General features: G+C 50.5%; 59 protein-coding genes (2 of these 59 running past the window's edge). 28 read left to right on the forward strand and 31 right to left on the reverse strand.

Features of this window, described 5'->3' with window-relative positions; all coding sequences use genetic code 11:
- Together ftsE and ftsY are read right to left on the reverse strand one after the other, a co-directional pair.
- On the reverse strand, window positions 1-170 hold the 5' portion of the coding sequence (ftsE, locus tag ACSSVF_RS08015; protein ID WP_492402668.1) for a cell division ATP-binding protein FtsE. The gene continues 508 nt to the left of window position 1, outside the view; only the first 170 of its 678 coding nucleotides appear in the window; its start codon is at window positions 168-170; its stop codon lies off the left edge, out of view.
- Window positions 171-216: 46 nt separating this feature from the next.
- Window positions 217-1,200, reverse strand: a complete 984-nt coding sequence (gene ftsY / locus ACSSVF_RS08020; RefSeq protein WP_492402670.1) for a signal recognition particle-docking protein FtsY — start codon at window positions 1,198-1,200, stop codon at window positions 217-219.
- Between the two features lie 201 nt (window positions 1,201-1,401).
- Between ftsY and ACSSVF_RS08025 the strand changes: the two genes are divergently transcribed.
- Both ACSSVF_RS08025 and ACSSVF_RS08030 read left to right on the forward strand, forming a co-directional pair.
- Entirely contained in the window at window positions 1,402-2,793 is a 1,392-nt protein-coding gene (locus tag ACSSVF_RS08025) for a M16 family metallopeptidase (protein WP_492402671.1), read from the forward strand.
- 64 nt (window positions 2,794-2,857) lie between these two features.
- On the forward strand, window positions 2,858-4,168 hold the full coding sequence (locus tag ACSSVF_RS08030; protein WP_492402673.1) for a M16 family metallopeptidase: 1,311 nt from the start codon (window positions 2,858-2,860) through the stop codon (window positions 4,166-4,168).
- A 66-nt stretch (window positions 4,169-4,234) separates the two neighbouring features.
- On the opposite strand, the gene ACSSVF_RS08035 is transcribed toward ACSSVF_RS08030, so the two are convergent.
- Entirely contained in the window at window positions 4,235-4,441 is a 207-nt protein-coding gene (locus tag ACSSVF_RS08035; RefSeq protein WP_492402674.1) for a PLDc N-terminal domain-containing protein, read from the reverse strand.
- Window positions 4,442-4,573: 132 nt separating this feature from the next.
- Between ACSSVF_RS08035 and rsmD the strand changes: the two genes are divergently transcribed.
- From rsmD to ACSSVF_RS08080, 9 genes are all read left to right on the forward strand, one after another.
- Window positions 4,574-5,128, forward strand: a complete 555-nt coding sequence (gene rsmD / locus ACSSVF_RS08040) for a 16S rRNA (guanine(966)-N(2))-methyltransferase RsmD (protein ID WP_492402676.1) — start codon at window positions 4,574-4,576, stop codon at window positions 5,126-5,128.
- A gap of 29 nt (window positions 5,129-5,157) precedes the next feature.
- Complete coding sequence (gene coaD / locus ACSSVF_RS08045) at window positions 5,158-5,643, forward strand: pantetheine-phosphate adenylyltransferase (protein ID WP_492402678.1); 486 nt, start codon at window positions 5,158-5,160, stop codon at window positions 5,641-5,643.
- Window positions 5,644-5,892: a YfhL family 4Fe-4S dicluster ferredoxin gene (locus tag ACSSVF_RS08050; protein ID WP_492402679.1), complete on the forward strand. Its 249-nt coding sequence runs from the start codon at window positions 5,644-5,646 to the stop codon at window positions 5,890-5,892.
- 196 nt (window positions 5,893-6,088) lie between these two features.
- Entirely contained in the window at window positions 6,089-6,613 is a 525-nt protein-coding gene (locus ACSSVF_RS08055; RefSeq protein ID WP_492402681.1) for an RNA polymerase sigma factor, read from the forward strand.
- Window positions 6,614-6,615: 2 nt separating this feature from the next.
- A complete protein-coding gene (locus ACSSVF_RS08060; protein ID WP_492402683.1) occupies window positions 6,616-7,617 on the forward strand; it encodes a FecR family protein in 1,002 nt (333 codons plus the stop codon).
- Between the two features lie 127 nt (window positions 7,618-7,744).
- Window positions 7,745-11,245 (forward strand): TonB-dependent receptor, encoded by a 3,501-nt coding sequence (locus tag ACSSVF_RS08065; protein WP_492402685.1) that lies wholly within the window; start codon window positions 7,745-7,747, stop codon window positions 11,243-11,245.
- A gap of 66 nt (window positions 11,246-11,311) precedes the next feature.
- The gene (locus tag ACSSVF_RS08070) at window positions 11,312-12,337 is read left to right on the forward strand and encodes a hypothetical protein (protein ID WP_492402687.1); all 1,026 of its coding nucleotides are present in this window, start codon (window positions 11,312-11,314) and stop codon (window positions 12,335-12,337) included.
- Window positions 12,338-12,622: 285 nt separating this feature from the next.
- The gene (locus tag ACSSVF_RS08075; protein ID WP_492402689.1) at window positions 12,623-13,045 is read left to right on the forward strand and encodes a VOC family protein; all 423 of its coding nucleotides are present in this window, start codon (window positions 12,623-12,625) and stop codon (window positions 13,043-13,045) included.
- Between the two features lie 12 nt (window positions 13,046-13,057).
- Entirely contained in the window at window positions 13,058-13,318 is a 261-nt protein-coding gene (locus ACSSVF_RS08080; protein WP_492402691.1) for a hypothetical protein, read from the forward strand.
- Window positions 13,319-13,340: 22 nt separating this feature from the next.
- Here the strand turns inward: ACSSVF_RS08080 and ACSSVF_RS08085 are convergent, their stop codons facing one another.
- Window positions 13,341-13,550 carry a hypothetical protein gene (locus tag ACSSVF_RS08085; RefSeq protein ID WP_492402692.1) on the reverse strand — a complete coding sequence of 70 codons (210 nt, stop codon included), beginning with the start codon at window positions 13,548-13,550 and terminating at the stop codon, window positions 13,341-13,343.
- Between the two features lie 259 nt (window positions 13,551-13,809).
- Between ACSSVF_RS08085 and ppc the strand changes: the two genes are divergently transcribed.
- Together ppc and ACSSVF_RS08095 are read left to right on the forward strand one after the other, a co-directional pair.
- The gene (gene ppc / locus ACSSVF_RS08090) at window positions 13,810-16,599 is read left to right on the forward strand and encodes a phosphoenolpyruvate carboxylase (protein WP_492402694.1); all 2,790 of its coding nucleotides are present in this window, start codon (window positions 13,810-13,812) and stop codon (window positions 16,597-16,599) included.
- Between the two features lie 202 nt (window positions 16,600-16,801).
- Window positions 16,802-17,032 (forward strand): hypothetical protein, encoded by a 231-nt coding sequence (locus ACSSVF_RS08095; RefSeq protein ID WP_492402696.1) that lies wholly within the window; start codon window positions 16,802-16,804, stop codon window positions 17,030-17,032.
- A gap of 92 nt (window positions 17,033-17,124) precedes the next feature.
- Here the strand turns inward: ACSSVF_RS08095 and ACSSVF_RS08100 are convergent, their stop codons facing one another.
- Window positions 17,125-17,328, reverse strand: a complete 204-nt coding sequence (locus ACSSVF_RS08100) for a CsbD family protein (RefSeq protein WP_379031573.1) — start codon at window positions 17,326-17,328, stop codon at window positions 17,125-17,127.
- 259 nt (window positions 17,329-17,587) lie between these two features.
- On the opposite strand from ACSSVF_RS08100, the gene ACSSVF_RS08105 reads away from it, so the two are divergent.
- The 9 genes from ACSSVF_RS08105 (at window position 17,588) to kdsB (ending at window position 27,150) form a co-directional block, all read left to right on the forward strand.
- A complete protein-coding gene (locus ACSSVF_RS08105) occupies window positions 17,588-18,895 on the forward strand; it encodes a lipoprotein-releasing ABC transporter permease subunit (RefSeq protein ID WP_492402698.1) in 1,308 nt (435 codons plus the stop codon).
- Window positions 18,888-19,595, forward strand: a complete 708-nt coding sequence (locus ACSSVF_RS08110) for an ABC transporter ATP-binding protein (RefSeq protein WP_492402700.1) — start codon at window positions 18,888-18,890, stop codon at window positions 19,593-19,595. The genes ACSSVF_RS08105 and ACSSVF_RS08110 overlap by 8 nt, the downstream gene beginning before the upstream one ends.
- A gap of 8 nt (window positions 19,596-19,603) precedes the next feature.
- Window positions 19,604-22,009 carry a DNA internalization-related competence protein ComEC/Rec2 gene (locus tag ACSSVF_RS08115; protein ID WP_492402701.1) on the forward strand — a complete coding sequence of 802 codons (2,406 nt, stop codon included), beginning with the start codon at window positions 19,604-19,606 and terminating at the stop codon, window positions 22,007-22,009.
- A 103-nt stretch (window positions 22,010-22,112) separates the two neighbouring features.
- A complete protein-coding gene (locus ACSSVF_RS08120; RefSeq protein ID WP_442584351.1) occupies window positions 22,113-22,718 on the forward strand; it encodes a MotA/TolQ/ExbB proton channel family protein in 606 nt (201 codons plus the stop codon).
- Between the two features lie 66 nt (window positions 22,719-22,784).
- Window positions 22,785-23,213, forward strand: a complete 429-nt coding sequence (locus tag ACSSVF_RS08125; RefSeq protein ID WP_492402704.1) for an ExbD/TolR family protein — start codon at window positions 22,785-22,787, stop codon at window positions 23,211-23,213.
- Between the two features lie 226 nt (window positions 23,214-23,439).
- Window positions 23,440-25,194 (forward strand): lipid A export permease/ATP-binding protein MsbA, encoded by a 1,755-nt coding sequence (gene msbA, locus ACSSVF_RS08130; RefSeq protein WP_492402706.1) that lies wholly within the window; start codon window positions 23,440-23,442, stop codon window positions 25,192-25,194.
- Window positions 25,194-26,213 carry a tetraacyldisaccharide 4'-kinase gene (gene lpxK / locus ACSSVF_RS08135; RefSeq protein WP_492402708.1) on the forward strand — a complete coding sequence of 340 codons (1,020 nt, stop codon included), beginning with the start codon at window positions 25,194-25,196 and terminating at the stop codon, window positions 26,211-26,213. The genes msbA and lpxK overlap by 1 nt, the downstream gene beginning before the upstream one ends.
- Window positions 26,210-26,392: a Trm112 family protein gene (locus ACSSVF_RS08140; RefSeq protein ID WP_492402710.1), complete on the forward strand. Its 183-nt coding sequence runs from the start codon at window positions 26,210-26,212 to the stop codon at window positions 26,390-26,392. Before lpxK ends, ACSSVF_RS08140 begins: the two co-directional genes overlap by 4 nt.
- An 11-nt stretch (window positions 26,393-26,403) precedes the next feature.
- A complete protein-coding gene (gene kdsB / locus ACSSVF_RS08145) occupies window positions 26,404-27,150 on the forward strand; it encodes a 3-deoxy-manno-octulosonate cytidylyltransferase (protein ID WP_492402712.1) in 747 nt (248 codons plus the stop codon).
- Between the two features lie 90 nt (window positions 27,151-27,240).
- On the opposite strand, the gene ACSSVF_RS08150 is transcribed toward kdsB, so the two are convergent.
- The 8 genes from ACSSVF_RS08150 to ACSSVF_RS08185 form a co-directional block, all read right to left on the reverse strand.
- Window positions 27,241-27,726, reverse strand: a complete 486-nt coding sequence (locus ACSSVF_RS08150) for an FxDxF family PEP-CTERM protein (RefSeq protein ID WP_492402714.1) — start codon at window positions 27,724-27,726, stop codon at window positions 27,241-27,243.
- A gap of 115 nt (window positions 27,727-27,841) precedes the next feature.
- Entirely contained in the window at window positions 27,842-28,186 is a 345-nt protein-coding gene (locus ACSSVF_RS08155; protein ID WP_492402715.1) for a DMT family protein, read from the reverse strand.
- A gap of 71 nt (window positions 28,187-28,257) precedes the next feature.
- Window positions 28,258-28,596, reverse strand: coding sequence for a P-II family nitrogen regulator (locus ACSSVF_RS08160; protein WP_325242023.1), 339 nt, complete (start codon window positions 28,594-28,596; stop codon window positions 28,258-28,260).
- A gap of 86 nt (window positions 28,597-28,682) precedes the next feature.
- A complete protein-coding gene (locus ACSSVF_RS08165; protein ID WP_492402717.1) occupies window positions 28,683-30,284 on the reverse strand; it encodes an NAD+ synthase in 1,602 nt (533 codons plus the stop codon).
- An 11-nt stretch (window positions 30,285-30,295) separates the two neighbouring features.
- Window positions 30,296-31,330 (reverse strand): ankyrin repeat domain-containing protein, encoded by a 1,035-nt coding sequence (locus ACSSVF_RS08170; protein ID WP_492402718.1) that lies wholly within the window; start codon window positions 31,328-31,330, stop codon window positions 30,296-30,298.
- Between the two features lie 16 nt (window positions 31,331-31,346).
- Window positions 31,347-32,228, reverse strand: coding sequence for a succinate--CoA ligase subunit alpha (gene sucD / locus ACSSVF_RS08175; RefSeq protein WP_492402720.1), 882 nt, complete (start codon window positions 32,226-32,228; stop codon window positions 31,347-31,349).
- Between the two features lie 2 nt (window positions 32,229-32,230).
- Complete coding sequence (sucC, locus tag ACSSVF_RS08180; protein WP_492402721.1) at window positions 32,231-33,400, reverse strand: ADP-forming succinate--CoA ligase subunit beta; 1,170 nt, start codon at window positions 33,398-33,400, stop codon at window positions 32,231-32,233.
- A gap of 122 nt (window positions 33,401-33,522) precedes the next feature.
- Entirely contained in the window at window positions 33,523-34,293 is a 771-nt protein-coding gene (locus ACSSVF_RS08185) for an Aq_1264-related membrane protein (protein ID WP_492402723.1), read from the reverse strand.
- A gap of 176 nt (window positions 34,294-34,469) precedes the next feature.
- Here ACSSVF_RS08185 and serB point away from each other — a divergent pair, with 176 nt between their 5' ends.
- Entirely contained in the window at window positions 34,470-35,309 is an 840-nt protein-coding gene (gene serB / locus ACSSVF_RS08190) for a phosphoserine phosphatase SerB (protein ID WP_492402724.1), read from the forward strand.
- Window positions 35,310-35,363: 54 nt separating this feature from the next.
- Here serB and ACSSVF_RS08195 read toward each other — a convergent pair whose 3' ends face one another.
- Window positions 35,364-36,212, reverse strand: a complete 849-nt coding sequence (locus tag ACSSVF_RS08195) for an oxidoreductase (protein ID WP_492402726.1) — start codon at window positions 36,210-36,212, stop codon at window positions 35,364-35,366.
- Window positions 36,213-36,326: 114 nt separating this feature from the next.
- Between ACSSVF_RS08195 and ACSSVF_RS08200 the strand changes: the two genes are divergently transcribed.
- The 3 genes from ACSSVF_RS08200 to infA all read left to right on the forward strand — a co-directional run bounded on the left by ACSSVF_RS08200 (window position 36,327) and on the right by infA (window position 38,003).
- On the forward strand, window positions 36,327-37,217 hold the full coding sequence (locus tag ACSSVF_RS08200) for a LysR family transcriptional regulator (protein ID WP_492402728.1): 891 nt from the start codon (window positions 36,327-36,329) through the stop codon (window positions 37,215-37,217).
- Between the two features lie 263 nt (window positions 37,218-37,480).
- On the forward strand, window positions 37,481-37,687 hold the full coding sequence (locus tag ACSSVF_RS08205) for a cold-shock protein (RefSeq protein ID WP_442584336.1): 207 nt from the start codon (window positions 37,481-37,483) through the stop codon (window positions 37,685-37,687).
- Between the two features lie 79 nt (window positions 37,688-37,766).
- A complete protein-coding gene (infA, locus tag ACSSVF_RS08210; protein WP_442584335.1) occupies window positions 37,767-38,003 on the forward strand; it encodes a translation initiation factor IF-1 in 237 nt (78 codons plus the stop codon).
- A gap of 7 nt (window positions 38,004-38,010) precedes the next feature.
- On the opposite strand, the gene ACSSVF_RS08215 is transcribed toward infA, so the two are convergent.
- Genes ACSSVF_RS08215 through ACSSVF_RS08225 form a run of 3 tightly spaced genes read right to left on the reverse strand, consistent with a single transcriptional unit; the run spans window position 38,011 to window position 40,887 of the window.
- On the reverse strand, window positions 38,011-38,817 hold the full coding sequence (locus ACSSVF_RS08215; RefSeq protein ID WP_492402730.1) for a ferritin-like domain-containing protein: 807 nt from the start codon (window positions 38,815-38,817) through the stop codon (window positions 38,011-38,013).
- Entirely contained in the window at window positions 38,768-40,213 is a 1,446-nt protein-coding gene (locus tag ACSSVF_RS08220; RefSeq protein ID WP_492402731.1) for a sensor histidine kinase, read from the reverse strand. The genes ACSSVF_RS08215 and ACSSVF_RS08220 overlap by 50 nt, the downstream gene beginning before the upstream one ends.
- Complete coding sequence (locus tag ACSSVF_RS08225; protein WP_442584332.1) at window positions 40,210-40,887, reverse strand: response regulator; 678 nt, start codon at window positions 40,885-40,887, stop codon at window positions 40,210-40,212. The genes ACSSVF_RS08220 and ACSSVF_RS08225 overlap by 4 nt, the downstream gene beginning before the upstream one ends.
- Window positions 40,888-41,060: 173 nt before the next feature.
- On the opposite strand from ACSSVF_RS08225, the gene ACSSVF_RS08230 reads away from it, so the two are divergent.
- Window positions 41,061-41,255, forward strand: a complete 195-nt coding sequence (locus ACSSVF_RS08230) for a hypothetical protein (RefSeq protein ID WP_492402732.1) — start codon at window positions 41,061-41,063, stop codon at window positions 41,253-41,255.
- Window positions 41,256-41,376: 121 nt separating this feature from the next.
- On the opposite strand, the gene ACSSVF_RS08235 is transcribed toward ACSSVF_RS08230, so the two are convergent.
- The 14 genes from ACSSVF_RS08235 to ACSSVF_RS08300 form a co-directional block, all read right to left on the reverse strand.
- Window positions 41,377-42,252 (reverse strand): SMP-30/gluconolactonase/LRE family protein, encoded by an 876-nt coding sequence (locus ACSSVF_RS08235; RefSeq protein WP_492402734.1) that lies wholly within the window; start codon window positions 42,250-42,252, stop codon window positions 41,377-41,379.
- Between the two features lie 8 nt (window positions 42,253-42,260).
- Entirely contained in the window at window positions 42,261-42,842 is a 582-nt protein-coding gene (locus tag ACSSVF_RS08240) for a hypothetical protein (RefSeq protein WP_492402736.1), read from the reverse strand.
- A 54-nt stretch (window positions 42,843-42,896) separates the two neighbouring features.
- On the reverse strand, window positions 42,897-44,126 hold the full coding sequence (locus ACSSVF_RS08245) for a PQQ-dependent sugar dehydrogenase (protein ID WP_492402738.1): 1,230 nt from the start codon (window positions 44,124-44,126) through the stop codon (window positions 42,897-42,899).
- Entirely contained in the window at window positions 44,127-45,416 is a 1,290-nt protein-coding gene (locus ACSSVF_RS08250) for an FCSD flavin-binding domain-containing protein (RefSeq protein WP_492402739.1), read from the reverse strand. It abuts the gene before it with no gap.
- Window positions 45,416-45,757: a c-type cytochrome gene (locus ACSSVF_RS08255; RefSeq protein WP_492402740.1), complete on the reverse strand. Its 342-nt coding sequence runs from the start codon at window positions 45,755-45,757 to the stop codon at window positions 45,416-45,418. Before ACSSVF_RS08255 ends, ACSSVF_RS08250 begins: the two co-directional genes overlap by 1 nt.
- Window positions 45,758-46,055: 298 nt before the next feature.
- Window positions 46,056-46,541, reverse strand: coding sequence for an ankyrin repeat domain-containing protein (locus tag ACSSVF_RS08260; protein WP_442584325.1), 486 nt, complete (start codon window positions 46,539-46,541; stop codon window positions 46,056-46,058).
- 86 nt (window positions 46,542-46,627) lie between these two features.
- Window positions 46,628-50,551 (reverse strand): phosphoribosylformylglycinamidine synthase, encoded by a 3,924-nt coding sequence (gene purL / locus ACSSVF_RS08265; protein ID WP_492402742.1) that lies wholly within the window; start codon window positions 50,549-50,551, stop codon window positions 46,628-46,630.
- Between the two features lie 200 nt (window positions 50,552-50,751).
- A complete protein-coding gene (locus ACSSVF_RS08270) occupies window positions 50,752-51,261 on the reverse strand; it encodes a PepSY domain-containing protein (protein ID WP_492402744.1) in 510 nt (169 codons plus the stop codon).
- A gap of 144 nt (window positions 51,262-51,405) precedes the next feature.
- Window positions 51,406-53,196 carry a ferrous iron transport protein B gene (feoB, locus tag ACSSVF_RS08275; RefSeq protein WP_492402746.1) on the reverse strand — a complete coding sequence of 597 codons (1,791 nt, stop codon included), beginning with the start codon at window positions 53,194-53,196 and terminating at the stop codon, window positions 51,406-51,408.
- Window positions 53,193-53,465 carry a FeoA family protein gene (locus ACSSVF_RS08280; RefSeq protein WP_492402747.1) on the reverse strand — a complete coding sequence of 91 codons (273 nt, stop codon included), beginning with the start codon at window positions 53,463-53,465 and terminating at the stop codon, window positions 53,193-53,195. The genes feoB and ACSSVF_RS08280 overlap by 4 nt, the downstream gene beginning before the upstream one ends.
- Before the next feature lie 150 nt (window positions 53,466-53,615).
- Window positions 53,616-54,431, reverse strand: a complete 816-nt coding sequence (locus tag ACSSVF_RS08285; protein ID WP_492402749.1) for a peptidylprolyl isomerase — start codon at window positions 54,429-54,431, stop codon at window positions 53,616-53,618.
- Window positions 54,432-54,481: 50 nt separating this feature from the next.
- Window positions 54,482-54,745 (reverse strand): BolA family protein, encoded by a 264-nt coding sequence (locus tag ACSSVF_RS08290; RefSeq protein WP_492402751.1) that lies wholly within the window; start codon window positions 54,743-54,745, stop codon window positions 54,482-54,484.
- A 1-nt stretch (window position 54,746) separates the two neighbouring features.
- Window positions 54,747-55,046, reverse strand: a complete 300-nt coding sequence (locus tag ACSSVF_RS08295; protein WP_492402752.1) for a YciI family protein — start codon at window positions 55,044-55,046, stop codon at window positions 54,747-54,749.
- Between the two features lie 92 nt (window positions 55,047-55,138).
- The gene (locus ACSSVF_RS08300) at window positions 55,139-55,681 is read right to left on the reverse strand and encodes a septation protein A (protein WP_492402754.1); all 543 of its coding nucleotides are present in this window, start codon (window positions 55,679-55,681) and stop codon (window positions 55,139-55,141) included.
- A gap of 140 nt (window positions 55,682-55,821) precedes the next feature.
- On the opposite strand from ACSSVF_RS08300, the gene ACSSVF_RS08305 reads away from it, so the two are divergent.
- A protein-coding gene (locus ACSSVF_RS08305; protein WP_492402755.1) for a 3',5'-nucleoside bisphosphate phosphatase crosses the window boundary here: on the forward strand, window positions 55,822-56,614 show its 5' portion. The gene runs 59 nt beyond the window's last position; the window shows 793 of its 852 coding nt (coding positions 1-793); it begins with the start codon at window positions 55,822-55,824; the stop codon falls past the right edge of the window.

The following is a 56,614-nucleotide window of genomic DNA, read 5'->3' on the forward strand; positions in this document are numbered from 1 at the left end:
CCACCGGATGGCGCTTCTATGCCCGCCATCAGTTTTAGCAGGGTGCTTTTGCCGGCGCCTGACTGGCCGGTGATCAGCACAAAGTCGCCTTTTTCAATATTGAAACTGACCTGGCGGAACAGGTGCGCGCTGTTCGGGTAGCGCATGCTGACATTATTAAATGCGATCATGGTTTAATAATCTGGTTTAACAGTCTAAAGTTAAAGAGGGTCATGGCTAATCAATCAGGGCATCGATAAAGTCATTGGCATCAAACGGGCGCAAGTCATCAATACTTTCACCCACGCCGATAAAACGGACCGGGATCGCGTGCTTGGATTGCCCGCTCAAATGCGCAATGGCGGCGATCACGCCCCCTTTGGCGGTGCCATCCAGCTTGGTTAAGGCCAGGCCCGTCACCCCCAGGGCGTCGTTGAAAGCCTTGAGCTGGTTGACGGCATTCTGGCCGGTGTTGGCATCCAGCACCAGCAGGATCTCATGCGGCGCGCCTGGCAATGCCTTGTCAATCACGCGTTGCACCTTTTTGATTTCATCCATCAGGTGCAACTGTGTGGGCAGGCGGCCAGCCGTATCTGCAATCACCACATCGATTTTCCTGGCAATCGCAGAATTGACTGCATCATAAATCACTGCGGCGGGGTCGCCACTTTCTGAGGCAATCACCTGCACATCGTTGCGTTCCCCCCAGACCTGCAATTGTTCGCGCGCGGCGGCGCGGAAAGTATCACCGGCGGCAATCAATACGCTGTGCCCTTGCCCTTGCAGGTATTTTGCCAGCTTGCCTATGGTGGTGGTTTTGCCTGCGCCATTCACGCCTACCATCATCATCACGTAAGGCTGGTGGCCGCTGACATCCAGCGGTGCTTGCAAGGGTGAGAGCAGGTCAGACAAGGTTTCTTTCAGCGCCTGTTTCAACGCAATCGTGTCCTGCAGATCCTGCCTTTTCACGCGGGCACGTAGTTGCTCGAGCAGGTGCTGGGTGGCACTAACGCCCACATCCGAGGTCAGCAGGATGGTTTCCAGTTCTTCGTAGATGTCTTCGTCGATCTTGCCGCCACCAAACAGCGCGCTGAGTTGCCCACCCAGTTGCTGGCGGGTTTTCGCCAGGCCGTTTTTCAGGCGTTGGGTCCAGCTCAGGCTGGTGGTTTCTTCGGGGGCAGGGGATGAAGACTCGGTTTTTTTGGCAAATGGATTGAACATGGCAGCTTAAAACTCGGTAATATGCCTATTTTAAGCCGAATCGACATTTACCGCCACGACCATGGCTTTGCGATGTGTATCAAAAGCCCCAGGATGTATTTTAGAACCCAGGTTCTATCAGGCAACTCATGCGAACTAAGTCGCTACGGCATCAGTCACACCCACTGCTTCATACAACCTGTCTCTTATAGTGATTCCATCATGAAAAAAAGTTTTCCTTATCGCAGCCGGCCACTCGTGTTATTGGCTGCGTTGCTCAGTGTCTGTACCACGCAGGCCGCCGATATTGTGCAGACCACCCTGAAAAATGGCCTGAAGGTCATTGTGCAGGAAGATCACCGTGCGCCCGTTGTCGTCTCGCAGGTGTGGTATCGCGCCGGATCGCTGGATGAAGTGAATGGCAAAACCGGTGTAGCGCATGTGCTGGAACACATGATGTTCAAAGGCACCAAAAGTGTCCCTGCCGGGCAGTTTTCACGCCAGGTAGCAGCCGCAGGCGGCAAGGAAAATGCCTTTACCAGTAAAGATTACACCTGTTATTTCCAGCAATTGGAAAAATCAAAACTGCCATTGTCGTTCAAGCTGGAAGCGGACCGCATGGCCAATTTGCAGATCACCGATGCCGAATTTGCCAAAGAAATCGAAGTGGTGAAAGAGGAGCGCCGCTGGCGCACGGAAGACAAGCCACAATCCCGCGTCAATGAACAGTTTGATTCTTCAGTCTATCGCGCCCATCCTTATGGCCGCCCGGTAGTCGGGTTTATGAATGACCTGGATAATATGACCGCCGCCGATGCCCGTGAGTGGTACAACACCTGGTACACCCCCAATAATGTGACAGTGGTGGTGGTCGGCGATGTAAAGGCACAAGAGGTGTTCAAACTGGCGGAAGAGACGTTTGGCAAACTGGCAACCAAACCGCTCCCTGCGCGCAAACCGCAGGTAGAACCTGCACAACTGGGCGAGCGACGCGCGATTGTCAAAGCGCCCGCTAAATTGCCTTCTTTTGTGATGGGTTTTCAGGCTCCGGCCATGAAAAATGGCGCCGGTTACAGCGAGCAAGATTGGGAACCTTATGCGCTGGAGGTGTTATCCAGTGTGCTAAGTGGCAATGGCTCTTCGCGACTTAACCAGAAACTGGTGCGTGAGCAGGAGATTGCACTGGATATTGATAGCGGTTATGACGGCACTAACCGAGGCCAGTCCTCAGTATTTGAAATCGCTGCTTCGCCCAGTGAGGGCGTGGCGCTGGATGCCTTGCAAAAAGCCATCTGGGAAGTGGTAGATGAAGTGAAAAACAAGGGTGTGACCGCTGCTGAATTACATAGAGTGAAAGCGGCCGTGATTGCGGCCGATGTGTATAAGCGCGACTCCATGTTTTACCAGGCCATGCAGATCGGGCAACTGGAAACCATGGGTTATCCATTGAGCCTGCTGGAAAAAAATGCTGCGCGGGTAGAGGCGGTGACTTCAGAACAAGTGCAGGCGGTGGCTAAGAAATACCTGGTCCCAGACCAGTTAACCCTGGTGACGCTGGACCCGCAACCGATGGACGCTAACGCCAAACCGGCCGGTCGCCCGCATCAGCATTAACTTGAACCAAATAATTGTAAATAACCACAGGTTATTTCGTTTCACCAGTGACGTAGGGAACAGAATGAACGCTTTGAATGTGTTGAAAATCACCTTGTTGGCATTGCTGCTGCAAAGCCATGCCATCCATGCCCTGGCCGGGTTAAATATCCAGCATTGGACCACCAGCCAGGGCAGTGAGGTCTACTTTGTTGAAAACCATGCTTTGCCTATGATGGATGTGAGCGTGAATTTCCCCGCAGGCAGCGCACACGACACACCGGAAACCTCAGGCGTTGCAGGTGTGACGCATCACCTGATGGCATTGGTGGCAGGCGGGCTGGATGAAGAAACACTGACCAACCGTTTTGCCGATATCGGTGCCGTGCTGGGTGGTAATTTCGATGCTGACCGTGCCGGATTCAAGCTGCGCACTTTGACCAGCGAACAGGTCAGCGCACTGGAAGCGTTCAGCTTTGTATTGCATAAGCCTGATTTCCCCGAGGCGGTGCTAAAACGCGAGCAAGCGCGCATTGTCGCTGGTTTACAGGAAGCCGAAACCGAACCCGACAGCATTGCGCAAAAAGCATTTATGCACTCGGTGTATGGCATGCATGCTTACAGCCTGGACCAAAGTGGTGAAATCGATACCGTGCAATCCTTAACCGTGGCGCATTTGTCCCAGTTCTACCAAACGCATTACACAGCCAAATCAGCCGTGATTGCCTTGATGGGGGATTTAACCCTGGCCCAGGCCAAACAGATCGCCGAACGCTTGAGCACAGGCTTGCCGCAAGGCCCGGCTGTTGCGCCAGTAGCACCAGTGCCCGCCTTAAAAGCAGCCAGCGTTAAAAAGCTGCCTCACCCTGCCTTGCAAGCGCACATTTTGCTCGGTCAGCCAGGTAACAAACGTGGCGATCTAGATTTCTTCCCCTTATATGTCGGTAACTATATTCTGGGCGGCGGTGGTTTTGTCTCACGCCTGACTGAGGAAGTGCGTGAGAAACGCGGGTTGGCCTACAGCGTGTATAGTTATTTCTTGCCCATGGCCGAACTTGGGCCTTTCCAGATCGGCTTGCAAACTAAAAAGGAGCAGGCTGAAGATGCACTGAAGCTGGTGAATGAAACCGTACAACAGTTTGTGCAAAAAGGCGTGACCGAGCCTGAGCTAAAGGCGGCGAAAGATAACCTGATCGGTGGTTTCCCGTTACGCATAGACAGCAACAGCAAAATACTGGAATACCTGAATATCATCGGCTTCTACAAACTGCCGCTGGACTACCTGGACAGTTTTAACGATCACGTGGCGCAAGTGACCGTGCAGCAGGTGAATGACGCATTTAAACGCCGCATCCATCCCGAAAGTTTTGCCACCGTGATCGTAGGGGCTGAATAAGCTGGTCAAAATATAAAAGCCGACGATTGTCGGCTTTTGATTGTGTGACGTTAGGCAAAGATACGTTTACAGCACAGCACCCTTACGTTTTTTGCGCGCCAGAAAGTAATAAAGCACCGCACCCAGCAGGTTCAAAAAGAAGATCACCAGGAACCAGACCAGTTTATCGTCCTTCTGGTCAGCCAGGCAATCCACCAGCATCCATAGCCAGAACACGGTCAGCGCCAATCCGATCAGGCTGCCTAACAGGCCAAAGCCAAATAAAAATTCCATGTGTGATTTCCTTTATTTATTTTGATGGATGATAGCACGAACTGTTTTTCAGCAAGCCAATGCAAATGTCGCCACAGGGGCGAACACCTTTATAATAACGCTTTGTCCTTGTGTATCAATTGAACCATCTTTATGAATCAAGTGCGTCTTAATGCCGGTGTCTGGCGTAGCCGGGTACTCAAATTCCCGGATGCCGATGGCTTGCGTCCCACGCCGGACCGTGTGCGGCAAACCGTGTTCAACTGGCTGGGGCAGGAGTTAACCGGCAAAACCTGCCTGGACCTGTTTGCAGGCACCGGTGCGCTGGGGTTTGAAGCGCTGTCACGCAATGCCAGCCAGGTCACCATGCTGGAGCTCGGCAAAGGCCCGTTCCAGGCTTTGTTGCAAAATCAGGCATTGCTGCAAGCTACAAAAGCCGATATCCGCCAGGCCGATGCGCTGAAGTTCCTGGCCCAAAACACACAACGCTATGACGTCATTTTCTGTGATCCACCCTACCACAAACAATGGCTGGATAAGTTGTTGCCACTGCTGGCAGGACATTTGTCAGAAGCAGGCTGGCTGTATGTAGAAGCCGAATATGCGTTAAAATCCGATTCGGACTGGCAAGTGATCAAGTCTGGCAAAGCAGGGCAAGTGTTCTACCACCTGTTGCAACCAGTCAACACGCCAGCCACGCAGCCTTGAATGTGCGTACAGATTTCGGGATATCAGGAATGAATAAAACCAGAATTGCAGTCTATCCGGGCACGTTTGACCCGATCACCATGGGGCACGAAGATATCGTGCGCCGTGCCGCGCATCTGTTTGACCAGGTCATTGTCGCAGTGGCGGGCAGCACCAGCAAACAAACCCTGTTTAGCCTGCAAGAGCGTGTGACACTGGCGCAATCGGTATTTGCCGGTGAAAACATCAAAGTGGTTGGTTTTGATGGCCTGTTGATGCAATTCGTCCAGTCGCAAGGTGCGCAGATGGTGATTCGCGGATTACGCGCAGCCAGCGATTTCGAGTACGAATTCCAGTTAGCAGGCATGAACCGCAAACTGTACCCAAAACTGGAAACCCTGTTTATGACACCGGCCGAAGAATACATGTTTATCTCTTCCAGCCTGGTGCGCGAAGTGGCTCGCCTGGGTGGCGATGTAAACCAGTTCGTGTCACCCGGCGTTGAAACCGCTATCAAGCAAAAACTGATTGTATAAATGTCCCTGTTTATTACCGATGAATGCATAAATTGCGATGTTTGCGAGCCGGTGTGCCCGAACGAGGCCATTTTTCAAGGCGAAGAGATCTATGAAATCAATCCGGATCTGTGCACCGAATGCGTAGGCCATTTTGACAAACCACAGTGCCAGCAAGTGTGCCCGATCAGCTGCATTCCGCTGGACCCGGACCGAGTGGAGACTCAAGAACAGTTAATGAACAAATACTTGCGTATCACCCAAATCTAAACCAGCGCCTCACAGATCAAGTACATTAGTATAAATGGTTAAATATAGCCATCATGGCTATAAACAACCAATTTTATTTCCATTGAATATAAAAATATTTAATAAACACTATCAGAATCAATCAGTTGATTGAGCCTGGATGCCGGGAATAGCCTTTGCTTGATTCTTGCAAAGTATTTTTTGAAAAGCATCTGCAATGAATTCCTCGATCGAATGGCATGGCATTAATTTAAGGTGGGCCTATAGTGAACTGCTGCCTGCCATCTATAACGACATTCGCTGCCGTCATAAGGCCTACGATATCTTGCACGATGCATTGTTGAAATTTGCCATCTCGCCGACCGCCATCAACCTCGAGAAACCACATGCCTACCTGCGAGTCATCGCGCAAAACCTGGCAAATGAAGATCGCAGAGTCAGCAAAAGGGTCATTACATTTTCATCCAGTGAAGAATTCAGCCTGCCGGAGTTTATCAATGACCCGACCAGGGTAGCGCCTTCGCCGGAGGAACTTACTTCTATCAAGCAACGGCTAGAGGCCTTGCAAAGAGTGATCAATCGGCTGCCGCCGAAGTGCCGTGAAGCCTTCTGGTTATATCGCGTAGAGCAAATGCCGCTTAAAGACATTGCTGAAAAACTGTCTATCACCGTGAATATGGTGTCACGCCATATCACCCGCGCCATGCTGGATTTAACAAAACTGCAGGACCAGATCTGCTAATCATGCCCGCCACCCATACCGATAAATTGCGCGAATCGGCGATTGCCTGGTTTATTCGCATCAGGGATGCCGAAGCGGATGACGCCATCCGTGGCAAGTTTGAGCAATGGCTGATGGCAAGCCAGGCGCACCAGCAAGCCTATGCGGATGTGTCCAAGGTATGGGAATCTTTTGACTCTACCCCTGAGCTTGAAAGGCTGGCGGGCATCGCCGAGCAAAATACTTTCTTCCAAAAGGCAGAGCGCGCACAACGCATCAAAAAATACGTGGCAGGGGCGATGGCTGCGGCAGTGATCGGCCTTGGCGGATTACTCAGCCTGCAAACCTGGCATGCCCAACCCACCTTGCAAATGGTTGCCCAGGCCGAAGTCGGCGCAGTGAAATCGCAACGCCTGGATGATGGCACCTTGCTGACCATGAACACCGGTACCGAGATTGAAATCACTTATTACCGTGATCGACGCCTGGTAAAGCTCAAACAAGGTGAAGCCATTTTTGAAGTCGCGCGCGATGAGCAGCGACCGTTTATTATCAATAGCGGCAAAGCGCAGATTACGGTACTAGGTACTCGTTTTGCGGTTAACCGGCTGAAGAAACTGGTGCGCGTCAGCGTGGATCACGGCACCGTCAAAGTCGAACAGCATGATGCTGACAACACCATCAACCCGCACTCATTGATATTGCACGATGGTGAAGTGGCCGAAGTGAAAACCGAAGGCACAGTGCCAGTGCACACCAAACATCAGGCCGTTGATGCCTTTGCCTTCGAAAAAGGCATGGTGATTTTTGAAGAAGCCGATATGGATGAAATCGCCGAAACGCTCTCCAGATATCGCAAATTGCCGTTAATCGCTGAACAGCCTATCTCTGCGAAAGTGCATATCACCTCAATGCTAAAAGCCGATTCGATTGATACCTTTATTAATCAAATGCCTGAAATGGCCCCGGTGCGTATTGTGCAAACAGCCAAGGCCACCATTATTAAAGGCGCTTCATCTAAATAATTAAAGAATTTAAAAATAGACATCATAACTTTGCCCTCTCAAAACATCATTGCGGTAATAAGATGAAATTCAGGGATGGGCAATGGCGAGTAAGTTCAAACAAACACGAAGCCTGATAGCAGGGGCCGTGTTATCAATATTGGGAGTTGACCAGGCTGGTTTGCATCATCTGCATGCCGCCGAACTCAACACCAAAGTACCTGCAACAGCTGACGGCACCGGCTTTCCGCAGCAGTTCAATTTGCCTTCCCAACCGTTAAGCCAGTCCATCCGGCAGCTAGCCAATCAGACCGGCTTAAGCATCTCGTACGATAGCGAGCTCACTAAAAATAAAACGGCACCTGCGATTAAGGGCTTGCTGTCCCCGCAAGATGCCTTGAAAAAAGTATTACAAGGCAGTGGCTTGCTACTCACTATCACGGGTGACTCTGCTGTTATTAAACCTGAGCCTGAACGGAGTTCTAAAAGCCTAGAGCTTGAGGGCATTGAAGTCCGCGCCAAGCGTTTTTATGAAATAGGACCGCTACCAGGGCTTGGGCTGACCAAAGAAGAAATCCCCGGTAACGTACAAAGTATTTCTGCAAAGGAAATCAAAGAGGCGCATTCCTTGAGTATTACCGATTTGATGAATCAAAAATTGCAATCGGTGACAGTTAATGATTATCAAGGTAATCCATTTCAAATGGATGTGCAATATCGAGGTTTCACTGCGGGTCCCCAGATCGGAACACCTCAAGGTTTGAGTGTCTTTTTGGATGGCATTCGCGTGAATGAGCCATTCGGAGATGTTGTTAATTGGGACATGATACCCATGAACGCCTTGGCTGGAGTAGATGTGTTTCCAGGATCCAACCCCATTTTTGGATTAAATACCTTGGGGGGGGCCTTCTCCATGAAAACCAAGGATGGTTTTAATAATGCAGGAATAGATGCAGATATTCTTACCGGCTCATACGGTCGCAAGCAACTCCAGGTAGAAGGTGGCTGGAATAACGGGACGGTTGGGTTATTTGCAGCAGGAAACTTCTTTCTTGAAGATGGTTGGCGCCAAAACTCACCTAGTAAAGTAAATCAGTTATTTACTAAAGCCAGTATTCGCGGAGAGAAAGTAGATCTGAATTTTAGTACGTTATTGGTTCAAACTGATTTGGTAGGTAACGGAATGCTACCTTCAAATATGTATGAGCAAGATCGTAATAGTGTTTTCACTGCACCGGACAAAACAAAAAATCAACTGGCGCAATTTCAGCTATCTGGTAGTTATTTTGTAGATGAGCAATTCACAGTAACTGGACAGATTTATCGTAGAAATAGTAAACGACATCAAATTGGTTCAGACATCGTTCGTGAGTGGGGTGATAATTTTATTGGGAAACGGACTCCGGCAGCAGGTGAGCAGTTTGCGTGCATGTTATCAAGCACAGGCTCCCAAAAAGGCATTCCTGATATGTACGTAATTCCATCTGAAGCTGATCCTACAAATGGATCTACCGATATTACTACAACCGATTTTTACACCAACCTCTCAGATAATGTCGGAAACACAGGCCTATATACTGTAGATCCAGTTTTATTTGCGAATCTTAAGAACACGGGCATCCCTGACGACATGGCAAAAGCTTTGCGCGATACTCTTGATTTTTGGAAAAACAAAGAAGAACGCATCTTATATAACCAGAATCAGTCCACTCCGCAATATTCTGGGGCGGCTTTTATTGATAATACCAATAATCAGATTATCGATACAAATGGTAATCCATTAACAAGTTATCACATAGGAAGCAGTTTAATAGGCGACTTTCAACCACTGGGCTCAGGTGATACTGTTTATTACCCAAATTTAGACGACGTTTATTTTTACAAATACGTAAATGTTGGAGGCGTGGACAAGCTATTTAGATTTAATGTGGTGTTATTAGCGCCAACCAACAACGACCAATGTGCTGCTGCAAGAGCAGCTGATGCGGCCTATCCAATACAGTCTATTGATGGGGCTAACGGAAATACGTCCGGTGTAGTACAAGGTACGCCGACAGCAATCATCAATGACAACAAGATTAACCAGATTGTTGACGGGGTTTCAATTCAGTTTAATTGGAATCTAGAGCATCACAAGTTTATGATTGGCGCTTCTATTGATAGCGCAAGTGCTGATTACAGTAATTACACACAACTGGGGTTTTTTGATGCTAACAGGAATGCATACTTAGATCCCGCTCAAGCTCATCCACAATTTATTGGAGCATATCAGGCAATTCCGAATAATAACTTTAGTGGGACTAATACAACTCAAAGTATCTATTTTAGTGATACATGGACTCCGATTGACACTTTGCACATAACTACCTCTGGGCGTTATAACCAAACGTTTACGAAGAATAAAATAGCTGCTAGATATGGTTACAGTTCTTATGAAATTACTGACTTGATTGGTTATCCCGATAAAGTCGCCGTATGCGATGGCGATTGCAGTAATAGTCCTCCAGTTCCGTATTATCGACAAATTAGTCTATTCAATGCTCTTGATCCTGCAGAAACAGAGAAGTTTAGCTTTTACTCATTCAATCCTTCTCTTGGTATTACATGGCAGGCTAATGAACAGGTAAATATTTTTGCAAACGTGGCTCAAGGTACACGAGTGCCTAGTGTCATCGAGTTAGGTTGTGCATTTGACAATACTCCAATACGTACGGGCGATAAAGACACTGATGGCGATGGAATCACCGATACGCCAGTTTTTACACCCAGAAGTCTTGCTGAAAATCGGTCTTGTACATTACCAACAACTTTATCTGGTGATCCCTTTTTACCGCAGATTCGTTCGACAAGTTATGACCTAGGTTTGCGCGGTAACTGGGGAGAAAATATACGTTGGAATTTTGGCGTATATCAAACGGATCTCCGTGATGACATCTATTTTGTAGCTGTTGGGAACGGTCGGGGTTTCTTTAATACTATTGGTGATACGAGACGTCGAGGGCTTGAAATGGGACTATCTGGTCAAAAAGATAAATGGAAGTTTAATTTGAACTATGCGCTGACAGATGCAACATTCGAAGATAGTTTTCGAATGATTAACCCAGATAATAGCAGTTCGACAGATAAGAATGACGGCTATGGCCCTGCTATAGATGTTAAGCCAGGCAGTCGCATTCCTGGAGTTTCTTTGCATAACCTCAATGCCAGTGTGAATTATGAAGTAACAGATAATTGGACTGTAGGTTTATCGGCGGTAGCGCATTCTGATAGTTATGTACGCGGTAATGAAAATAATGAACATAAACCAGGTGTAATTCAAGATCGAGGCATGGGAGCTGTGGGTAATGCGTTATTGCGTCCAAAAAACAACCCAGGAACGGTTCCAGGCTTCGCCGTCTACAACTTTCAAACTGGTTATAAGTTTAATAAAGAGTGGACAGCAACTATTTTGGTTAACAACATTTTTGATCGAGAATACTTTACCGCAGGTAGGCTTGGTCGCAACCCTTTTTCACCAGGCATCAATGGTGCAGTTGGCCCAGATGGATATAACCATAACTCTAATGACTGGCTTAGCACTAACTTTATTGCACCGGGTGCGCCTCGTGGAGTCTGGTTTAGTTTGAACTGGCATTTTGTTCCAGATTAATGTTTTTATCAGAAGTTAAGTTCTTGTTTGTAAGTAATGAGTATTCTAAAAAAAGGGGAGTAAGAAATGCATCGTAATCTTAAATTTATCGTAACTCTTATACTTAGTATCCAATCAACTCTAAGTTTTGCTGCTGGAGCATTTTGTGCACTATCTTCTTTGCCAATAGGATCGGCCTATATTAATCTTTATAACGATGGAAGAGTGGAACCACCATTAATCGGCCCTCCCGTTTCACCGTTACAATCCAGAACCAATTTTGGGATTGATTTACCTTATGGCGGGGCTGCAGGCTCGTGTCAAATTAGTGGTATGGCTAATTACTCAACAGCACCTTTGCCAGGGTATGGGATACAAGTGACGTCGAATACCCAGAATATTTATGCAGCAGATGGAGTTACAGCGATTGGTTCTGTCAATGAGCGAATTTGGCGTAAGACTAGCACCACGCCTGCAATGTGCATTTTAGGAACCTCTGTGTATTTAACTACAAATGCTTATTACAATGGCTCTCAGTATTTTGAATTAAATGATATCGCAAGAGGAGGTTTTTCTAGTTCTGGTGTGGTTAATGTAGGTTACTTTTCCCTACCTACCACTCCGGCAATTTATCCTGTATACCGAGCAGGTAGAACGTTTACTTCTGTACAACATCGTGCTTATAAATATGCGGGTTTTAAGGCTGAGAAGCAAAGTAATGGTATAGGATATTTAGATCTTCCGACTATTAACGGATCTTCCACTTTAAGCATAAACGGCATTAACTCTCCAATAAGTGGATCTAGTATAGCTACAACTGGAGGGAATCCAGCCTTACAGGATGCACAAGTGAATAGCAATTGGGTTGATTTCACACTGCATGCAATTTACACCGATGGTAGTATCACTGATCCAGTGTCTTCTATGACATATATAGAATTTCCATGTAATAACGACAGTATATCGATTATAAATACAGTTGCGCCATCTGGAAGCAACGCGGGTTGGAGAAAATCTGGTGCGCTGAGACTGCGCCAGACAGGGCAAAAAGATTCGACTTTTCATGAAGTTATTATGCCTGGATATGCACCACCTGGTGCAACGGTGCCTTAATTAGCTCCAATGTAAATCTGGTATAAGTTAAAACGATCTATCTAAATAATAGGTTTATTCACTAGAAGCTATCAAGGCTGATAGTTGTTATCTTTTAGCATCTGTGATGGTCAATTTTATTCAGTGAGGCATAGGGATTTTTTAATGCTACTTACCTAACAATGGTCGCTTCATTTTTAGGTAAGTTAAATGTTCTAGTGATGATATCAAGTGCGCACTACAGCTCAAAATTGACTCATCCAAAAAATGGTATGATAAAACTTCATAATAATTAAGTTGGGGTAAATGATGAAGTACTTGCATACCATGGTACGCATTAGCGATGTTGAAGCATCTTTAAAGTTTTTCCGAGATGCATTAGGTTTAGAGGTCACCAAGGAAATGAAAAACGATCAAGGGCGATTCACCTTGATTTATCTGGCCGCGCCGGGCAACCCAGAAGCTGAAGTTGAGTTGACCCATAACTGGGACCCTGAGGAATATACGGGCGGGAGGAATTTTGGGCATATCGCTTATGAGGTGGAAGATATTTACGCAACCTGTGCTCGACTGGCTGAACATGGCGTGACGATTCTGCGCCCACCACGCGATGGGTATATGGCGTTTATCAGGTCACCGGATAATATCTCCATTGAATTACTTCAAGCAGATAAGCCTTTGCCACCTGCAGAGCCTTGGGTTTCAATGAAAAACACCGGTTCCTGGTAGGTTTTCAAAAGCATGTCTAACCAGGCGCATTTGCTGGAAGCCGTGACGCTGGCACAGGCGGGTGACTGGGATGCGGCGCACAACATCGCGCAGGATTACAATGACCATACGGCTAACTGGATACATGCGGTGCTGCATAAGGTGGAGGGAGATGTGTGGAACAGCAAATACTGGTATGGCAAAACCGGCGGCCATCAGTATGAGGATTATGCTGCTGATGTCCCGCGGGAGCTGGAAGCAATTAGGCAGTTACTTGTTTCCAGCATTGGTTAAGGTCTCTCAGCCCAATCTGGCGTTAACTCTCTACCTCAGTGGCCTGATGGTTGGTGACAAAAATGCCCCACAACGATTGTAAAAACAAGCCTATCACTGTGCCGGTAAAAAACAGCATCACCACTGCAATCATGCTCATAAATACTAAAAAAGCATCCTGATGCCATAGGCCATGTGTGCCTATGGATTGCCAAGTTTGTAACACCTGCTGTATTAATCGATTTTCATCCATCTGTTTACCACCCACATTATCTGAGCATCGCGCGTCATATCTTGGTGTGACACCTTATTTGCATTTTAGATGCATGATGACTTTTCACGTCTGACATCTTGCCTGATTTCAATCGGGCCAAATCGGTGCATTTTTATGTTGAATGCATGATTTCTCTATATCGCGAGTTTTGCAAGTTTATGATTTATATATAAAAAATACAAATATAAAGGTGGCCTGCTTGTTGCTAGTGTATCACTGAGCTAGGGGAGAAGACACCATGATAAAAAAACTTGTGGCCAGTGCCATGGTTTCGGCAGAGACGCGGTTGTCTGACAATATTCAATTGCTGGGCAGTTTGCTGGACCAGGCGATTCAGGAAGTGGAAGGGCAGGTGGCGTTTGATCAGATCGCTGCAATCCGCGAGGCCGCCACTAAATTTCACCAGACACATGACCAGAATGCTTCATTGCAGCTAGAGAAATTGCTGGCAGCGCTGACGCCTGCGCAAACCGTGTGTGTGGTGCGCGCCCTGAGTTATTACAAGCATCTGGTCAATCTGGCCGAGGATCTGTATGGCCAGCAACTGGCTAATAGCCATGAGTCTGCGCCGGTCGCCGGGATGCTTGCTTATTCACTGGCTCAGTTGCGTGAAGAAGGCGTGTCGGCAGAAGTCATCCAGCAATTTTTTGATGATGCGCTGGTTTCGCCGGTGTTAACGGCGCATCCCACCGAAGTGCAACGTAAAAGCGTTCTGGATATTGAGCGTAGCATAGTCGAACTGCTGGCTGAGCGGGCACATGTATTTGCAGAGCGGCAGCTGGCACGTAACAGCCTGTTACTGCAAGGCGCTGTTTCCGCATTGTGGCAAACGCGTATGCTGCGTTTTTCCAAACTGACTGTGGTCAACGAAATTGAAAATGCGCTGACTTATTACGACAGCACTTTTCTGCATGTGATCCCCGAGTTGTTGCAAGACCTGGAGCGTGACCTGGTGCCATTGATGCCTGCTGGCAGCGATTACCAGTTGCCCGCCTTTTTGCGCATGGGCAGCTGGATAGGCGGTGATCGGGACGGCAACCCGTTTGTGGATGGCACCACCTTGCGCGAAGCGGTGCGCTTGCAGGCGGTGACGGTATTCCGCTTTTACCTGGGTGAGCTGGCTGAGCTAAAACGCGAGTTGGGCGTCTCCACGCGGCTGATAAACGTAGATGAAGCCGTGATAGCGCTTGCCAAAGCCTCGCGCGATCAATCTGCGCATCGCATGGATGAACCTTACCGCTTGGCCCTGAATGGTGTGCATGACCGTTTGCTGGCGACTGCTGCAAGCCTTTTAAGCGGCTGTGGCTGGACCATAGACGACGATATCGATGCTTTGCCCTATGACGGCCCGGAAGCTTTGTTGCAGCCTTTGCAGGCCATCGCCGATTCCTTGTGCAAGCATCACGGCGAAGCGCTGATTTATCCGCGCCTGGGCAAGCTGATGAAGGCGATTGAGTCTTTTGGCTTCCATCTGGCGACGGTGGATATCCGTCAATCTTCAGATGTGCATGAAGCCGTGATCAGCGAGCTATTGCAAAAAGCCGGCTATGAGTTTGATTATGCTGAGTTTAATGAAGACGAAAAAATAGGCATTTTGCTGGAAGAACTCAAACAGCCGCGTTTGTTGTTCTCACCTTTCCAGCAATACTCCGAGCTGGTGCACAAAGAAATCGGTGTGCTGGAAGCGGTGCGTGAGATGCGTGAGCGCTTTGGCTGCCATGCCGTGCGCCAATATATTATCTCGCATACCGAAACGCTGTCGGACTTACTGGAAGTCGCCTTGCTGCAACGCGAAGCCGGGTTGCTGCGCGGCGTCTGGGGTTCAGCCAATATCCAGGTCGATTTAAATATCGTGCCCCTGTTTGAAACCATCGCCGACCTGCGCGATGCGCCCATGATCATGGGTAAATGGTTGAGTCTGCTGGGCATACGCCATGTCATCCGTAATCAGGGCAGTGAGCAGGAAGTCATGCTCGGCTATTCCGATAGTAATAAAGATGGCGGTTTCCTCACTTCAAACTGGGAGTTATACAAAGCCGAAATCTCGCTGGTGGAATTGTTCAAGCAAGCCAAGGTGAAGTTGCGCTTGTTCCATGGCCGTGGCGGCACGGTAGGGCGGGGTGGAGGCCCGACGTACCAGGCCATCATGGCACAACCGCAAGGCACGGTGGACGGCCAGATCCGGCTCACCGAGCAAGGTGAAATCATCGCCAATAAATACGCCGACCCGGTCGTCGGGCGACAGCACCTGGAAACTCTGATCGCGGCGACACTGGATGCGACCTTATTCCCCTCTGATCAGCTGGAACCGGCCAAACGCCGTACTTTTGAAAGCGTGATGGAAACGCTTTCGGCCACCGCCATGACCAGCTATCGCAGCCTGGTGTATGAAACCCCCGGCTTTGCCGAATACTTTTTTAACACGACGCCCATCGAAGAAATTGCCGGATTAAACCTGGGCAGCCGCCCCGCTTCACGAAAATCCACCCGGCGTATTGAAGATTTACGCGCCATCCCCTGGGGATTTTCGTGGGGGCAGTGTCGTTTGCTGCTACCGGGCTGGTATGGGCTGGGCAGCGCCATTCATCAATACTTGCATCAACCGGGTAGCGTGAAGGAGACACGTTTGGCCTTGCTCAGGGAAATGCTGGTCGGCTGGCCTATCTTCAAGACACTGATCAATAACGTCGATATGGTGCTAGCCAAAACCGACCTGATTGTAGCCAGGCATTATGCACATCTGCTGCCAGACCGCAGTTTGCGCGAAGAGATTTTCAGCCGCATTGAGCAGGAGCACCAGTTGACCACTGAAGTCGTCAACCTGCTATTGGGTAGCACGCAACGGCTTGCCAGCCAGCCGGTGCTGGCGAAATCCATCCGCGAACGCCTGCCTTATCTCGACCCGCTCAATCACCTGCAAGTCGAGATGATTCAGCGCTACCGTAATGGCGAGACCGATGAAAAACTCAAATTGGCAATTCCGCTGACAATCAATGGCATAGCAGCCGGGTTAAGAAATACCGGTTAACACTGTCCTGATTTAACCCGTTCTGATTAAGGCAACTTTGATTGCCATACTTGCTTGCGCATAGCATGATCGGGAACAGGCAATCTACAAAAAAGATGTTAAATTAACCTTTGTTAACATATGTATATCACTCGTTGTATATGCTAGGCTGCGAGATATGGCTGTGACATTTATTCGACGGACGATTTAGAGCTGATTACAAATGGTGAAACCAATTTCAAAAAAGAAACTTTTAAACGATCTCTACATGAATGCCAGCATTCATCAAATGATTGCGTCTTATCTTTTCAATGTGGTTGCCAAAGATAAAACAATGACCGGTAGATCATGTCGGCTTGCTGAAAAGCTCCAGTACCGGGCGATCAAGTATTATCGGCGCGCTTCAGTGCTGGAAAATCTTGATATTGATATGGTCAATAACAATCATTCGTAAAGCAGTTTTCTGCTATTTGAAAGCGCTCTTGCGACATAAAAAAAGGACAAGCCGGGCTTGTCCTTTTTTTGGGATAGACACATCACATCAGATTAATGATGGTTATCTTTTTCCCAGGTATTGATTTGCTTTTCAGCTTCATCTTTGCTGATGCCATAACGTTCCTGGATTTTACCCACGACCTGGTCGCGTTTACCTTCAATCACGTCAAGGTCATCATTGGTCAGCTTGCCCCATTGCTCCTGTACTTTACCTTTAAGTTGTTTCCAGTTGCCCTCGAAAATATCTTTATTCATGATTAAATCTCCTCAATTTTAGAATCGTATCTCGGTCATCGACCTGTGAGCTATAGTAGCCAGAAGCGACTGGTATAGAAGTCGGACGATTTTGTATTTATGCGTAAGACTTGGCTGACAGTGTGTTTTAGTACTTTTTGAAACCAGCACTGAAAGACGTCCCTGCCGGATGAATAGCGCACAATAAAGCGCAGTATTTTCTGGTTGATTGCCTGCTGGTTCCCATCAAATTACGCTTTAAACCTGTTAACATGCGTGCATGAATAAAGCCTCTTTTTCTGCGTTTAAACACGCGCTGGCCCAACGGCTGCCTTATGAATTGTGGATAGGCTGGCGCTATACGCGAGCCAAACGTAACAATCATTTCATTTCGTTTATTTCACTGACCAGCATGATAGGAATTGCTCTCGGGGTGATGGCCCTGATCGTCGTCTTGTCCGTCATGAACGGTTTTCAGGACGAGCTGCGCAAACGCATCCTCGGTGTCGCGTCGCATATTGAAGTGCGCAGTTTTGATGCAGGGTTACCTGACTGGCAGCATGTGCAACGCAAGATTGAATCGCTGCCGCCTAAGACATTCTCCAGCCCGGTGCAGGGCATGGCGCCCTATGTGATGGCGCAGGGCATGCTGACGCGTGACCAGGCCGTGCAGGGCGTGCTGATACGCGGTGTGCTGCCGACGGCTGAAGGCGCGGTCTCTGATTTATCTACGCAAATGAAAATCGGCAAACTGCAGGATTTGCAAGCCGGAAAATTCAACATCGTGCTGGGTGGCGACCTGGCGCAGGCGCTTGGTGTGCGCATAGGCGAGAAAGTGGTGCTGATGGCGCCGCAAGGGCAGGTGACGCCCGCCGGGCTGGTGCCACGCATCAAGCAGTTTACCGTGACCGGCATTTTCCAGGTCGGCATGTATGAATATGATGCCGGGCTGGCGCTGATCCACCTGGATGATGCGGCCAAGCTGTATCGCATGGGCGACCAGGTATCCGGCTTGCGTTTGAAACTGGCGGATTTGTTTGCCGCTGACCGTGTCAGCCGCGAGTTGATGCAGGCGCTGGGCCCTAACTATTACATTACCGACTGGACGCAACAGCATGCCAATTTCTTTAAGGCGATCCAGCTGGAAAAGCGCGTGATGTTTATTATCCTTGCGCTGATTGTGGCAGTGGCTGCGTTTAATATTGTCTCGACGCTGGTGATGGCGGTGACCGACAAGCGCGCTGACATCGCCATTTTGCGCACCATGGGGGCGACGCCGCAGGCGATCCGGCGGATGTTTGTGGTGCAGGGCGCCATGATAGGCGTGATCGGCACCATTTCTGGCGCACTGCTGGGTGTGATATTAGCGCTCAATATTGAAACCGTGGTGCCGTGGATAGAGCGCACGTTCAATGTGCAATTTTTGTCCAAAGACGTGTACTACATCAGTGATTTGCCTTCCAAGCTGATGTGGTCGGATGTGACGACGATTATCGGTTTATCTATTTTCCTGAGCCTGGTGGCGACGCTGTATCCAAGCGGACGTGCTTCTAAAATGAATCCGGCGGAGGCCTTGCGCTATGAGTAATCTGATTTTGCAGTGCCAGGGCCTGGCTAAAACCTATCAGGGCCTGGATACCTCGGTGTTGACCGGTGTGGATCTGACGCTGGCTGCGGGTGAGCATGTTGCGATTGTCGGCGCTTCTGGCAGTGGTAAAAGCACTTTGCTGCATTTGCTAGGCGGGCTGGATGCACCTACGCATGGCGAAGTGCAATGGTTAGGCAAACCGCTGACGACGCTTTCCGAGGTCGAGAAAAGTGCCATGCGCAACCAGTACCTGGGCTTTGTCTACCAGTTCCATCATTTGTTGCCAGAATTCAGCGCGCTGGAAAATGTGGCCATGCCTTTATTTATCCGCCGCATTCCACGTGCACAAGCGCTGGCACAAGCTGAGTACTATCTGACGCTGGTGGGCCTGGCCCATCGCCTGGAGCATACACCAGGCGAGTTATCCGGCGGCGAACGGCAGCGTGCTGCCCTGGCACGTGCACTGGTGACAGAGCCACGTTGCGTGCTGGCCGATGAGCCGACCGGTAACCTGGACAGGCAAACGGCAGAGCACGTGTTTGAGCTGTTGTTGAAGATCCAGGTTGAGCGGGGCACTGCGCTGGTGGTGGTGACACATGATTTATCACTGGCAGCACGCATGCACAAGCAATATCGCCTGCAAGACGGCGCATTGCAACCCATTGAGTGCCATCCTGAACAGGCTATTTCTCCGGTGTAAATAAACGCATGCTACCGGGCGTCACAGTCGGGTTGTTGTTTGGTGTGTGGCTGTTTCAGCAACAGCCGCGTCTGTGGTCCCTGGGTATGTGGGTGTGCTGGCTGGCCGTATTGCTCCTGAGTGGCTTGCTCGCCTACCGCAGCGCGTTTGCAGGTGCCCGGTTCAATGCTTATCAATCTATCTTCCGTAAACTCTTTGTTGTTTTACTGATCGCAGCGCTCGGCTTTGCCTGGGCGCAATTGCGTGCCTGGCATCGCTTGCAGGCGCAGTTACCCTCAGCGTGCGAGCAGCAGGTGATTGCCGTGCAGGGTGTGATTGTCGGTGTGACTGAGCGAGATGCGCGCGGGCAGCATGTAGACTTTGCCATTGAGCGCAGCTTAAAGGCAGATTGCCCGTTGCCAAGTCGCGTCAGGCTGCATCTTTATCAGCAATCATATCGCGGCGCAGCGGTGACAGCTTCACCTGGCTTGCCGCAATTGCAGGCTGGCGAGCGCTGGCAATGGAGTGTCCGCCTCAAACGTCCGCATGCCACCAGAAACCCGCACGGGTTTGATTATGCTGGCTGGTGCCTGGCTAACCAGATCGGCGCGGGCGGTTCTATAGTGGTGAAGGCCCCTATGCGTAGACTGCAAGCACTAGTCTGGCAGCCAGTTGCTTTGATCGCATACTGGCGCGCAACCGTCGGTGAGCGCATAGAAAAAGTCCTGGGTAATACGCCGCAAAGTGCAGTACTGAGGGCACTGGTGATAGGCGATGACAGCCAGATCGCCAGAGCTGACTGGCAATTGTTTGTGGATACCGGCGTCAATCATCTGGTGAGTATCTCAGGGCTGCATATCACCATGCTGGCTTCTCTCGGCTATGTATTCGTTGGCTGGCTGTGGCGGTTACGCCCGGACTGGGCCTTGCGTATTCCTTCCAGATTGGCAGCAGGCAGCGGTGGTGCATTGGTAGCGATCGCCTATGCTGCGCTGGCCGGATTTTCTATCCCAACCCAGCGTACCCTGTTTATGCTGCTGACCATGATCGCCATGCTGAGTTTAAAGCATCGCGTGCCTTTTTCATGGGTGTTAAGTGCAGCCGTCTGGGTCGTACTGGTGCTTGATCCCTGGGCTGTTATGGCACCAGGTTTCTGGTTATCATTTGGCGCAGTGGCTATCCTGGCTTTTGCGCTGAGTGGCCGTTTGCGGCCTGCGCGCTGGTGGCACAATGCATTGCAGACACAATGGGTGATTACGCTGGCGTTTGTGCCGGTGCTGATCTTCCTGTTCAATCAGTTGTCGTTGATTTCACCGCTGGCGAACGGCCTGGCCATTCCTGTCGTCAGTCTGGCGGTGGTGCCACTGGCCATTGCTGGCGCGATTCTGCCACTGGATTTCCTGTTACATGTTGCCGCCACGTTGTGGGAATGGTGCGCACATGGTCTGTACTGGTTACGACAGTGGCCAGGCGCGGTCTGGTATTTGCCTACGCCTTCCGTGTGGGCGTGGTGCCTGGCGATGGTCGGCATGCTGGTCTGGTTACTGCCACGGGGCTGGCCATTACGCTGGGCCGGGCTCCTGTTATGGTTGCCGTTGCTACTGCCCACGCAACCATCTCTGCAACCAGGCCAGATGCGGGTCACGGTACTGGATGTCGGGCAAGGACTGAGTGTGCTGGTGCAGACCGCCCATCACAGCATGCTGTATGACGCCGGCCCTGCTTACAATGAAGAAAGCGATGCCGGACAGCGCATCGTGTTGCCTTATCTACGCCATCTGGGAGTGCGTCAGCTGAATACCGTAGTGATTTCGCACGATGATAACGATCATTCCGGTGGCATGGCTTCCGTGCTGGCGGGTGTTCCTGCTGGCAAACTCCTGAGTTCGCTCACACCAGAGGCTGATTTTTTCAGGCAAATGCAGGCAATGCTGCACGCACCGGCTTTGTCTCATCAGCCTTGCCATGAGGGGCAGCAATGGCAGTGGGATCAAGTGGTTTTTCGCGTGCTTGCTCCGGCACAAGACGCCACAGCCGAGGTGAAAGATAACAACAAGAGTTGTGTGATCAAAGTGACATCGGCCCACGGCAGCTTGTTGTTGACCGGTGATATTGAGAAAGAAGCAGAACACTGGTTAGTGGAAACCGCCCCGGATCAATTAGCGGCTAGCGTCATCACCATGCCGCATCATGGCAGTAAAACTTCTTCCACACTGGGGTTTGTCAACGCAACGCAGCCTGGTATCGCCATTGCCACGGCAGGTTACCTGAATCGTTTCGGCCATCCCAAAGCCGAGGTGCTTGCCCGCTATGAGGCGCAGGGCACGCAAATACTGCGATCAGACAGGGATGGAGCAGTGCTGATTGATTTTTTATCCGGACACACGCCGGTCGTGCAGCGCTGGCGCCAGGTCGAACCACGCTATTGGGAATAGTCACCGCTGAGAATTGTAACGGTGGCGATACCGGACAAAACTTGCCCTCAGGGCTGGTTAACGCTAAAGTAGCGGAAGTTTAAAAACAACTGGAGTGTTTGCTGTGTGGGAAATCATTTTAGCGGCCGGATGGCCAATCTGGCCTCTGGTTATTGCTTCAGTCATTGCGCTGGCGATTATTGTGGAGCGTTCCTGGGCCTTGCGCGCATCGGTTGTCACCCCAGAGCAATTATTGCCTGAAGTACAAAACTGGCTCAAGCAAGGTGGCGTCACGCGCGAAACCTTAAGCCGCCTCGAAGCACACTCCCTGTTAGGTAAAGTATTTGCCAGCGCACTTGCCAATATCGGTAATTCGCGTGAAATTACCAAGGAAGCGATTGAAGAAACCGGCCGTGCAGTCGCACACAAGCTGGAGCAATACCTGCCGACCCTGGGTACTATCGCCACTGTCGCGCCATTGCTGGGTTTGCTGGGTACGGTGATCGGGATGGTGGAACTGTTTGGTTCGTTTACCAATAGTGGCCACGATGTCGCCCAGTTCGCCCGTGGTATTTCAGTTGCACTCTACAACACGGCTGCAGGTATCGTGGTGGCGGTGCCTGCCATGATTGCCTATCGTTATTTCCGCAGCAAAGTGGACGGTTTCCTGGTGGATATGGAGCAGCAAGCCATCAAGCTGGTCGAAATTATCCATGGTGACCGTAATTAAGCGGTCACCCTTCTAAAGTGATCGTAATTAAGCTGATCGCAATTTAGGTTTTAGGATAGGCAATTTATGAATTTCAAGCGTGGTGTTCGCGACGAAGAATTGGAAATTAACTTTATTCCACTGATTGATGTGTTGCTGGTGATTATTATTTTCCTCATCGTCAGTGCCACTTTCTCACGTACCAGCGAACTGCAAATTAATTTACCGACAGCGGATGCCAGTTCGCCACAGGAAAAACCATTGACCATCACCGTTGAAGTCGACGCCAATGGCCGTTACCTGGTGAATGGCAAAGAAGCGAATGGCGCAGTGGTGTCTGAGTTATCCAGTGCTTTAGCACAGGCCGGTGCCAAGGGGCCTGCGGGCAAAGAGCCGACCATTATTATCAATGCGGATGCCAAGGCCACGCATCAGTCAGTGATCAATATTATGGAAGCATCACGCCTGGCGAATTATACCCATATCACTTTTGCGACCCAGGTGAATTCAAACTAAGTGCACTCAAGTCATGGTGTCACCATTACTTCGTTTCTATTGTCTGTTAACAGGCCCGTCAATTTGGCGGGCTATTTGTTTAGTAAACTTGAAATAAATGTTAGCGCAAGATGCGTCGCAGGGCGCTCGCAAATCAAATGGCGGCTCAATAGGCGCAGTATAGAAGTAGCACTCGTTGATATAACACCGACTTTGTCTTTCCTTAATCGTTTTCCCGAGAAGTGGCATGGCCCGCAAACAGAAATCTGATCAACATAAAATCGTCAATCCCGGCAAGCTCTATCGGCGATTGATCGCTTACGCCTGGGAATACAAGATGCATTTCCTGGTGTCCATGATCGCTACCGCCATCTTGTCTTCCAGCAATACGGCTTTTCTCGCCTTGATCAAGAAAATCACTGATGAAGGCTTTGTAAAAGAATCTTCGCAGGAGATGTTCGCGCTGCCTTTCCTGCTGTTTGCTTTGATGACTGTGCGCGCGCTGGCGGGCTTCTTTTCTTCTTATAGTTTACGTATCGTTGCCCGTCGGGTGGTGGAGAAATTACGTAACCAGGTGTTCTCCAAGCTGTTGATGTTGCCGGTCAGTTTCTTTGATGCCAACTCTAATGGATTACTGGTCTCAAAGCTCACTTATGATATCGAACGTCTCTCTAACGTAGTCACCCGCTCGGCCCTGAATGTGTTGCGCGATGTGCTCACCGTGATCGGGCTGGTGGCATATATGATTTACCTGGACTGGAAACTGACACTGGTGTTTGCCGCAGTGGCGCCTATCATGGGCATGTACCTGGCCCGTTCTACGCCCAAGTTGCGCGCTAATGCCAAAAAAGTGCAAGAGGCGGTGGGCGAGATCACCAAAACGGCAGAAGAAGCGATTTCAGCACAGCGTATCGTCAAGATCTTTGGCGCGCAGGCGTTTGAGAATGAGCGCTTTGCCAACGTGGTGGCGAAAAACCGCACGCTGGAATTACGCACCGCCAGAATCTCCGGCCTGAATAGCTTTGTGATTGAAATCCTGTCTGCACTGGCATTGGGGCTGGTGGTGTATTACGCATTGGGTCAATTCACAGTGGGCGAATTTGCGGCTTTTATTGGCGCGCTGCTGATGCTGATCGCGCCGATCAAACATATCACTGCCGCCAATGAGGATGTACAAGTCGGGCTGGCCGCGGCACAAAGTGTATTTGAACTGATGGACCTGGATAATGAAGTAGAGAGCGGCACTTATCGCCTGGCGCATGCGCGGGGAGAGTTACGTTTTAAAGACGTGACTGTCCGTTACCCGCAAGCCAAGAAGAGTGCTTTAAGCGGTCTGAGTTTTGAGGTGAGTGCGGGCGAGAAGGTCGCTTTGGTAGGCCGTTCTGGTAGCGGAAAAACCACTTTGGTGAATTTGTTGCCGCGCTTTTATGAAGTACAGGAAGGCGCAGTCTTCCTGGATGATGTCGATGTGCGTGATTACCAACTGGATAGCCTGCGCGCGCAATTTTCTCTGGTGAGCCAGGATATCGTGTTATTCAACGACACGCTGTTCAATAACATTGCCTATGGCGCGCTGCGCAATGCCAGCGAAGAAGAAGTCATTGCCGCCGCCAAAGCCGCCAATGCCTGGGAGTTTATCCAGCATATGCCGCTAGGCTTGCAAAGTGAGATAGGCGACCGCGGCGTGCGCTTGTCTGGCGGGCAGCGTCAACGCATCGCGATTGCACGCGCCATCCTGAAAAATGCACCGATATTGCTGCTGGATGAAGCGACCTCTGCACTGGATAGCGAGTCTGAGTTGCATGTGCAGAACGCGCTGGATAGCTTGATGCAAAACCGCACCACGATCGTGATTGCGCATCGCCTGAGCACCGTTGAAAACGCTGACCGTATCCTGGTGATGGATCATGGCAAAATCATCGAAACGGGCTCGCACAAAGAGTTGCTGGCGCTCAATGGCTATTACAACAAGCTGTATCACAAAGAATTTCAAGACGACTGATGTGGCAGGATTGGTTTGAACAGCAATGGCAATATAAAGGGTGGGCGCAATGCCTGCTTTTGCCATTAGCGTGGCTGTTTGCAGGCCTGGCCGCGTTACGTCGAACGCTCTATCGCTGTGGGCTCTTACCCAGCACTCGCTTGCCGGTGCCGGTGATTGTGGTGGGCAATATATCAGTCGGTGGCGTCGGCAAAACCCCGCTGGTGATTTATTTAGCCAACGCATTGCGCGCGGCAGGGTATACGCCCGGGATTTTAAGTCGTGGCTATGGTGGCAAGCAGACTGGCGCAGTCCCTCCAAGTAGTGAGCCTGCCCAATATGGCGATGAGCCGGTGCTGATCGCACAGCGCACCGCTAGCCCGGTGTGGGTACATCCTTTACGCGCAGAGAGTGGCCGTGCTTTATTGCAGGCGCATCCTGAAACCGATGTATTGATTTGCGATGATGGCTTGCAGCATTATGCTTTGCAGCGCGATATTGAAATTGCAGTCGTGCAACGCCCGCATGGTTTGGGAAATGGTCGTTTGCTCCCCGCTGGGCCATTGCGCGAACCTGTGCACCGCTTGCAAACGGTGGATATGGTCGTCGAAAGCGGGCAGTTGCCAGCAATCAACACTACGCTGCCAACCTTCCAGCAATCTTTGCAAGTAGGGGAGTGGACTGCAGTGTCTGATTCTTCTAGCCATATGACCAGTGAGGCGTTGAAGGGGCGACCTTTAGTGGCTATCGCCGGCATCGGGCATCCGGACAGGTTTTTCCAGTCTGTCCAATCCATGGGGCTGTCCTGTGAAACGAAAGTGTTTGCTGATCATCATGCCTATACGCCAGCAGACTTTAGTACGTTAACCGGTAAAACCATTCTGATGACAGAGAAAGATGCCGTAAAATGCAGGCATCTGGGTTTAACAGATGCCTGGTTTTTACCGGTGACTGCTGAACTGACACCCGTTGGGCATCTGCAAACATTCACAGACTGCGTGATCAGTCTGTTAAAACATCGCGAAGGAAAAGTGAAATGAATCCCAAGTTGCTGGAAATCCTGGTCTGTCCGGTCACCAAAGGGCCGCTGGTGTATGACAAACAAAAACAGGAACTGATTTCAAAATCTGCCCGCCTGGCCTACCCGGTGCGTGATGGTATTCCGGTGATGCTGGAAGACGAAGCTCGCCGTTTGGAAGAGCACGAGTTTACCGAGTAAGGCGGGCACGCATGTTTAAGGTTGTGATTCCTGCCCGCTTTGCCAGCAGTCGCTTGCCAGGCAAGCCCTTGCTGAATATTGCCGGTAAACCCATGGTTATCCAGGTGGCTATTCAGGCCAGTAAAAGTCAGGCCAGCGAAGTGGTCGTCGCTACTGACCATGCGCCGATTTTGCAAGTCGCAGAACAACATGGTTTTGCGGCTGTCATGACCCGGGATGATCATCCTTCTGGCACCGACCGGATTGCCGAAGTGGTGCAAACCATGGGGTGGCCTGATGAGACGATAGTGGTGAATGTGCAGGGCGATGAGCCATTAATCGATCCTTCGTTGATCAATGAAGTGGCGCTGGCGTTAGCAAGTGATACACAAGCGGTCATGGCAACGGCTTGCCATCCTATTCATGATATCGCTGCGTTTGAAAACCCTAATGTGGTTAAAGTGGTGTTAAACACGCATGGGCAAGCGCTGTATTTCAGCCGCGCACCTATCCCTTATCCACGTGATGCTGAATATCGGGACAATGTGACTGCGCATAGACATATCGGCATTTATGCCTATCGTGTCGGTTTTCTCAAGCAATATGCCAGCCTGCCTGTGACGAAACTGGAACAAGTGGAAAGCCTGGAGCAGTTACGTGTGCTGTATCACGGTTACCAGATAGCGGTGACTGTGACGGATAATGCACCGGCCAGTGGTGTGGATACACAGGCGGATCTGGACAGTGTGCGCGAGATCTTTGCTGGATTTAAAGAATAAACATTTCAGCCTGGTATTGAAGTCGTGTGTATGAAAAAAGCCTCACAATGTGAGGCTTTTTACTTTGTAAGACCTATGTGAAATGATTGCTTAGTTTTTTTGGCGACGCAATGCAATGGTGCCCATCAATGCCAAACCAATAAACATCATGCTGTAAGTTTCTGGTTCTGGTACTGGTGTGCTAACTGCTGTCGTTGTGTAGCTACCTGTGTAATTACCGCCGCCAGCCAGGTTGAATTTCAATGTGTAAGTCCCAGCGGCAAGGTTTGAGAAGCTAAATGTATATCTAGTCAGGTCAAGGTCATGCAGAGGTAAGACGATAGGTGAGTATGTGAATGTATCATCCCCATCGATGCTGAGTGTAGCACCAAAAAAACCGGAGTTGGTCGTATTCAGGAACCTGAAGCTTGGATCCAGAACGCCGGTCAGATCGAAGTTGCCACCGGTGTAAGAGATAGTGACTTTGCTGGTCAATGCGTCAGTTGTACCACGTAGGTCAGTACCACTGAATGTTGTTGTAGTAGCAAAAACAGAAGTGCTGGCTAACATTAAAGCTGCGGCAAGTAATTTTTTCATGATATATGTCCCTGATTAACGAGGTTTACTGGATTTGTTAATGTGGCAATCATAGCGATGCGGACTATGGAATGAAATAGCCCGTTAGGGTCAGTTGGAAGATTTACAGCAGGGGTCAGGTTCTGAAAATGAAATACACCGCGCCAAGGATGCATAAGCCCGCCCACAGGTAATCCCATTTCAGCGGCTGTTGCATATAGAAAATAGCAAAGGGGACAAAGATCACCAGCGTGATCACTTCTTGCAGGATTTTAAGTTGTGCCAGATTGAATTGAGTAAAACCTATGCGGTTGGCCGGTACCTGAAACAGGTATTCAATCAGCGCAATGCCCCAGCTGATGAGTGCGGCAATAATCCAGGGTTTGCTGCTGAGGTTTTTGAGGTGGCCGTACCACGCAAACAGCATAAACAGGTTGGATATGCTGAGCAGGATAATGGTTTTAAGCAGTGTAAAACTCATTGGTTTTGCTGGTCTGGTCTCGGGAATGGCAACTTGCGTACAAGCTGCCATCGTGAGGTTTGAATAGTAGCTTAAATAGCGGCTTCGCCAGTTTCACCTGTTCTGATACGGATCACTTGTTCGACGGAGGTCACAAAAATCTTGCCATCACCAATCTTGCCGGTATGGGCCGCTTTGATAATCGCTTCAATCGCGTTATCCAGCATATTTTCAGCCAGCACCACTTCAACTTTGATCTTAGGCAAAAAATCCACCACATATTCTGCGCCACGATATAGCTCGGTGTGACCTTTCTGGCGACCAAAGCCTTTGACTTCTGTCACGGTGAGTCCGTTGACACCAATCGCTGACAAGGCCTCGCGCACTTCATCGAGTTTGAATGGTTTAATGACGGCTTCAAGTTTTTTCATATGTGCTCCGTGGTTAACTTTTAAAACATTCTACGCAACCACTGCTTTTAATTCAAATGCCGCAGTTGCTAAATGGCCAAAGGGTTTCAAAATGTCAGTTGGCAAGTGATCGGGTAGCGGCGGTCTTTACCAAAGCCGCGTTCGGTAATCCGCACACCTACCGCAGCCTGCCTGCGTTTGTATTCGTTACGGTCTATCAGGCGGGTGACCCGCTCAACATCAGCGCGGGCAAAGCCCTTTTTGATAATACTTTCTATGCCTTGGTCCTTTTCAACATAGGCTTCCATGATGGCATCAAGTATTTCATAGGCGGGCAAGCTGTCCTGGTCGGTCTGGTCTGCGCGTAATTCTGCACTAGGCGGGCGCGTGATAATTCTTTCCGGAATCACCTGCCCCAGGCTGTTACGGTAGTTTGCCAGTTTATAGACCAGTGTTTTAGGCACGTCTTTGATCAGTGCAAACCCGCCCGCCATATCGCCATACAAGGTGCTATAGCCGACGGCAGTCTCGGATTTATTGCCGGTGGTGATCACCAGGTGGCCGAATTTATTGCTGATAGCCATCAGCAACATGCCACGGATACGCGCCTGCAGGTTTTCTTCGGTGGTATCAAATGCTTTACCGGTGAATTCTTCAGCCAGCGTTTCGCAAAAACCGTTGAATAAGGGTTTGATCGGCAATACGCTGTATTCCACATCGAGCAGCCTGGCCATGTCGGCGGCATCTTGAATGCTGATGTCCGCGGTAAATTCTGAGGGCATCATGACCGCTTTGACACGTTCTTTGCCCAAGGCATCCACCGCAATGGCCAGCGTCAAAGCTGAATCTATGCCACCTGATAAACCCAGTACCACGCTTGGAAACCGGTTTTTATCCACATAATCTTTCAGGCCCAGTTGCAAGGCTTGGTAAACAGTCGCTTCTACTGATGCATGCTCGCTGATGGCTGTTGCCGCTGGTTGATTTTGCGCTAGTGTGAGGTAAGCCAGGCAATCTTCAAACATGGGCAGTTCCTGCATGAGTTCGCCCTGGCTGTTCATGGCGAATGAGGCGCCATCAAACACCAGCTCATCTTGTCCGCCCACCATGTTGGCATAAATGATCGGCAGGCCGGTTTCCTGGATGCGCTCACGCAAGACCTGGTAACGGGTGTGCTGCTTGTGCAGATGGTAAGGTGAGGCGTTGATGACCAGCAGCACTTGCGCGTTTGCCTGTAAAGCTTGTAGCGCAGGGGCGGGCTCCCAGATGTCGGCACAGATTAAAACGCCGTAACGCGTACCTTGCCATTCAAAAACCACCGGCAAATCGCCCGCTTCAAAATAACGTTCTTCATCAAACACGTTATAGTTGGGCAGGTGGTGTTTGTGATAGGTCGCCTGGATGCGTCCTGAGTGGATCACCGAAGCAGCGTTGTAACGCTTACCGGCGATTTCATGCGGATGGCCGATCACCACGGCCAGGTCAGAAGGTAATTGTTGTTCCAGCCACTTTAATGCGCGTTGATTGGCGGCGTAAAAATCCTGCCTGAACAATAAATCTTCGGGGGGATAGCCGCACAAGGAGAGCTCCGGTGTCAGTAACACGCTGGCGCCTTGGTCATAGGCCTGTTTGGCCAGCTCCAGAATGCGTTCGGCATTTTTCTGCATGGCGCCTACCATGCTATTCATTTGGGCAATGGCGAGTTTCATGCAACCGTCATTCAGTATTTGCCACCCGCGGCTTTGATCAGCTCGACCATGGCAGGGTTCTGCGCCTTGAGCGCATAGACATAAGCAGTCAGGCCATACTGGTCACGTGTTTTGACATCAGCACCATGCTTGATCAGCAAATCTGCCATATCAGGAGAGTTATTGCTGACGGCCAAATGTAGCAGTGGTGTGCCTTCGCTATCTTCATGGTCGATATCCGCTTTGCGCTCAAGCAGGGCTGCCGCGACTTCCTTCTGGTCTTTTTTCACCGCCCAGGTCAAAGCGGTCCATTCATGCTCATCTTCCTCATCCACTTTCGCGCCGTTTTCGAGCAAGGTGATCACCGCAGGCGTAAAGCCTTCCCTGGCTGCGATCATTAATGCGGTCGTGCCGAGTTTGTCTTTCAGGTTAGCATCTGCACCATTTTTGAGGATAGTAGTGATGGTAGGTACATTGCCACTTTTCGCGGCATACATCAGCACTGTTTTGCCATCGCTGGCGCGTACATTGGCATCAAAACCTTTGGCTATGATCAGGCCGACGATTTCGCTATAACCAGAAGTGGCGGCCAGGCCTAACGCACTCCAGCCATCCGGGTCACGGACTTTCACATCCGTGCCTTTGTCCAGCAACACTTTAACGGCATCGAGGTTGTTTTTCTTGGCGGCGAACATGAGGGCGGTCCAGCCGCCCTGGTCTTTGGCATTGATGTTGGCACCGCTTTCTAGCAGGGCACGTATCACTTCTGCCTGATTTTTACGTGCGGCATACATCAATGGCGTGATTTTTTCAGCATCTGTCACATTAGGGTTGGCGCCGCTTTTCAGCAGGGCTTTCACGGTGGTGATATCGCCTTTAGAGGAGGCGATCAGCAGGTAAGAAATATCTGCGCCGCTGTCAGCACCTGTTTTTTCTGTGGCTGCCGCTTCAGGCGTTGCTTTGTTTTTGTGCTTGCTGGCGGCTTGCGCATTCAACGAAAGCCCCAGTAACAAAGCAGCGCATAACCACAGGCTAGAACAGAATGTTGTCCGGGGAATACGCTTCATGCTGTCTCCTGATAGTTTATTTTGCAGCACGTTGAATCGCTGCCAGTACCGCTTCACCCAGCCCGGCGGGTGAGTCAGCCACCACACAGCCTGCAGATTCCAGCGCGGCGATCTTGTCTTCCGCGCGGCCGGAGCCGCCGGAGATGATGGCGCCGGCATGACCCATGCGTTTGCCTTTAGGCGCGGTTAAACCCGCAATGTAGGCTGCCACAGGCTTGGTCACATGGTGTTTGATATAGTCAGCCGCGGCTTCTTCATCGCTGCCACCAATTTCACCGACCATGATGATTGCTTCTGTTTCAGGGTCGTTCTGGAATAACTCCAGGCAATCAATAAAGTTCAGGCCTTTGATCGGGTCGCCACCAATGCCGACACAAGTGGTTTGACCTAATCCCAGTGCAGAGGTTTGATGCACGGCTTCATACGTTAATGTGCCGGAGCGCGAAACCACGCCCACTTTGCCACGCGTGTGTATGCTGCCCGGCATAATGCCGATTTTGCACTCATCCGGCGTAATCACGCCCGGGCAATTAGGCCCAATCAGTTTGGTGCCATTGGCACGCAAGGCGGCTTTCACATTCAGCATGTCCAGCACCGGAATACCTTCGGTGATGCAGACGATCAGTGCAATGCCGGCATCTGCCGCTTCCAGGATGGAATCGGCGGCAAATGGCGGCGGTACATAAATCACGCTGGCATTTGCCTGGGTTTCTTTCACCGCTTCACGCATGGTGTTAAACACAGGCAGGTTTAAATGTTGCTGGCCGCCTTTACCGGGCGTGACACCACCCACCATTTGCGTGCCATAAGCCAGTGCTTGTTCGGAGTGGAAGGTGCCCTGTTTGCCGGTAAAGCCCTGGCACAATACTTTGGTATTTTTATTGACTAAGATCGCCATGACTACACACCTTCGCTTACTGCTTTAACGGCCTGTTCGGCCCCATCGGTCAGGCCATCTGCCGAGATAATATTCAGGCCGCTTTCGCGCAACATTTGTTTGCCCAGTTCCACATTGGTGCCTTCCAGGCGTACCACTACCGGAATGGTCATGCCGACTTCTTTCACCGCCGTGATAATGCCGGTGGCAATGATGTCGCAGCGCATGATGCCGCCAAAAATATTCACCAGGATGGCTTTTACGTTCTGGTCAGCCAGGATGATCTTGAAGGCCTTGGTCACGGTTTCAGCCGTGGCACCACCGCCGACATCGAGAAAGTTGGCAGGCATGCCACCATGCAGTTTGATCAGGTCCATGGTCGCCATGGCCAGGCCAGCGCCATTGACCATACAGCCGATATTGCCGTTGAGGGCAATGTAATTCAGGCCACTGTGATGCGCTTCGGCTTCTTTGGTATCGTCTTGTGACCAGTCGCGGATTTCCGCAAATGGCTTCTGACGATACAGTGCGTTGTCATCCACGGTCATCTTGCAATCGAGTGCGACCAGTTTTCCTTCTGTGGTGACGATTAGCGGGTTGATTTCCAGCAAGGATAAATCGTTATCCTTGAATAATTTGTACAAGCCTTTAGCCAGTTTGGTGAATGCCGCGATCTGGTCGCCGCTCAAGCCCAGGCCAAATGCCAGGTTACGTGCCTGGTAATCTATCAAGCCGTTCAATGGGTCGCAGATTTCCTGCAGAATCTTGTCCGGCTGCGTCGCCGCGATTTCTTCGATATCCATGCCGCCCGCGCTGGAAGCGACCATCACCACGCGTTCCAGGCTGCGGTCTACCAGCATGGACAGATACAGTTCACGCGCAATCGGCAATGTTTGCTCCACCAGCACCTGGTGTACCGGCTGGCCATCAGGTGCATTCTGGTAAGTCACCAGATGTTTGCCCAGCAGGCCGCCCGCAACCGTTTGCGCTTCGAGTGCCGATTTCACTACTTTCACGCCGCCCGCTTTACCACGGCCACCGGCATGTACTTGCGCTTTGACCACCCAGGCTTCGCCGCCCAATTCTTTGGTGGCTGCAGCAGCGGCTTCTTCGGATTGGACTACCAGACCGGCTGGGGTAACTAAACCGTACTTTTGCAGTAATTGTTTAGCCTGATATTCGTGCAGATTCATGAAAATAAACTGTTTTTATGATTAAGCTGTCATTTTGGCGCAAATGCCTACTCAAAGCTAGGCTGCAAACAAAAAAACCGCAGCTAAGTGCGGTTTTTTTATTGGATATGCCTTGCTGGCGCTTACAGGTCTTCCGCCCAGGCATTGCCATAGACTTTACCATTGCGCGACAGGATCAGCATCTGGTACATGCTGATGATCCACATATAGGTAGAAGCCAGGCTATAACCCATACCGCCTATGATGGTGAGCCAGGCAAAATGCGGCGACCATTTGGTCAGCCACCAGGACATGACATCGGCGATCAAAAAGGCAAACGGGAAACCGATGGCGATCACTTTAGCCGTTTTTGGCACATTCACCGCAAAGCTGAAAATCAGGCCTATAAAAAAGAAAATGAAGCTGATGCCAAACAAATGGATATGCGACACCCTGGTCAGGCCACTGATGGTGGCGCCTTCATTGACTTCCGCGCGGGCTTTCACTTCTTCATATTTGGTGAAGTCAGGAATACCCGGGATATTGCTATGGCACATGACACAGTGCTGGGCAAAAATAGGTTTGTAGTGTGACTCCCACTGGTCTTGCGGTGCACCCAACTGCGCCCATTTGATAATGTCCTGGCGTACTTCCAGTGGCGCTTTGTCAGACATGGAACCATTTAACTTGCTCGCGAGTTTGGTGCCGCTGCGGTCACCATAATAGCTGTACACGATATCGTTGACGGATAAACCAAATTTACCGTCCGCCATGCCGTGTGTGAGCATGATTTGCAAACCAGCCATACACAAGCCAACGCCTACCACCAGCAAATAACCGACAAACAGTGCTTTGAGTGGCAATGGAAGATTAGGCAGGTTTAGCCATGGTAATGTTTGAGACTCTTGTTTCATTACGTTCCCTAGGTAATCTGAATGATGAAAGTGTTAAACGCTAATTGTTTGAATTTTTGGCAAGCATACCATCGCCTGATAAAATCCTAAAACAGAAATATTCCTTCGCTATGGGAAATCAAGCATTGCGGCTTCCACTGGTATAATCCAGCCTTTCAATTCCAGTAGGTTTTATCATGCGCTTAGTGGTTCAGGGGCCTGCCATCAGTATGGCTCATCTCACGCATATCCATGGCCTGGTCGGCGGCTATACCCAGTTCGCGCAAGTCGCTGAACATGCATATTACCTGCCGGTGGCCGAGGGCGATTATCTTGAAGTAAAAGCATTTTGCGCCAGCCAGCAGATCGATTGCGCGCTGGTAGATGATGCCCATAGGCTGCAAAAATTTGGCCTGTGTGTGATGGATATGGATTCAACCCTGATTTCAATTGAATGCATCGATGAGATTGCAGACATGATGAACCTCAAACCACAAGTCGCTGAGATCACTGAAGCCGCCATGCGTGGCGAGCTGGATTTTTCTGCCAGTTTGCGCAAACGGGTGGCTTTGCTTGAAGGTTTGCCAGAGACTGCTTTGCAACAAGTGATTGAGCAGCGATTGCGTTTTAATCCTGGCGTCCAGCACTGGATAGCAACCTGCAAACAGCACGGCATTAAAACCATGGTGGTATCCGGCGGTTTTACCGTGTTTGCCAACTATGTGAAACAGACATTGGGACTGGATTACGCCGTTTCCAACACCCTGGAAATTGTAGATGGCAAGCTGACCGGGCAAGTGCTGGGTGATATTGTCGATGCCCAGCGCAAAGCCGATGAATTGATCAGGCTACGCGACCAGCTAGGGTTAACTGCCCAGCAAACCATTGCCATTGGTGATGGCGCCAACGATCTGACAATGATGGCTGTGGCCGAGGTCGGCGTGGCTTACCATGCCAAGCCGGTAGTACAGCAACAAGCCAGGTATGCATTGAATGTTGTCGGGCTGGATGGCGTGGCGAATTTGCTGGCAACTTAGCATCGCAACAGATAAAAGAAAAATGCCCCTGACATGCCAGGGGCATATATAAGGTTATTGCGCAAAATCAGTAGAGACTGAAATATGCTGCCATTTTGCTAACTCAGACAACACTGACTGACTTTTCTCCTGAATTTTGGCGATGGTGTCAGAACCCAGTGGCAAGCGCACCGGTGGCTCATCACTATCGGCCAGCACCAGCATTGCCTCGGCCAGTTTTTTAGGATCGCCCAATTGTTGATGGTTGGCTCCCGCCATTAATTCACGCATTTCACCTACGGTTGCTGCATAGTCAGGATATTCAATCACTGTTTTGACTAATGAGCTGGCATCCAGAAAATCTGTGCGGAAGAATCCGGGTTCTACCACGGTGGCTTTTACACCCATAGGGGCAAGTTCATAAGCAAGCGCTTCGGTAATTCCTTCAACCGCAAATTTAGTCGCACAATAGACGCCCCAGCCTGGGTAAGAAGCATAGCCACCTATCGACGAAATATTAATCACCAGCCCGCGCTGTTGACGACGCATGTGTGGCAAGGTGGCGCGTGTCACATGTAGCAGGCCGAACACATTGGTCGCGAATAGCTGTTCTACTTCTTTGGCGCTTGACTCTTCTACCGCGCCTAGTAAACCGTATCCGGCATTGTTAACCAACACATCAATCCGGCCAAATTTTTTAATGGCGCTATCAATCGCAGCATGTACCTGGGTTTCATCGGTGACGTCCAGGGCGATGGCTAACAGATTAGCTTGCTCTCCCAAGGCAAGCGTGGTTGTTTCCGGTTTGCGGGCAGTGGCAACCACAGTGTCGCCACGAGTTAATGCGGCTTTAGCGATTTCCAGCCCCAGGCCACGGGATGCGCCAGTGATTAGCCATACTTTGTGAGGGGTATTAGTCTGCATTTTAAATCTCCTTTGTTGATGATGTGCAATAGTGCAGGACCAAGTGTAGGCATTTACATTAAGGTAAAATAGACCCATAATTATTGATTAATTGGCAACTAAAAGTTGATAGTGATGGAGCACCTGAAAGCGCTGGAAACATTTGTACAGGTAGTCAGTGCCGGTAGCTTCCGGCAGGCTGCGCTTGTACAAGGCGTGGCGCCGCAGGCGACCAGCAAGGCTATCAAGCAACTTGAAGCCTCACTGGGAATCAGGCTGTTACATAGAACGACACGAAAACTGAGCTTGACCGAGGAGGGCGAGCAATTGCTGGCACAGATTGCCCCGGCTTTCTCACATATTCAGTCCGCCGTTAACGAGCTGCAAAATGCCAGCCACGAAGTGGGTGGTACATTGAGAGTGACCGCACCGCGCTCAATCGGCGCCAAACTGATTTTGCCGCTGATCGCCGAGTTCATGGCTTTGTACCCGGATTTACGGGTGGAGTTTGAGCTGGAGGACAGGTTAACCGACAGTGTCTTGCAACGGGTAGACGTCGGTTTTCGCATGAGCGCGGGCATAGAGCGCAATGTGGTCGCCAGGCGGTTGCTGGAAGTCTCGCAGTGGGTATGTGCATCACCGGCTTATCTTGAAAAGTACGGGGAGCCGCTTAGCTGGGAAGCATTGTCAGCGCATCGCTGTACCGGTTTCCGGCATGTGAATAGCGGTAAAGTCATGTCCTGGGAACATGAGTTAAAAGGGGAGGTCACTTATACTGACTTTAGACCATATCTTGCAACCAATGACCTGGATGCAGAATTGCAAGCCGTTGTTGCTGGCGTTGGCATCGGGCAGATCCCCAGTTTTATTGCACAGCCTTTGGTTGCGTCAGGGCAGCTGAAACATATCTTAAAAGCCTATCAAACTGAGCGTATCCATTTATTCATGTATTACCCGCAACGCAAGCATTTGCCGCAACGCTCACGACGATTCATTGACTTTATGATGCAAAAGCTAGCTGGTTGAAACACATGTTTTGCAAGAATTAGTTTTTTGCCGTATGGCGGTTGGGCCAGTCCAGTGGCTGGCAATGAAATAATGCATTGATTTATTTTTACTTTATTTGTAAGTAACGATTGCAATTGTTGCATTTAAAGTGCATAGTGTGCGCACGCGAAGTTCAAGCATTGTTGTTTTCTCTGGTGTATCTTTCGGTTCTATCGTTAATCCCACTACCTTGACCCTCGCCCTAAAATAGGGGAAACCCTTTCATAATTTAAGGAATTCAAATGGCAACAGGTGTTGTAAAGTGGTTTAACGATGCAAAAGGTTTTGGTTTCATTACTCCGGACGACGGTGGTGACGACTTATTTGCGCATTTCTCAGCTATTCAATCAGGCGGTTTCAAAAGTCTTGCTGAGAATCAGCGTGTTTCTTATGAAGAAACAACTGGTCCTAAGGGTAAACAAGCATCTGAAATACAAGTAATTGCTTAATTACATGTGTTTGGGTGATTAACCCTCGCTATAAAGCCCGTTTGTACGGGCTTTTTTGTTTTTATTTTAAGGAAACCGCATGGCTAAAGAAGAATTGATTGAAATGCAGGGCGCTGTGACCGAAATCTTGCCGGATGCACGTTATCGCGTCACGCTCGAAAATGGTCACCGGCTGATTGCCTACACCGGCGGTAAAATGCGCAAACATAAAATACGTATTCTGGCTGGTGATAAAATCACCATTGAAATGTCACCATATGATATGGAAAAAGGCCGTATTACTTTCCGCCATCTTCCACCAAAAAGACCTGTTTAATCCGGCCTCAGAAGGTGTCTGCGTTTAAATAGGCGAGTTCTGCTTCGGTAAAACCTGCCCGTTTACGTGCTTCCATATTAAAAGGCGGCCGCAGTTTTGGCGCCTGGTATTGCTGACGCAATACTTCAAATGTCTCCAGTAAATCCAGCCCTTGTTGATCACATAAGAATTGGAACCAGCGGTTACCAATGGCGACGTGACCGATCTCATCACGCAAAATAATATCCAGAATAGCTGCCGCCGCATGGTCACCGGCCTGCGCCAGTTTATTTTTTAAAGGCGGTGCGGCATCCAGCCCACGTGCTTCCAAAGTCCTCGGTACCAATGCCATGCGCGCCAACACGTCGGATTGTGTTTTTTCGACCATCTCCCACAAGCTGTTATGGCCATCAAAATCGCCGTAATCAAAGCCCAGGGTTTGCAGATGTTGCCGCAGTAAGGTGAAATGATAAGCCTCTTCTTTAGCCACCAGCAGCCAATCGTTGTAATAGTCAGCAGGCATATCAGCAAAGCGCCACACGGCATCCAGTGCCAGGTTAATGGCATTGAATTCGATATGTGCTAGTGCATGGATCAGTGCGGCGCGGCCAGCAACGGTATTCATGGCGCGGCGTTGAAGTAGCCGGGGAGCCACTAATGCCGGCCTGGCAGGCCGGCCAGGAATACTGGCTTCAGCGACTAATTGCAGTGATGGATGTAACTGCAAGTGACCAGCGTGCTGGCTTTCCCACAGCGATTGCACTTGCGTGCATTTCAGTTGCGGGTCACTGAGGGTCAGTGCTTGCAGGGCGAGTGTTCTCAGGCAAAGCGTCATAGCACTCGAATTTTACAGTGAATTGGCTGCCGGTGTCGTGTGTCACCGGATGTTCCAGCCCGTGGCTGATATTAATGCTGGCATTGTGATGCTCGGCCACTTCGGCCACAATCGCAAGGCCCAGGCCGCAGCCATTGCCCTGGTTGGGGTTCAGCCGGTAAAAACGCTCAAAGATACGTGCATTTTGTTCTGGCGGAATGCCGATGCCGCTATCGGTGACTTGCAGCAATACATACTTCCCGCTCTGCCACAGCCTGATCTGAATCAGTCCCTGCGGGTGAGTGTATAGAATGGCATTTTCCAGCAGGTTGTTTAGCATTTCAGACAACATCAAGGCATCGCCCCACACGTGGTCATGCTGCGTTTCAATCAATACCTCGAGTTCAAGGTCTTTATCAGTGGCGGGGCCTATCCAGCGAGCGCATTCCTCGTAAATAATACTGGTCAGTGACACAGCTTGAAATTTTAATTGTGTAGTGGCTGCGTCTGTCCTCGCCATACTCAGCAAGCGCTGGATCAAATGGGAAAGACGGGTGGTACTACGCAACATAAAGTTAAGCGGTTCTTTCACCGAGTCCGGCGGATCGCTGCGCAGCGCCAGCTCTGCCTGCGTCTGCAATCCGGCAATCGGCGTGCGTAACTGGTGTGAGGCATCAGCAATAAATTGCTGCTGTTGCTGTAAGCCGGCGGTGACTCGCCCTAACAGGGCATTCATCGCCTGGATCAATGGTTGCAGCTCCAGCGGAGGCGAGTTTGTATCCAGCGGACTCAGGTCGCGGTATGAGCGTTCATGCAAGGATTCTTTCAGGTCGTGCATGGGTTTGAGTGCAAAGTAAATCCCCAGCTCTATCACAATGGCAGCCAGAATCATCATCAGCACTTGTGGCAACAGCATTTCCTCCACCATTTCAGCCACCATGGCATCACGTTTTGCCGTGGTTTCTGCCATGCTGATCAGGATGTTGCGTGCATTCGGTTCCGTGCTGACCGGCAACGCAAAGGTCACTACCCGGATAGGCTCGCCTTTGTAGATGCTATTGTAATAAAACTCCTGATTGCCGCCAGTGGGGGACGAAGGCAGGGGCAGCTCGGCTTCCCCAAACACCAGTTTGCCATCCGGCCCGGTGATGCGGATGTAGATATGGTCGCCCTCGTTATAGCTGAGCAAATGGCTGGCGACTTCAGGTAATTCAATTTTGACTTCATTATGCTCATCGACGATCACTTCATCAGACAGCGCGAGTACGGTACGCAAGAGGGCCTGGTCGTAAGCCTGGGTGGCGTAATGCAAAGCACGCGAATAGGAAATGGCGGCTGAAATGCCCAATACCACCAGCATGGTCAATAACAGCCACAACCGTAACTGGTTTTTAAGCGAACGCGGTGTTGCCATCATAACGGCGTGTGTTCAGCTTCCAGCATATAACCCAGGCCGCGTACGGTGCGGATGCGCGCGCCACTGGGTTCGATTTTTTTGCGCAACCGGTGGATATATACCTCGATCGCATTATCGCCGAGTGACTCATCCCAATTGCAGAGTGATTCCATGATCTGTTCTTTGGCAATGATTTTGCCCATGCGCATCATCAGGGTTTCCAGCAAATGCAGTTCGCGCGCGGAAAGTGTGATCGCTAGATCATTAATACTGGCCAATTTGTTCGGCACATCCAGTTTCAGGTTGCCGCATTGCAAGGGCAAGTTGTTACCGAATTTACTACGGCGTATCAGTGCGCGTACACGCGCCTCAAGCTCTTCCAGGTGAAAGGGTTTGGTCAGGAAATCATCCGCCCCCAGATCCAGTGCCTGCACGCGGGTAGCTACGTCTTCGCGTGCGGTCAGGATGAGCACGGCCACCGGGTTGGATTGCTGGCGCAGATGTGACAATACCTGTGTGCCATCCATGGTCGGCAAACCCAGGTCAAGAATCACCAGGTCATAGACGCCATCCTGAATCGCACGTATCGCCTGCTTGCCATCGGCCACATGATCCACTGCATATTCAGCCTGCGTCAGCACACGCACCAATCCGTTTGCTATGACAAGATCATCTTCAACAATTAATAAGCGCATTTTCTTTGCCTACCCATATAAACGAATGCAGTGTACTCCAAATTATCTGTCTTTTTTTGTTTGTAAGTTGAATGTAAGGCGAGGCGCGTATTGTGCAATTGTGGCGACACGGAATAGAAAGTCACCGTGCGCGTGTAGTTGAATAAAGCACTATTGGAGAGTATGAAGGAGCGATGATGAGGAAGCGTTCAATCGTATTGCTGGGCTTGCTGGTTTCTATTGCTTGCACGGCGAGAACCAACCCCTCTCCTCAGGAACAAGTCGAGATGAACAAGCATCTCAGGTCTGCCAAACACGCTGGTGCGCAGCCAGTGGTCAATCCCCGCAAGGAGATTGACAAAAAATCTGCGCAAAGCAAGTCACTGTGACATTGCCAAAGTACACTGTATTCCCTGCGGTGTTACTGCGACAATTAGCGGTTTCGTGTGTATCCTCTCACTTCAACCACGCGCAAGCGTGGTTCTTTTTTGCCTGTAGAGGACGTGAAAGCTATTTCAAACGGATCACATCCAGCACGCCTGCTTTCATGTCTGGCACTAACAGATGGTGGTCATCCTGGCTGAGCGCGATATCTGCTGCCGATTGATAGCCGTCTTTCAGCAATACTGCTTTGTTATTGTCTACACGGTAAACTTTGCCGTTTTTCCAGTCGCTGACATAAATGGTACCGTTCGCCTGCCTGACAATGCCATCACCGCCACCAAAGCCGCTGGCGACTTCTTGCAGGCGTTTACCGGCGACATCATAGTTGTAAAGCACGCCAGAGGTGAAATCCACAATCAGCAGGTGCTCACCTTTGGCATCCGCTAACAAGCCATTTGGAGCCAATACGCGAGGGTCGGCTTTACCATCAATGACCAGGCTGAGTTTGCGTTGCGGCGTGATTTTATAAATGGCGCCGCCTTTGCCAGTGCCCATGATATCGCCACTGTCACTGACATACAGATTGCCGTTTGCATCTGCGGCCAGGTCATTCAAGAATTGCGGCACTTGCGGAAACTCGGTCGCAGCGATATATACCTCGGCTTTCGCCGGGGCTTGATTGAGTGGCACACGCCAGATCCGGCTTTTATCGGCCACAAACAAATCATTACCGATAATCGTTAATCCTTTTGGGTCATCCAGGCCTTGCACAAGTACGCTGGCTTTGCCGTGATCAATGACGCGGATCTGGCCGTCGCCATCCTTGCCAAATTCATTGATCTCGGACACATAGAGTTTGCCATCGGCTGCCTGAACCACTGATTCCGGTGTCAGCAAGCCATTGACTGGGTCCAGCCCGTGCGCCTGGCTTTGGCTGCTCAACGTAAGCAACGCTGCGGTAATGACGCTGGAAATAAGACGTTTACGATAAGCCGACAACATAATTGCTCCTAGAAAAATAGTTTTGGTTGTGAGAGGGTATTAATGCTGGTGCACAAAGCTTCAAAGGTTTGTACAGGCGCCTGCTCAAGGGATTGCTGGAACACCGGGTTTTTCTGTAATTGTTGAATCACCTGGTCAAACGCTTGCTGATATGATTTATTGGCAGAGTTCTCCACGTTATAAGTGATCCAGCCGCGTGACTGACCCTCACCCTTGACTGTCATCAGCGGTTTACCCAATGCGCTGTCTGCCGAAGCATGGGTAAATACCCTGGCGGTGATTTCAGTGTGGAAAACGCCCATTTGCGGGTTGTAAAACATATTTGGTTCAATCACCACCAAGGCCTGGCCTTTGGCTTCTGCCTCGCAGCCGGATGTGCTGTAATGCTGTTTTTCAAAGCTAGACAAGCCTGCTTTTTCAGCCGCTTCGCCACGGTTATGCCAGTAATTTGCATAGGGGTGTAATAAACGTACCGGATGCTGGTAAAAAGTCTCTGGCACCTGTATCACCAGCGATGGCGGGCCTGCGTGGCCGATACTGAGCCAGCTGACACACAGCAGGCTGCCTACAGACATTAGAATGCGTTTCATATATTGCTCCTGTCATACCGGCCTTGAATGGCCGGTCTATTCAATTTTCTGGCATCACTGCTTTGTGGGCGCTATGGGTGCGATAGCATTTTCACTACGCACACGATAAATCCAGCAAGTGAGATCATCACTGACATACAGCCACCCATCAGCGCCGACAATCACATCGACCGGCCTTCCCCATGCCTGGTTGTTTTGCAACCAGCCTTCAATAAATGGGACGCTCTCAACCGGTTGATGGTTCCTGAATTTTACACGCTGCAAGGCATATCCGCTTGCTTGTTGTCGATTCCATGAACCGTGCAACGCAACAATGGCATCCTGCCGGATGGTTTCAGGCAAACGGCTACCATGCAAAAACGTCAATCCTATGGGCGTGCTGTGTGCTGGCAGGGTCAGGGCAGGGGGTTGCGCCTGCTTGCAGATATCGGCTTCACCCGTAAAGTTGGGGTCCTGGAACAGGTGCGCAGGCTGCTTGGGATCTGCCCAGCAATATGGCCAGCCATAGTGTTTGCCGGGTGTGATCAGGTTGAGATGTTCAGGTGGCAGATCATCATTGGCGGGGCCGTTTTTAGTGGCACTGCGATTATCTGTCCCATTGTTGGTCGCAAACAGCTCACCACTTTGCGGGTGCCAGGCAAAGCCCTGAGTATTACGCAAACCGGTAGCCCAGATAGCGCCTTGTGCATGGCGGCCAAGCGTCAGTAACGCACCCGCAGGCCGGCCATCGGCGCTAAAGCGTAGCAAGGTGGCGCGTAAGGGGTTGCTCTCAACACACACATTGCAGCTGGAGCCTACATTGACGTAAATAAAGCCATCCGGAGACACTTTTACCGTTTTGAAACTGTGCCCGCCATCCGGTAAATTGCGGATGAAAGGCTGCGGCGCACCCCAGCCATTGCCTTGTTTGGGTAATTTGACCACGCCAGTCTGTTCAGCAACCAGCAAGTCGTCTCCAAGCAATGCCATGCCATGCGGCGCATTCAGCCCTTGCGCAATCAACTCAACTTCGCCTTGCTGGCTAAGCCGGATGACGCGGCCCTGATCGGACAAACTGACCAGTAGCCGGCCTTGTTTATCCAGCGCCAGTATGCGTGGCGAGCCCCATTTACTCACATCGCTGAATAGCTCGATTGTCAGCCCGGTGGGCAGCTTCAATCTAGAGAGTGCTTGCTCGACTTGCTGATTTTGCGCGGCGGCACTCTCACTGAAGGCAATACACAATCCCAGGATGGTGATTAAGAGATATCTGGGCAGGCGAAAAATAACAACTGGATTAGCCATTTAAGTGAGTGCATCGGCCCAGATGTTTTGCGCCCAGGCTTGTGCATAGTCGCCTTCCTGCACAGTGGCTTTGGCTGACACGCCGCCGCCTTCGGCCGAGACCATGGATTTTTTTGCCGGGTCATAGCGATAGACATTGGCTACATGCATGGCTTGTTTATCATCGACAAAGCTGTAACAGGTGTTAGCGAATACCGGCAATGGATTTGGCGGATTACCTGACTGCAAATCCATGATGGCGGCTGCGCAGACCTTGGCCTGCGAGGTCGCCATATGTGCAGATTTTGGCAAACCGGCCGAAATACTGTCACCAATAATATGCACATCGGGATTGAGGGTAGAAGCGTAGGTCACAAAGTCTACTTCGCACCAGTGCTGGTCAACATTGGCAAGCCCTGCAGACTGCGCGACTTTGCCAGCCAGTTGTGGCGGAATCACATTCAGCACTGAGGCTTTGACCGTTTCAAAATCCGTTTTAATGGTGTAACTGGCGGTGTCTAGTTGCAGGATCTCACTATTGTTGTGGTATTCAATAATGCCCTGGTAATCCCCCTGAAAACTCTGCAGGAACAAGCCCTTTTTGGAAGTGATATCTGCGTTGGCATCGAGGATAATCACTTTGCTGCGTGGTTTATGCTGCTTGAAATAATGCGCCACCTGGCAGGCGCGTTCATAAGGGCCGGGCGGGCAGCGGTAGGGCGCTTTGGGGATAGTCATGACAAACACGCCACCGTCAGGCATGCTTTCCAGTTGCTGCCTCAGTTGCAGCGTTTGCTTGCCCGCTTTCCAGGCATGCGGAATGTCGTCAACCGGCTTGGACATGCCCACAATCCGGCTGTAATCAAAGTCGACTCCGGGTGCCAGAATCAACCGGTCATAAGCGACTTTGCCACGTGCCAGTGTCACCTGTTTAGCTACGGGGTCTATCGCTGTCACGGTATCCTGTATCCATTGCAACTGATGCTGTTTACGCGACAGCGCATAAGAAAAACTCAGTTCATCCAGCGTCCGGCTGCCACCTAATACGAGGTTGCTTTGCGGGCAGGAAATAAATTGTGGGTTAGGCTCTATCACGGTGACCTTGATATTACCTGCACTCCATTCACGCAGATATTTGGCGGCAGCCAGCCCGGCAAACCCAGCGCCTACGACGACGACATGGCCCAGCGGCGGGCGACTGGCGCGTGCGTAGGCCGGCATGCCATAAAAGGCAAGACCGCCATAAATGACAGAGCGAACAAACTGCCTGCGGGAATGGGTTTCATGCATGGACGGGGCGTTTCTGGACATTATTGTTCCCCCAGAAAAGATTGTTGCGGCGCTCGTGCTGGCGTAACCCTTGGCAGCGCAGCGAAGTAACCCGCCAGTGCCGTGATCTCATCATCCGTCAGCCCTTTGGCATGGTGATGCATCACTGTAGAAGAAAGGGTGCCGGTTTTAAATCCCTGCATGCGCTGGACAAAATAGGCTTTATTCAACGCCGCTAGCGTAGGTGTGCCGCCCAGGCTATTGCCCTGGGGGCCATGGCAGGCTGCGCAAGAGGCTGCCAGGGTAGTCAGTGCCTGGGAAGCGTTTTCTTGTGCATCAAGTGGCACTGCCCACTGTAAACAGCATGCCAACGCAAGACTCATATGCAAACGTTTCATCATTCCCCCAGGGTGCAACTTTAATCGTTGTGATGTCGTGGATTATTCTTGAAACAACACCTGCCGTGCGTGACACAAGTTACATTGATAGGCATATATAGTCTGCCATGACTGCAGGATTATTGCTAAAGAAAACGCAGATGCAACGCTAGTTTGGCTTTCTGTATTGTTATTCGCTGATAACCGCGTATTTAATCAGTGCATGTCTGGCAGGCTTAGATGCAAAAAACGGCCATGCAACACATGACCGTTTTTTGGTGTAATCGTTGCTAGTTGCAGACGATTAAAAACATTTTTCTTCCTTACAGCCATCATCCTTGGTGCCCAGTTCAGTCAATAAATCGACCATAGGCTGGTTGTGCTCTTCCCTGAAAAAACGGATCAGAGACACATCGCCCTTGAGCTTTTTATTCACATCCACACCTACCGAGGCCAGGTATTTCATCAACGGCGCATCATTAATGAACGCAGCCATATGAAACGCGGTGTTATTGCTGGCAGGGTGAACATAGTCTTTATCGGCACCTTTAGCGATCAGGTATTTCACGACATCCATACGGCCTTTGGAAGCAGCCATTTGCAGTGGCTCCCAGGCAAAGAATTTCTGGTTAACCAACGCCGGGTCAGCCTCAATGAATTTTTTCACTACTTTGAGGTTACCACCAGTGATCGCCTCAGTGAATTCCATATAGTCTTCGTCTGTCAGTGCGAATGCCTGTAGCGAAAATGACAGTGCGACCAAGGCCAGTAAACATTTAATTGATTTCATAATTTCTCCAAACACCTGATTTTCATTTTTTAAAATTAACTACTTTGCTTTATTACTTTTGTTTTATTACGTAAGCCCAAACCTACTTAAGCAACAAACTTGCGTGCATTACGGAACATGCGCATCCATGGACCATCTTCCTGCCAATCGTCCGGATGCCAGGAGTACTGCACGGTTCTGAATACGCGCTCCGGATGCGGCATCATAATGCTGAAACGCCCGTCTGGTGTGGTAAATCCGGTCAATCCCTGGGCTGAACCATTGGGGTTAAACGGATAGACTTCCGTTGGCGTTGACGCATGGTCAACAAACCGCACGGTGGCCAGTTGTTGTTTTAGCACATTTGAGACAGCGTTGGCATCAGGAAATTCCGTAAATCCTTCACCATGGGCCACGGCGATCGGCATACGACTGCCAGCCATTCCGTTAAAGAAGATAGAAGGCGAACTTAATACCTCGACCAATGAGACGCGCGCTTCAAACTGTTCTGACTTGTTGCGCACAAAATGCGGCCACTGCTCAGCGCCAGGGATGATGCTGTGCAGGTTGCTCATCATCTGGCAGCCGTTACACACGCCCAGGGCAAAAGTGTCGGTACGGTTAAAGAAGCCGCTGAATTCATCACGTGCACGGCTGTTGAACAGGATGGACTTGGCCCAGCCTTCACCGGCGCCGAGTACGTCACCATAAGAGAAGCCGCCACAGGCGACCAGGCCGGCAAAATCACTGAGTGACACGCGGCCACTGATGACGTCGCTCATATGCACATCGACACTGTTAAACCCGGCACGGTCAAATGCGGCAGCCATTTCGGTCTGGCCATTGACGCCTTGCTCACGCAAGATCGCCATGTTCGGCCGTTTGCCTGTGTTGATATAAGGCGCGGCGATATTGTCGTTGAGGTCAAACGTCAAATGTGCGTGCAGGCCGATATCATCGGCATTCAGGATGCGGTCGTATTCCTGTTGTGCACACACAGGGTTGTCACGCAGGCTTTGCATACGGAACGTGGTTTCTGACCACATACGATGCAGTTCTATGCGGGAGGCCTGGTAGCGTGTAGCGCCATGCGTGATCAGGATTTCGTGACCATTATTCACTGTGCCAATGCGGTGTACACAAGTGCCAAGTGATTGTTGCAGACTGTCCGCAATCGCTGCTGCTTCGGCGGCACGGACTTGCACGACTGCACCCAACTCTTCATTAAACAATACGCTGGCACTATCGCCCGCCAGCTTGCTTAAATCGACCGTCAAACCACAATGGCCGGCAAAAGCCATTTCTGCCAGTGTGGCAAACAGGCCGCCATCAGAACGGTCATGGTAAGCCAGCAGTTTGCTGTCGCTGTTCAATTGCTGGATTGCCGTAAAAAACGCTTTCAGCTGTGATGGTTGATCCACGTCCGGCACGGTGTCGCCCAACTGGCTATACACTTGCGCCAAGGAAGAGCCACCCATACGGTTCTTGCCATTGCCAAGGTCTATCAGTATCAACTCAGTGTCGCCCAGGTCGGTACGCAATTGCGGTGTCAAGGTTTTACGCACATCCAGCGTATTGGCAAAGGCTGAAATCACCAGTGAGATAGGCGATGTCACGGCCTTGTTCTGGCCGTTATCATTCCATACCGTCTTCATGCTCATGGAATCTTTACCGACCGGGATGCTGATACCCAATGCCGGGCAGATTTCCATGCCGACGGTTTTCACCGTTTCATACAAGGCAGCATCTTCGCCCGGGTGTCCCGCAGGCGCCATCCAGTTGGCTGACAGTTTCAGGTTGCCGATTTCGCTGATCGAAGCGGCGGCGATATTGGTAATCGCTTCACCAATCGCCATACGGCCGGAAGCCGGTGCATCAAGCAAGGCCAGCGGTGCTTTTTCACCAATGGCAAATGCTTCACCGCTGTTGGTTTCAAAACCGGCAGCGGTCACTGCCACATTGCTGACCGGCACCTGCCATGGGCCTACCATCTGGTCGCGGGCAATCAGGCCTGTGACGGTACGGTCACCAATGGTGATCAAAAAGGTTTTATCGGCCACGCCCGGTAAGCGCAGTACGCGGGCAACTGCGTCTTTTAAATCGATTTTGCTGGTATCAAATGCGGTCAATGATTTTTTCACTGATTTCACATCACGCAACATTTTTGGTGGCTTGCCTAGCAAGACGGATAAATCCATATCCACCGGTTTGTTGGCGAAATGGCTGTCTTCTACCGCCAGGTGACGCTCGGCAGTGGCAATGCCGACGACTGCAAACGGGCAACGTTCACGGGCACAGATTTCTTCAAACAATGGCAATTGGTCCTGGGTCACGGCCAGTACATACCGTTCCTGTGCTTCGTTGCTCCACAATTCGCGCGGCGCCATGCCAGGCTCTTCATTGTGCACATCGCGTAATTGGAAAATTGCGCCGACTTTGGCGTCGTTGACCAGTTCCGGGAAGGCGTTGGAAATACCACCAGCGCCGACATCATGAATGCTCAGGATAGGGTTTTTATCCGCCATCTGCCAGCAGCGATCGATCACCTCCTGCGCACGGCGTTGCAATTCAGGGTTGCCACGTTGCACGGAGTCAAAATCGAGGTTTTCAGTGTTGGCGCCTGTATCCATGCTGGAAGCGGCGCCGCCGCCCAGACCAATCAACATGGCAGGTCCGCCAAGCTGGATCAAGGCCGCGCCATCAGGAATCGGGTTTTTATGGCTATGGCTGCTGGAGATATTGCCAACACCACCTGCCAGCATGATGGGTTTATGATAGCCCCGCACCTCAGCTTGGCCGTTGGCATCTTTGGCTTCCAGCTCAAAGGTACGGAAATAACCGGCAATGTTAGGGCGGCCGAATTCGTTGTTGTAGGCTGCGCCGCCTAGTGGACCATCTATCATGATCTGCAATGGGCTGGCGATACGGCCTGGTTTGCCATAGTTCGATTGCTTATAGTAATTTTCCCAGGGCTGCTCAAAGTCAGGCAGGTTGAGGTTGGAAACTGAAAAACCCGCCAGGCCTGCTTTTGGTTTAGAGCCAATGCCCGTTGCGCCTTCATCACGGATTTCGCCACCCGCGCCAGTCGCGGCACCGGCAAACGGTGAGATCGCGGTCGGGTGGTTATGTGTTTCTACCTTCATCAGGTAGTGCATGTCGTCTTCGACAAACTGGTAGCTTTGATCGGCAGCAGGGTAAAAACGTTTGGTTTTCTGGCCTTGCACAATCGAGCTGTTATCCGAGTAAGCGACCACGGTGGTGCCGGGATTCAGTTTGTGCGTGTTGCGTATCATGTTGAACAGCGATAATTCTTGCTGCACGCCGTCTATCACCCAGTCGGCATTAAATATTTTGTGGCGACAGTGCTCGGAGTTGGCCTGGGCAAACATCATCAACTCGACATCGGTCGGGTTGCGGCCCATTTTGCGGTAATTTTCCAGCAGATAATCCACTTCGTCCGGTGAAAGTGCCAGGCCCATGTCATTGTTGGCAGCGTCCAGAGCGGCTTTGCCACCGGCCAGGATATCAATGCTAGACAGGGGTTTCGGGTCTGCATGGTGATACAGTTTTTCGGCATCGGCCACGCTGTACACCACGGTTTCTGTCATGCGGTCCTGTATCGCAGCGCGCAAGGCCTGCTTTTCAGTATCATTTAGTGACTGGCCATTGTGCGTAGTCACGTAATACGCGATGCCGCGCTCCAGGCGCAATAGCTGTACGCCACAGTTATGTGCAATATCCGTCGCCCGTGAAGCCCATGGCGAAATCGTACCTATGCGCGGAATCACCAGCAACAACTCGCCATTGGCCGATTCAAGCTCGGTTTTCGGGCCGTAGGTCAGGATCTGTTGCAGGGTATTTTGGTCTGCAGCGCTTAATACACTGTCGCTAAACGCAAAATGCACGAATTCCGTATAGATATGCGCAATGTTAGGGGCGCTGACTTTCAGGGTGCTGTAGAGTTTATCGAGACGGAACTGGGAGAGGGCGGCACTGCCGCGCAGGCTTAAAAATTGCGCTTTACTGGACATGAGGCGATTGGATTTTTCAGTGAAAATACAAGCCGGTATTTTAGCAGAAAGCGGGCAGTCCCGCAGTCACAAAGTAGTCGTTTAAATAAAAACAGCAACCCGCCGGTTGCTGTTAAATGCTCTAAAGGTAAGCAAGCCGTTCTAATCTTTAATCGGTTTCGCTCATTTTTTCCTGTTTCTCTAGTGTTCTTCTATTTCAGCTAGTCTTTACCGATTTCATAGACTTCTTCTTCGGTCTCACCGATGGCGCCAGTCACTGCATTCACTTCCACTTCGATCTCTTTGCCATTGGCCTGCTTGATGTCGAATTCATATACAGGGCTGCCATTTTCCAACTCATATTCAATACTTTCAATCTCGCCCGGGTATTTACTCAGCACTGTTTTCTTTGCTTGTTCCAGGGTGATTTTGGCTTTGGATTTGAATTCTTCGTTGTTTGGGTCTACGTCAATTTCTTCTTCATAGACTTTGCCGGTTTTGGCGTCGCATTCGACTTCCCACTCTTTGCCATCCGCGCCAACGATATCAAATTCATAGACGGCACCACGGCCTTTTTCGATTTCAGCTTCCAGCGACACTACTTTGCCGGGGTGTTTGGCCAGGGCGGCTTTCATGCACCGTTCCATTGGGCCTTTATGGGTTTCCTTGGCTGCAAATGCTGACACACTGAATAGCGCTGCAAGGGTGACTACCAATATTTTTTTATTCATGACAGCAATCTCCTGTTGTTTGATAAGGTGAAACATTCACTTGCAAGGAGAGTATATATTTTGGATGGTTTATTGGTTAATCAATATCGCGATAAGTAAATGGCGGTGCTGTTTTCCCTGAATAAATGTGGTTTTTTTGCAGATTTAATAGCCGAGTGCGCGCGCGGCCTGATAGAAGGCAAAGCTGATCAGCCATGCCAGGCCTAAGGACCACGCCAGTGATAGCCACATAAAGGCCCTGCTCTTACTTTCTGAACGCAGTGTGGCGATGGTAGACAGGCAAGGCGTGTAGATCAGCGTGAACAGCATGAAACTCATTCCTTGTACCCAGTCGATATTGGCGGCGATCTGGTGGCTGAGGGCGTCGCCTTGCAAGCCATAAATCACGGCCAGCGAGCCAACCACGATTTCCTTGGCAACAAAACCGAATATCAGCGCGATTGCCAGGTGGTTATCAATGCCGATAGGGTCTAGCACCGGGGCAAAGAAGCGGCCTATACTGCCAGCCCAGGTCTCAGCACTGGCGGGCACCGCGGTGGTTGGCAGGTGGGTCAGTAACCACACCATTAACACGCCGATGACGATGAATTTAGTGGCGCGGAACAGGAAGTGCTTGACCTCTTGCCAGCCACGCAGCCAGATTTGATTGGGAGTGGGGAAACGGTAGGGCGGTAATTCCAGCACAAACGGTTCGCTGCTGGCAAATTTCTGTTTGAACAGCACCGCGGTCAGGAAGATAGTGAAAAAACTGACCATATACAATGAGAACAACGCCAGCGCAGCTTGCGAAGGCGGGAACAGGATGGCGATCATGAACAGGAAGACCTGTAAGCGCGCGGAGCACAATGACAGCGGAATCGTCAGCATGGTCAGCAAGCGCATCGGGCGGCTACGCATGACGCGGGTGCCCATCAGGGCGGGTACGTTACAGCCAAACCCCATCAGCACCATGACAAAGCCGCGTCCATCCAGGCCCATTTTTGCCATCAGTGTATCCATGAGGAAAGCAGCCCGCGACAGGTAGCCGCTATCTTCTACCATGCTCATGACCAGGAAGAACAGTACGATGATAGGCACAAACGCGGCCACTGTGCTCAAGCCGGTATACAGGCCATCGAGCAGTAATCCGTTCAACCAGGTCGGCAATCCGGCCAGTAATGGTTCGAGTGCTTCGCTGCGTAAAGTGTCAAACAACCAGGCAGTGGCTTCCTGTAATGGGGCGCCTATGGTGAAAATAAACTGGAACAACAGGAAGATCGCCAGGAAAAATAACGGTAAGCCTAACCATGGATGTAGCAAAACACGGTCAATGCGATCAGTAGTGGATGTGTTCAGCTGTAAGGGCATTTGCACAGCACGGTCAATAATGCGTTGCATTTCTTCCTCAACGGCATTGTCGGCCTGCAGTTTGCTGGCAATCAGTTGTGGGTCTACAGGTGCGGCATTCTTGTCGATGACGCTGGCGGCTAATTGCAATGCTTGCGGGCAGCCACTGCCGTATTTTGCACTGATGGTGAGCACTGGCATGCCCAATTGCTGGCTCATGGCCTGGGTATCTATGGTGATGCCGGCGCGTTTGGCTTCATCTTCCATATTCAGCAGTAACACAGTCGGCAAACCTAACGCGCGAAGTTGCAGCGCCAGTGACAGTTGCCTGTCGATCTGCGCGCTATTGAGTATGATCAGCGCCAGGTCCACCGGGTGATGGCTCAGAAAATGACGGACCACTTCTTCATCATCAGAAAAGCCGTGCAGGTCATACAGGCCAGGTAAATCCACCAGTTCGGCAATATGGCCGCCGAGCAGTATTTTGGCACTCAGCAGGTCTACTGTCATGCCTGGCCAGTTGCCGACGCGGGCCGAGGCGCCACTCAGGCGGTTGAACAGCGTGGATTTGCCCGTATTGGGCATGCCGAGTAAAGCAACACGTTTCATGCGGATATGGATTCTGAGTCAGTGAGTGGGGTGTGCAGATGTATCGCTTGCGCATCTTGCAGGCGAATCACGACATCTGTAGAACCGATGCGGATATGCAATGGGCCGTTGAAAGCTGCCTGTCTAACGACTTGCACCTGTTTGCCAGGGCGGAAGCCCAGCGCATTCAGGCGTTGTACCAGGGCCTGTTCTGCCTGTATGCCATCGATAATCGCTGACTCACCGGGTTTAAGTGCATTGAGTTGCATGGATACGGGGAAAAGCTGCAAATGAGAACAATTCTTGATTTTATCGCAGAAACTGCAGGCGAGGAAAACTTAAATGGCAAATAAGCGAATGCTAGCGCTGAATGTTAAAAAAGCCAGCAGCTGCTGGCTTTTTAATTCACTACTCAGATTGCTCAGGAGTTGGTGCTGGAATTAAGGTGTTTTTTTCTCAACGCCAGTCACTTCAATCTTGGCTTTATCTTTCAGGCTCAGCATGAATTTTTCCAGCTTGCGTTGCTGAATCGTACGCTCAATGCCATCTTTCACTTTATCGTAAGGTGGCACTTGTAATGCACGAGTGTCTACCAGTTTGATGATGTGCCAGCCGAATTGTGATTGCACTGGCTCAGGCGTTGTTTCACCTTTTTTCAGGCTCAGCAAAGCATCAGCAAATGGTTTTACCATGCCAGCTGGTGAGAACCAGCCCAGGTCACCACCTTTGTCTTTAGAGCCAGGGTCCAGTGATTTCTCTTTAGCGATCTTGGCAAAGTCAGTGCCTTTTTTCAGGTCAGCAACAATCGCTTTCGCTTCAACATCGGTTTTTACCAGGATGTGGCGTGCATTGTATTCTTTGTCGCCCAGTTCTTTTTTGTATTGCTCGTAGCCTTCTTTTTTCTCGGCTTCAGTCACTGGGTTTTTTCTGATGAAATCAGCCAGGAAAGCGTTGACCAGTAATTTGCGGCGGGCAAGTTCTTCGCTGGCGACAAAGTCAGGCTGTTTATCGATACCTGCTTTTTGCGCTTCCTGATAAGCCAGTTCAGAGCCTACCAGTTCATTCACAACAGCGGCTTTCATGCCATCGTTGGCTTTTTGGCCAGTACGGGCTTCAGCATCCCTTAAGATGAACTCAACCCAGGTTTTCTTGATTGGCTTGCCGTTAACGGTCGCAATCGCATCAGCATCAGCTGCATAAGCATGTGGCAACGCACTGAAGCATGCAATCGCCAACATCATTTTCAAAAATTTCATGCAATATCCTTAAAAAACGAAATGGTGCAATATTAAAAAATAGAATTGTTTCAATCAGATGACTCATCAGAAGATAATGCGTTGATACTAAGCGCGTGTATGCGATGAGGCATCAAGTCATGCAAGCATTGGTATACCATGCGATGGCGCATTATCTGCGATTTTCCTGAAAATAGCGAGCTTTTTACCGTGATGGTGAAATGCCCGCCGCCCGTGTTTCCTGCGTGTCCTTGATGCAAAGCACTGTCGTCTTGAATGTCCAGTTGTTCAGGGTTTAGGGCTTGCAAGCGCTGCGTAATTTCGGTTCGCAGCATTTTATGGCAACGTCTTGCGGAAAGGGTTCACAGAAACTTTGCCGTAGACACCTGCGTGTACGAACGGGTCATTATTCGCCCACTCGGTGGCGGCTTGTAAAGAATCAAATTCTGCCACGATCAGGCTGCCGCTGTAGCCGGCTTCACCCGGGTCTACATTGTCGATGGCGGGTAAGGGGCCGGCCAATATCAAGCGGCCTTGTGTTTGCAATTGTTGCAGGCGTTCAAGGTGTGCAGGCCGGTGCTGCAAGCGTAATGGCAAGCTGTTGGCGGTATCCTGCGCGTAAATCATATATAACATAAGGTCATTCCATTGGTTGAATCAGGCAAAACGCAGTTTTAATGCGCACATCCGTCATGAAGCAAATTTCCTGAAGGAAAGTGATAGTCCTGTCACGCCGGAGGTGTGTGCTCTATCCAGTAATCTTTTAATACAAAGACCTGACTGATAATAAAAACGAACATCAGGCTGGTTGTGCCAAACAGTTTGAAGTTGACCCAGTCTTCTTCAGTATAGTGAAACGCCACATACAGATTTAAACTGCCCAGCCCGATTAAAAAGAGGACCCAGCACAGGTTTAGCTTATCCCACACACTGGCTGGCGGCGCTATGATTTTGCCAAACATGCGTGCGATCAGGTTATTCTGGAACACGTAGCGGCTGAATAACAGTGCCAATGCACCTATCCAGTAAATCACGGTCGGCTTCCACATGATGTAGGTTTTGTCGTGTAATAACAAGGTGATACCGCCTAGGATTGTAATCACGGCACCATTGATCATCAGCATCTTGTCGATTTTGCCGCGTTTGATCCAGACGATGAGCATGAGTACCAGCGTGCTGATGATAGCGACTGAGGTGGCCACGAAGATCCCGGCTTTTTTGTAGGCGATAAAAAAGAGGATGACGGGTAATAAATCGATAATGACTTGCATGAGGGGATCAGTGACTGAATTCCTGCTATCTGTGAGGGCACTATTTTGCTATGATTTCTGTCGAAATGTAAAGTTCGTTTCCTGATTGCTCAGGCAAGTGACTTCCCATCCACTCACCGAATTGCCATTATCCATCCACCATGACAGTCCCTATTGACCTCCATTGCCACTCTACCATGTCAGATGGCTTGCTCACGCCTGAGGAACTGGTGGCGCATGCAGCCAGCAAGGGCGTGCGTGTGCTGGCATTGACCGATCACGATGAAGTCAGCGGCCTGGCGCGTGCGAGGGCCGCGGCTGAACAGCATGGCATTCATTTTATTGATGGTGTGGAAATATCGGCCACCTGGAGAAAACGCACCTTGCACATTGTCGGCTTGCGCGTGAATCCCAATCATCCACCGTTGCTGGAAGCCTTTGCCAAAGTGCGCGAAGGGCGTGACTCGCGCGCGCGGCAGATTGCAGAAGGGTTGGCCAAGGCTGGCATTGCCGATGCTTATGAAGGTGCCAGGGCGATCGCCGGTAATAGTGTGATGACACGCAGTCATTTTGCCCAGTTTCTGGTGAAACAGGGCCATGCCAAAAATATTAAATCGGTATTTAAAAAATATATGGTCAAGGGCAAGCCCGGCTATGTGAATTATGAATGGATGAGCCTGGAGGAGGCACTGACCCTGATTAAAGACAGTGGCGGTGTCGCGGTGCTGGCACATCCCGGGCGCTATGATCTGGGGTTCGTCAATCTGCATTTGTTATTGAATGAGTTCAGGGATCAGGGCGGCGTGGCACTGGAAGTGGTCACCGGTAGTCATCAGCCACCGCAATATGTGCAGTTTGCCAAATTGGCGCACAGTTTTGACCTGAAAGCTTCGCAAGGCTCTGATTATCATGGGCCAGGGTTGTCTTATATGGAAATGGGACGCTTGCCAGATT

Source organism: Methylophilus sp. E2MeOHC9 (assembly GCF_058744375.1).

Bases quoted from the DNA above. Each gene is read 5' to 3' on its own strand.
- ACSSVF_RS08290 (WP_492402751.1), bottom strand. From the start codon at position 54,745: ATGCTGCGAACCGAAATTACGCAGCGCTTGCAAGCCCTAAACCCTGAA.
- ppc (WP_492402694.1), top strand. From the start codon at position 13,810: ATGATAAAAAAACTTGTGGCCAGTGCCATGGTTTCGGCAGAGACGCGG.
- ACSSVF_RS08115 (WP_492402701.1), top strand. From the start codon at position 19,604: ATGCTACCGGGCGTCACAGTCGGGTTGTTGTTTGGTGTGTGGCTGTTT.
- ACSSVF_RS08100 (WP_379031573.1), bottom strand. From the start codon at position 17,328: ATGAATAAAGATATTTTCGAGGGCAACTGGAAACAACTTAAAGGTAAA.
- ACSSVF_RS08205 (WP_442584336.1), top strand. From the start codon at position 37,481: ATGGCAACAGGTGTTGTAAAGTGGTTTAACGATGCAAAAGGTTTTGGT.
- ACSSVF_RS08295 (WP_492402752.1), bottom strand. From the start codon at position 55,046: ATGTTATATATGATTTACGCGCAGGATACCGCCAACAGCTTGCCATTA.
- ACSSVF_RS08225 (WP_442584332.1), bottom strand. From the start codon at position 40,887: ATGCGCTTATTAATTGTTGAAGATGATCTTGTCATAGCAAACGGATTG.
- ACSSVF_RS08215 (WP_492402730.1), bottom strand. From the start codon at position 38,817: ATGACGCTTTGCCTGAGAACACTCGCCCTGCAAGCACTGACCCTCAGT.
- ACSSVF_RS08030 (WP_492402673.1), top strand. From the start codon at position 2,858: ATGAACGCTTTGAATGTGTTGAAAATCACCTTGTTGGCATTGCTGCTG.
- ACSSVF_RS08300 (WP_492402754.1), bottom strand. From the start codon at position 55,681: ATGCAAGTCATTATCGATTTATTACCCGTCATCCTCTTTTTTATCGCC.
- ACSSVF_RS08195 (WP_492402726.1), bottom strand. From the start codon at position 36,212: ATGCAGACTAATACCCCTCACAAAGTATGGCTAATCACTGGCGCATCC.
- ACSSVF_RS08080 (WP_492402691.1), top strand. From the start codon at position 13,058: ATGTCTAACCAGGCGCATTTGCTGGAAGCCGTGACGCTGGCACAGGCG.
- ACSSVF_RS08110 (WP_492402700.1), top strand. From the start codon at position 18,888: ATGAGTAATCTGATTTTGCAGTGCCAGGGCCTGGCTAAAACCTATCAG.
- purL (WP_492402742.1), bottom strand. From the start codon at position 50,551: ATGTCCAGTAAAGCGCAATTTTTAAGCCTGCGCGGCAGTGCCGCCCTC.
- ACSSVF_RS08105 (WP_492402698.1), top strand. From the start codon at position 17,588: ATGAATAAAGCCTCTTTTTCTGCGTTTAAACACGCGCTGGCCCAACGG.
- ACSSVF_RS08050 (WP_492402679.1), top strand. From the start codon at position 5,644: ATGTCCCTGTTTATTACCGATGAATGCATAAATTGCGATGTTTGCGAG.
- ACSSVF_RS08230 (WP_492402732.1), top strand. From the start codon at position 41,061: ATGATGAGGAAGCGTTCAATCGTATTGCTGGGCTTGCTGGTTTCTATT.
- ACSSVF_RS08025 (WP_492402671.1), top strand. From the start codon at position 1,402: ATGAAAAAAAGTTTTCCTTATCGCAGCCGGCCACTCGTGTTATTGGCT.
- ACSSVF_RS08220 (WP_492402731.1), bottom strand. From the start codon at position 40,213: ATGATGGCAACACCGCGTTCGCTTAAAAACCAGTTACGGTTGTGGCTG.
- ACSSVF_RS08185 (WP_492402723.1), bottom strand. From the start codon at position 34,293: ATGAAACAAGAGTCTCAAACATTACCATGGCTAAACCTGCCTAATCTT.
- ACSSVF_RS08235 (WP_492402734.1), bottom strand. From the start codon at position 42,252: ATGTTGTCGGCTTATCGTAAACGTCTTATTTCCAGCGTCATTACCGCA.
- ACSSVF_RS08270 (WP_492402744.1), bottom strand. From the start codon at position 51,261: ATGAATAAAAAAATATTGGTAGTCACCCTTGCAGCGCTATTCAGTGTG.
- ACSSVF_RS08200 (WP_492402728.1), top strand. From the start codon at position 36,327: ATGGAGCACCTGAAAGCGCTGGAAACATTTGTACAGGTAGTCAGTGCC.
- sucD (WP_492402720.1), bottom strand. From the start codon at position 32,228: ATGGCGATCTTAGTCAATAAAAATACCAAAGTATTGTGCCAGGGCTTT.
- ACSSVF_RS08095 (WP_492402696.1), top strand. From the start codon at position 16,802: ATGGTGAAACCAATTTCAAAAAAGAAACTTTTAAACGATCTCTACATG.
- ACSSVF_RS08125 (WP_492402704.1), top strand. From the start codon at position 22,785: ATGAATTTCAAGCGTGGTGTTCGCGACGAAGAATTGGAAATTAACTTT.
- lpxK (WP_492402708.1), top strand. From the start codon at position 25,194: ATGTGGCAGGATTGGTTTGAACAGCAATGGCAATATAAAGGGTGGGCG.
- msbA (WP_492402706.1), top strand. From the start codon at position 23,440: ATGGCCCGCAAACAGAAATCTGATCAACATAAAATCGTCAATCCCGGC.
- infA (WP_442584335.1), top strand. From the start codon at position 37,767: ATGGCTAAAGAAGAATTGATTGAAATGCAGGGCGCTGTGACCGAAATC.
- ACSSVF_RS08255 (WP_492402740.1), bottom strand. From the start codon at position 45,757: ATGAGTCTTGCGTTGGCATGCTGTTTACAGTGGGCAGTGCCACTTGAT.
- ACSSVF_RS08155 (WP_492402715.1), bottom strand. From the start codon at position 28,186: ATGAGTTTTACACTGCTTAAAACCATTATCCTGCTCAGCATATCCAAC.
- sucC (WP_492402721.1), bottom strand. From the start codon at position 33,400: ATGAATCTGCACGAATATCAGGCTAAACAATTACTGCAAAAGTACGGT.
- serB (WP_492402724.1), top strand. From the start codon at position 34,470: ATGCGCTTAGTGGTTCAGGGGCCTGCCATCAGTATGGCTCATCTCACG.
- ACSSVF_RS08060 (WP_492402683.1), top strand. From the start codon at position 6,616: ATGCCCGCCACCCATACCGATAAATTGCGCGAATCGGCGATTGCCTGG.
- ACSSVF_RS08160 (WP_325242023.1), bottom strand. From the start codon at position 28,596: ATGAAAAAACTTGAAGCCGTCATTAAACCATTCAAACTCGATGAAGTG.
- ACSSVF_RS08070 (WP_492402687.1), top strand. From the start codon at position 11,312: ATGCATCGTAATCTTAAATTTATCGTAACTCTTATACTTAGTATCCAA.
- ACSSVF_RS08055 (WP_492402681.1), top strand. From the start codon at position 6,089: ATGAATTCCTCGATCGAATGGCATGGCATTAATTTAAGGTGGGCCTAT.
- ACSSVF_RS08240 (WP_492402736.1), bottom strand. From the start codon at position 42,842: ATGAAACGCATTCTAATGTCTGTAGGCAGCCTGCTGTGTGTCAGCTGG.
- ftsY (WP_492402670.1), bottom strand. From the start codon at position 1,200: ATGTTCAATCCATTTGCCAAAAAAACCGAGTCTTCATCCCCTGCCCCC.
- ACSSVF_RS08085 (WP_492402692.1), bottom strand. From the start codon at position 13,550: ATGGATGAAAATCGATTAATACAGCAGGTGTTACAAACTTGGCAATCC.
- ACSSVF_RS08250 (WP_492402739.1), bottom strand. From the start codon at position 45,416: ATGTCCAGAAACGCCCCGTCCATGCATGAAACCCATTCCCGCAGGCAG.
- feoB (WP_492402746.1), bottom strand. From the start codon at position 53,196: ATGAAACGTGTTGCTTTACTCGGCATGCCCAATACGGGCAAATCCACG.
- kdsB (WP_492402712.1), top strand. From the start codon at position 26,404: ATGTTTAAGGTTGTGATTCCTGCCCGCTTTGCCAGCAGTCGCTTGCCA.
- ACSSVF_RS08075 (WP_492402689.1), top strand. From the start codon at position 12,623: ATGATGAAGTACTTGCATACCATGGTACGCATTAGCGATGTTGAAGCA.
- ACSSVF_RS08285 (WP_492402749.1), bottom strand. From the start codon at position 54,431: ATGAAATTTTTGAAAATGATGTTGGCGATTGCATGCTTCAGTGCGTTG.
- ACSSVF_RS08140 (WP_492402710.1), top strand. From the start codon at position 26,210: ATGAATCCCAAGTTGCTGGAAATCCTGGTCTGTCCGGTCACCAAAGGG.
- ACSSVF_RS08260 (WP_442584325.1), bottom strand. From the start codon at position 46,541: ATGAAATCAATTAAATGTTTACTGGCCTTGGTCGCACTGTCATTTTCG.
- ACSSVF_RS08035 (WP_492402674.1), bottom strand. From the start codon at position 4,441: ATGGAATTTTTATTTGGCTTTGGCCTGTTAGGCAGCCTGATCGGATTG.
- ACSSVF_RS08150 (WP_492402714.1), bottom strand. From the start codon at position 27,726: ATGAAAAAATTACTTGCCGCAGCTTTAATGTTAGCCAGCACTTCTGTT.
- ACSSVF_RS08245 (WP_492402738.1), bottom strand. From the start codon at position 44,126: ATGGCTAATCCAGTTGTTATTTTTCGCCTGCCCAGATATCTCTTAATC.
- coaD (WP_492402678.1), top strand. From the start codon at position 5,158: ATGAATAAAACCAGAATTGCAGTCTATCCGGGCACGTTTGACCCGATC.
- ACSSVF_RS08165 (WP_492402717.1), bottom strand. From the start codon at position 30,284: ATGAAACTCGCCATTGCCCAAATGAATAGCATGGTAGGCGCCATGCAG.
- rsmD (WP_492402676.1), top strand. From the start codon at position 4,574: ATGAATCAAGTGCGTCTTAATGCCGGTGTCTGGCGTAGCCGGGTACTC.
- ACSSVF_RS08170 (WP_492402718.1), bottom strand. From the start codon at position 31,330: ATGAAGCGTATTCCCCGGACAACATTCTGTTCTAGCCTGTGGTTATGC.